Annotated in this window: 53 protein-coding genes and 2 tRNA genes (2 of these 55 cut by a window edge); 22 read left to right on the top strand and 33 right to left on the bottom strand. The window is 60.6% G+C overall.

The features are described from left to right. The 10 genes from T5B8_RS09955 to T5B8_RS09910 all read right to left on the bottom strand — a co-directional run. Window positions 1-145, bottom strand: partial view of a hypothetical protein gene (locus T5B8_RS09955; protein WP_006912605.1) — the 5' portion only. The gene continues 116 nt to the left of window position 1, outside the view; 145 of the gene's 261 nt are visible here — the first part of the coding sequence; its start codon is at window positions 143-145; its stop codon lies beyond the left edge, outside the window. A gap of 172 nt (window positions 146-317) precedes the next feature. Continuing rightward, a complete protein-coding gene (locus T5B8_RS09950) occupies window positions 318-728 on the bottom strand; it encodes an efflux RND transporter permease subunit (protein WP_420852602.1) in 411 nt (136 codons plus the stop codon). Between the two features lie 511 nt (window positions 729-1,239). Continuing rightward, window positions 1,240-2,268 (bottom strand): tetratricopeptide repeat protein, encoded by a 1,029-nt coding sequence (locus T5B8_RS09945; RefSeq protein ID WP_021031956.1) that lies wholly within the window; start codon window positions 2,266-2,268, stop codon window positions 1,240-1,242. After that, window positions 2,250-3,188, bottom strand: coding sequence for a cation diffusion facilitator family transporter (locus T5B8_RS09940; protein ID WP_209059979.1), 939 nt, complete (start codon window positions 3,186-3,188; stop codon window positions 2,250-2,252). Before T5B8_RS09940 ends, T5B8_RS09945 begins: the two co-directional genes overlap by 19 nt. Next, window positions 3,181-3,534, bottom strand: a complete 354-nt coding sequence (locus T5B8_RS09935) for a P-II family nitrogen regulator (protein WP_209059978.1) — start codon at window positions 3,532-3,534, stop codon at window positions 3,181-3,183. Before T5B8_RS09935 ends, T5B8_RS09940 begins: the two co-directional genes overlap by 8 nt. Before the next feature lie 96 nt (window positions 3,535-3,630). Beyond that, window positions 3,631-4,983, bottom strand: coding sequence for a Na+/H+ antiporter NhaA (nhaA, locus tag T5B8_RS09930; RefSeq protein WP_353178366.1), 1,353 nt, complete (start codon window positions 4,981-4,983; stop codon window positions 3,631-3,633). A gap of 21 nt (window positions 4,984-5,004) precedes the next feature. Then, window positions 5,005-6,669, bottom strand: a complete 1,665-nt coding sequence (locus tag T5B8_RS09925) for a phosphoethanolamine transferase (RefSeq protein WP_353178364.1) — start codon at window positions 6,667-6,669, stop codon at window positions 5,005-5,007. Window positions 6,670-6,990: 321 nt separating this feature from the next. After that, window positions 6,991-10,095, bottom strand: coding sequence for an efflux RND transporter permease subunit (locus T5B8_RS09920; protein WP_353178362.1), 3,105 nt, complete (start codon window positions 10,093-10,095; stop codon window positions 6,991-6,993). A gap of 9 nt (window positions 10,096-10,104) precedes the next feature. Next, complete coding sequence (locus T5B8_RS09915) at window positions 10,105-11,439, bottom strand: efflux RND transporter periplasmic adaptor subunit (protein WP_353178360.1); 1,335 nt, start codon at window positions 11,437-11,439, stop codon at window positions 10,105-10,107. A 14-nt stretch (window positions 11,440-11,453) separates the two neighbouring features. Beyond that, on the bottom strand, window positions 11,454-12,752 hold the full coding sequence (locus T5B8_RS09910) for a TolC family protein (protein ID WP_353163095.1): 1,299 nt from the start codon (window positions 12,750-12,752) through the stop codon (window positions 11,454-11,456). Window positions 12,753-13,335: 583 nt separating this feature from the next. Between T5B8_RS09910 and T5B8_RS09905 the strand changes: the two genes are divergently transcribed. Beyond that, on the top strand, window positions 13,336-14,007 hold the full coding sequence (locus T5B8_RS09905; RefSeq protein ID WP_006914630.1) for a class I SAM-dependent methyltransferase: 672 nt from the start codon (window positions 13,336-13,338) through the stop codon (window positions 14,005-14,007). 105 nt (window positions 14,008-14,112) lie between these two features. Here the strand turns inward: T5B8_RS09905 and T5B8_RS09900 are convergent, their stop codons facing one another. Continuing rightward, window positions 14,113-14,439: a hypothetical protein gene (locus T5B8_RS09900; protein WP_006914631.1), complete on the bottom strand. Its 327-nt coding sequence runs from the start codon at window positions 14,437-14,439 to the stop codon at window positions 14,113-14,115. A gap of 149 nt (window positions 14,440-14,588) precedes the next feature. Between T5B8_RS09900 and tkt the strand changes: the two genes are divergently transcribed. From tkt to T5B8_RS09885, 3 genes are all read left to right on the top strand, one after another. Continuing rightward, window positions 14,589-16,658 (top strand): transketolase, encoded by a 2,070-nt coding sequence (gene tkt / locus T5B8_RS09895; protein ID WP_006914632.1) that lies wholly within the window; start codon window positions 14,589-14,591, stop codon window positions 16,656-16,658. A 30-nt stretch (window positions 16,659-16,688) separates the two neighbouring features. Then, a complete protein-coding gene (locus tag T5B8_RS09890) occupies window positions 16,689-17,717 on the top strand; it encodes a class I fructose-bisphosphate aldolase (RefSeq protein WP_006914633.1) in 1,029 nt (342 codons plus the stop codon). 65 nt (window positions 17,718-17,782) lie between these two features. Continuing rightward, window positions 17,783-18,664, top strand: a complete 882-nt coding sequence (locus T5B8_RS09885; RefSeq protein ID WP_006914634.1) for a phosphoribulokinase — start codon at window positions 17,783-17,785, stop codon at window positions 18,662-18,664. A 3-nt stretch (window positions 18,665-18,667) separates the two neighbouring features. Here T5B8_RS09885 and T5B8_RS09880 read toward each other — a convergent pair whose 3' ends face one another. Continuing rightward, on the bottom strand, window positions 18,668-19,609 hold the full coding sequence (locus tag T5B8_RS09880; protein ID WP_040608095.1) for a LysR family transcriptional regulator: 942 nt from the start codon (window positions 19,607-19,609) through the stop codon (window positions 18,668-18,670). A 166-nt stretch (window positions 19,610-19,775) separates the two neighbouring features. On the opposite strand from T5B8_RS09880, the gene T5B8_RS09875 reads away from it, so the two are divergent. From T5B8_RS09875 to T5B8_RS09795, 17 genes are all read left to right on the top strand, one after another. Further along, on the top strand, window positions 19,776-21,227 hold the full coding sequence (locus T5B8_RS09875; protein ID WP_502950722.1) for a ribulose-bisphosphate carboxylase large subunit: 1,452 nt from the start codon (window positions 19,776-19,778) through the stop codon (window positions 21,225-21,227). Window positions 21,228-21,290: 63 nt separating this feature from the next. After that, window positions 21,291-21,713: a ribulose bisphosphate carboxylase small subunit gene (locus tag T5B8_RS09870; RefSeq protein WP_006914637.1), complete on the top strand. Its 423-nt coding sequence runs from the start codon at window positions 21,291-21,293 to the stop codon at window positions 21,711-21,713. A gap of 80 nt (window positions 21,714-21,793) precedes the next feature. Next, window positions 21,794-22,735 (top strand): CbbX protein, encoded by a 942-nt coding sequence (gene cbbX / locus T5B8_RS09865; protein ID WP_006914638.1) that lies wholly within the window; start codon window positions 21,794-21,796, stop codon window positions 22,733-22,735. A gap of 150 nt (window positions 22,736-22,885) precedes the next feature. Then, window positions 22,886-23,914: an XdhC family protein gene (locus tag T5B8_RS09860; RefSeq protein ID WP_152522808.1), complete on the top strand. Its 1,029-nt coding sequence runs from the start codon at window positions 22,886-22,888 to the stop codon at window positions 23,912-23,914. Next, a complete protein-coding gene (locus tag T5B8_RS09855; protein WP_006914640.1) occupies window positions 23,911-24,564 on the top strand; it encodes a nucleotidyltransferase family protein in 654 nt (217 codons plus the stop codon). The genes T5B8_RS09860 and T5B8_RS09855 overlap by 4 nt, the downstream gene beginning before the upstream one ends. Window positions 24,565-24,655: 91 nt before the next feature. Further along, window positions 24,656-25,315 (top strand): (2Fe-2S)-binding protein, encoded by a 660-nt coding sequence (locus T5B8_RS09850; RefSeq protein ID WP_006914641.1) that lies wholly within the window; start codon window positions 24,656-24,658, stop codon window positions 25,313-25,315. 11 nt (window positions 25,316-25,326) lie between these two features. Further along, window positions 25,327-26,310 (top strand): FAD binding domain-containing protein, encoded by a 984-nt coding sequence (locus tag T5B8_RS09845; RefSeq protein WP_353178357.1) that lies wholly within the window; start codon window positions 25,327-25,329, stop codon window positions 26,308-26,310. 31 nt (window positions 26,311-26,341) lie between these two features. Further along, window positions 26,342-28,552 carry a xanthine dehydrogenase family protein molybdopterin-binding subunit gene (locus T5B8_RS09840; RefSeq protein ID WP_353178446.1) on the top strand — a complete coding sequence of 737 codons (2,211 nt, stop codon included), beginning with the start codon at window positions 26,342-26,344 and terminating at the stop codon, window positions 28,550-28,552. A 164-nt stretch (window positions 28,553-28,716) separates the two neighbouring features. Then, a complete protein-coding gene (locus T5B8_RS09835; RefSeq protein WP_353178355.1) occupies window positions 28,717-29,385 on the top strand; it encodes a response regulator transcription factor in 669 nt (222 codons plus the stop codon). Window positions 29,386-29,684: 299 nt separating this feature from the next. After that, a complete protein-coding gene (locus tag T5B8_RS09830) occupies window positions 29,685-30,056 on the top strand; it encodes a hypothetical protein (RefSeq protein WP_353178353.1) in 372 nt (123 codons plus the stop codon). A 508-nt stretch (window positions 30,057-30,564) separates the two neighbouring features. After that, a complete protein-coding gene (locus tag T5B8_RS09825) occupies window positions 30,565-32,424 on the top strand; it encodes a methanol/ethanol family PQQ-dependent dehydrogenase (RefSeq protein WP_353178444.1) in 1,860 nt (619 codons plus the stop codon). Window positions 32,425-32,549: 125 nt separating this feature from the next. Further along, the gene (locus tag T5B8_RS09820; RefSeq protein WP_353178351.1) at window positions 32,550-33,152 is read left to right on the top strand and encodes a c-type cytochrome; all 603 of its coding nucleotides are present in this window, start codon (window positions 32,550-32,552) and stop codon (window positions 33,150-33,152) included. 9 nt (window positions 33,153-33,161) lie between these two features. Then, entirely contained in the window at window positions 33,162-34,100 is a 939-nt protein-coding gene (locus T5B8_RS09815) for a quinoprotein relay system zinc metallohydrolase 2 (protein ID WP_353178349.1), read from the top strand. Between the two features lie 80 nt (window positions 34,101-34,180). Continuing rightward, a complete protein-coding gene (locus tag T5B8_RS09810) occupies window positions 34,181-34,978 on the top strand; it encodes a quinoprotein dehydrogenase-associated SoxYZ-like carrier (RefSeq protein WP_353178347.1) in 798 nt (265 codons plus the stop codon). Next, on the top strand, window positions 34,975-35,886 hold the full coding sequence (locus T5B8_RS09805; protein WP_353178345.1) for a quinoprotein dehydrogenase-associated putative ABC transporter substrate-binding protein: 912 nt from the start codon (window positions 34,975-34,977) through the stop codon (window positions 35,884-35,886). The genes T5B8_RS09810 and T5B8_RS09805 overlap by 4 nt, the downstream gene beginning before the upstream one ends. Then, window positions 35,879-36,613 carry a hypothetical protein gene (locus T5B8_RS09800; protein ID WP_353178343.1) on the top strand — a complete coding sequence of 245 codons (735 nt, stop codon included), beginning with the start codon at window positions 35,879-35,881 and terminating at the stop codon, window positions 36,611-36,613. Before T5B8_RS09805 ends, T5B8_RS09800 begins: the two co-directional genes overlap by 8 nt. Beyond that, window positions 36,610-37,209, top strand: a complete 600-nt coding sequence (locus T5B8_RS09795) for a DUF3280 domain-containing protein (protein WP_353178341.1) — start codon at window positions 36,610-36,612, stop codon at window positions 37,207-37,209. The genes T5B8_RS09800 and T5B8_RS09795 overlap by 4 nt, the downstream gene beginning before the upstream one ends. 5 nt (window positions 37,210-37,214) lie before the next feature. Here T5B8_RS09795 and T5B8_RS09790 read toward each other — a convergent pair whose 3' ends face one another. The 5 genes from T5B8_RS09790 to T5B8_RS09770 all read right to left on the bottom strand — a co-directional run bounded on the left by T5B8_RS09790 (window position 37,215) and on the right by T5B8_RS09770 (window position 42,689). Then, window positions 37,215-37,709, bottom strand: coding sequence for a DUF302 domain-containing protein (locus tag T5B8_RS09790; RefSeq protein WP_353178339.1), 495 nt, complete (start codon window positions 37,707-37,709; stop codon window positions 37,215-37,217). Window positions 37,710-37,735: 26 nt separating this feature from the next. Next, a tRNA-Leu gene (locus tag T5B8_RS09785) sits at window positions 37,736-37,822 on the bottom strand. Between the two features lie 41 nt (window positions 37,823-37,863). Next, window positions 37,864-40,431, bottom strand: a complete 2,568-nt coding sequence (locus T5B8_RS09780) for a sensor domain-containing phosphodiesterase (RefSeq protein WP_353178337.1) — start codon at window positions 40,429-40,431, stop codon at window positions 37,864-37,866. 29 nt (window positions 40,432-40,460) lie between these two features. Then, window positions 40,461-42,107 carry an acetolactate synthase large subunit gene (locus T5B8_RS09775; RefSeq protein WP_353178335.1) on the bottom strand — a complete coding sequence of 549 codons (1,647 nt, stop codon included), beginning with the start codon at window positions 42,105-42,107 and terminating at the stop codon, window positions 40,461-40,463. 147 nt (window positions 42,108-42,254) lie between these two features. Continuing rightward, on the bottom strand, window positions 42,255-42,689 hold the full coding sequence (locus T5B8_RS09770) for a hotdog fold thioesterase (protein WP_353178333.1): 435 nt from the start codon (window positions 42,687-42,689) through the stop codon (window positions 42,255-42,257). A gap of 81 nt (window positions 42,690-42,770) precedes the next feature. Between T5B8_RS09770 and gloA the strand changes: the two genes are divergently transcribed. Beyond that, on the top strand, window positions 42,771-43,283 hold the full coding sequence (gene gloA, locus T5B8_RS09765; RefSeq protein WP_353178331.1) for a lactoylglutathione lyase: 513 nt from the start codon (window positions 42,771-42,773) through the stop codon (window positions 43,281-43,283). A gap of 161 nt (window positions 43,284-43,444) precedes the next feature. Here the strand turns inward: gloA and T5B8_RS09760 are convergent. The 16 genes from T5B8_RS09760 to odhB all read right to left on the bottom strand — a co-directional run. After that, window positions 43,445-43,520, bottom strand: a tRNA-Lys gene (locus T5B8_RS09760). A 25-nt stretch (window positions 43,521-43,545) separates the two neighbouring features. Then, a complete protein-coding gene (gene queC / locus T5B8_RS09755) occupies window positions 43,546-44,256 on the bottom strand; it encodes a 7-cyano-7-deazaguanine synthase QueC (RefSeq protein WP_353178330.1) in 711 nt (236 codons plus the stop codon). Window positions 44,257-44,431: 175 nt separating this feature from the next. After that, window positions 44,432-45,208, bottom strand: a complete 777-nt coding sequence (ybgF, locus tag T5B8_RS09750) for a tol-pal system protein YbgF (RefSeq protein WP_353178328.1) — start codon at window positions 45,206-45,208, stop codon at window positions 44,432-44,434. A gap of 9 nt (window positions 45,209-45,217) precedes the next feature. After that, entirely contained in the window at window positions 45,218-45,802 is a 585-nt protein-coding gene (gene pal, locus T5B8_RS09745; RefSeq protein WP_353178326.1) for a peptidoglycan-associated lipoprotein Pal, read from the bottom strand. Window positions 45,803-45,876: 74 nt separating this feature from the next. After that, window positions 45,877-47,178, bottom strand: a complete 1,302-nt coding sequence (gene tolB / locus T5B8_RS09740; protein ID WP_353178324.1) for a Tol-Pal system beta propeller repeat protein TolB — start codon at window positions 47,176-47,178, stop codon at window positions 45,877-45,879. A 5-nt stretch (window positions 47,179-47,183) separates the two neighbouring features. Continuing rightward, window positions 47,184-48,299, bottom strand: a complete 1,116-nt coding sequence (gene tolA, locus T5B8_RS09735) for a cell envelope integrity protein TolA (RefSeq protein WP_353178322.1) — start codon at window positions 48,297-48,299, stop codon at window positions 47,184-47,186. Window positions 48,300-48,301: 2 nt separating this feature from the next. Next, complete coding sequence (gene tolR, locus T5B8_RS09730; protein WP_353178320.1) at window positions 48,302-48,739, bottom strand: protein TolR; 438 nt, start codon at window positions 48,737-48,739, stop codon at window positions 48,302-48,304. A gap of 31 nt (window positions 48,740-48,770) precedes the next feature. Further along, window positions 48,771-49,526 carry a protein TolQ gene (tolQ, locus tag T5B8_RS09725; RefSeq protein WP_353178319.1) on the bottom strand — a complete coding sequence of 252 codons (756 nt, stop codon included), beginning with the start codon at window positions 49,524-49,526 and terminating at the stop codon, window positions 48,771-48,773. Beyond that, window positions 49,523-49,939 carry a tol-pal system-associated acyl-CoA thioesterase gene (gene ybgC, locus T5B8_RS09720; RefSeq protein WP_353178317.1) on the bottom strand — a complete coding sequence of 139 codons (417 nt, stop codon included), beginning with the start codon at window positions 49,937-49,939 and terminating at the stop codon, window positions 49,523-49,525. Before ybgC ends, tolQ begins: the two co-directional genes overlap by 4 nt. Then, entirely contained in the window at window positions 49,932-50,987 is a 1,056-nt protein-coding gene (gene ruvB / locus T5B8_RS09715) for a Holliday junction branch migration DNA helicase RuvB (RefSeq protein WP_353178315.1), read from the bottom strand. Before ruvB ends, ybgC begins: the two co-directional genes overlap by 8 nt. A gap of 1 nt (window position 50,988) precedes the next feature. Continuing rightward, complete coding sequence (ruvA, locus tag T5B8_RS09710; protein WP_353178313.1) at window positions 50,989-51,612, bottom strand: Holliday junction branch migration protein RuvA; 624 nt, start codon at window positions 51,610-51,612, stop codon at window positions 50,989-50,991. Further along, a complete protein-coding gene (gene ruvC, locus T5B8_RS09705; protein WP_353178312.1) occupies window positions 51,609-52,121 on the bottom strand; it encodes a crossover junction endodeoxyribonuclease RuvC in 513 nt (170 codons plus the stop codon). Before ruvC ends, ruvA begins: the two co-directional genes overlap by 4 nt. An 8-nt stretch (window positions 52,122-52,129) precedes the next feature. Then, the gene (locus T5B8_RS09700) at window positions 52,130-52,879 is read right to left on the bottom strand and encodes a YebC/PmpR family DNA-binding transcriptional regulator (protein WP_353178310.1); all 750 of its coding nucleotides are present in this window, start codon (window positions 52,877-52,879) and stop codon (window positions 52,130-52,132) included. 98 nt (window positions 52,880-52,977) lie between these two features. Continuing rightward, entirely contained in the window at window positions 52,978-54,975 is a 1,998-nt protein-coding gene (locus T5B8_RS09695) for a potassium transporter Kup (RefSeq protein ID WP_353178308.1), read from the bottom strand. A gap of 7 nt (window positions 54,976-54,982) precedes the next feature. Further along, window positions 54,983-56,419 carry a dihydrolipoyl dehydrogenase gene (gene lpdA, locus T5B8_RS09690; RefSeq protein ID WP_353178307.1) on the bottom strand — a complete coding sequence of 479 codons (1,437 nt, stop codon included), beginning with the start codon at window positions 56,417-56,419 and terminating at the stop codon, window positions 54,983-54,985. 41 nt (window positions 56,420-56,460) lie between these two features. Further along, a protein-coding gene (gene odhB, locus T5B8_RS09685) for a 2-oxoglutarate dehydrogenase complex dihydrolipoyllysine-residue succinyltransferase (RefSeq protein ID WP_353178305.1) crosses the window boundary here: on the bottom strand, window positions 56,461-57,671 show its 3' portion. Its footprint extends 121 nt past the window's final position; the window shows 1,211 of its 1,332 coding nt (coding positions 122-1,332); its start codon lies off the right edge, out of view; its stop codon occupies window positions 56,461-56,463.

The following is a 57,671-nucleotide window of genomic DNA, read 5'->3' as shown; positions in this document are numbered from 1 at the left end:
ACCGCATACAGATAGCGCCAAAGCCCAGACCGACCAGGATCAGCAGACCGCGCGTAACTATTTCATAGCGCGTATGGGCCGCGATGAGGTGATGGCTCCAGCCTATGGGAACGAGCGCGATAATGGCGGTAAGTAATTCGAACATGGCGAGTTTTTAACCCATCGTGTCGGCTACGGCAACGCCAGTCGCTTCATTTGGCTATGTATATCCATACAAGGCCAAGCGCGACCGCCCTCTTTCCTGCCGGTTTTGAAGGCTTCATATCGTCCTCGTGGCCGCGGCTTGATCTGGCAAGCCGCGGCCACGCGGGTTTCGGTTACAGATGAACCGGCGTATCCGGTTCGGCGAACCAGCGATAGACGCTGGGCAGCACGATGAGTGTGAGCAGCGTCGAAGTCATGAGCCCGCCGATCACCACCGCCGCGAGCGGCCGCTGCACGTTGGAGCCGATGCCGTCGGCAAGCAGCAGCGGAATCAGCCCGAGGACCGCGGTCAGCGCGGTCATCAGGACCGGGCGCAGGCGATGCTCGGCGCCGATACGCACCGCGTCGGCCATAGACGTGCCCTGCTGTCGCAGCTGGTTGATATAGGACACCATCACCACGCCGTTCTGTACCGCGACACCGAACACGGCAGTAAAGACCATCGCCGCTGTAGCCATACTTCGGTTGAATAATATTTTACGAAGAGTCCAAAGACTCGAATGGCCGTCTTTGCGGCCTTCCACGCGTAGTAGTTAGATGCGAAAAACGACTATTGACCAAAGATCGGTACGTTAGACGTTGCTCGGAATAGTGTCGTTCGACACGCTTTTGATTGACGACGTAGCCGGAGTGCTGACGGTTGAGATAGATCATCTTCCCGGTCGTCCTTAAGGTAGCGCCGTGGCAGGCGCGGAATTTCGGCACGTAATCGCGCGCGGTGATCAAAGCCTGCCGGTTTCGAAGCGCGCTTGCACTCGTTGCAACGACTCATCGCAACGACGGCCAGGGAACTTCGTTCGCAACGTCCACACAAGCGAATGCACCGCACCAGCTCGTGCGTACCTTCGGCCTCGAGCATCGACTCGGCCAACGGGTGCTTAAAACGAGTGTGCTCAGATAGAGCGCCTTCATGCGCTTAGGGTGTCTGAAACCACCGAACTTGGTTCGGCATGTGTAACAGCCCATCTTAAGAAATCCGTGGGGGCCCATCCCAGATTTTATCGGATTAAAAAATCAATTTTTTCCGCTCTCGCGCTATCGCTGGCTGTCAGCTTTGCCCTTTTTAGGCAACAGCGCTTCGAGCCCCGATATTGGTTCAGTGACCGGAAAACTACGCCGGCTTTCCAGCTGAAGGTCAAATTGAGCGTTGTCGGAATTAATCTTACTCCAACGTCGAACGCGCGCTTGTGCTCGGCTCAATTGTGAAGGTGATATCAAACTCCGGAGAAGCTCGCGTTCGCGAATCGCCGCACCAAGTCCTTGTTCGGCTGCCAACGATGTCCAGACATATGCCTCGATGATGTTACCCCGTGAACTCGCACGAGCCTGAGACAGTTTGCCGAGGTTATATTGTGCGATCGCAGAATTTTGTTGCGCTGCCCGCAAAAACCATCTCCGTGCTTGCGCTTGGCTTTTCTGGACCCCTCGACCGTCGATATAGTTTACGGCTAGATTCACTTGGGCATCGACCTGCCCCTTTTTCGCAGCTTTCAAGTACCACCGCGCCGCTTTCGACTCATTCTGAGTGACCCCAACACCCTTGTCGTAGCACCAGCCCAAATAAAATTGCGCAGACGCGTGACCTTGTTTAGCGGCCATGGCGTAATACATGGCCGCGCGCTCCCGCCGTTTTTTGTGCTTAACACGGCTTTGTCGGTAAAACTCTGCGAGACGAAATTGCGCTTGAAGGACACCTTGATTGGCGGCCCTTTGTAACCATTTGACTGGGGCTTCGAGCGTATTCTCCGAATCCCTCTTCTGAGTCGACAAGAGGAATAGATTGTATTGAGCCGCAGCGTGGCCTTGTTCTGCCGCTTTGCGCAACCAACGATACGCGGCCTCATCATCCTCTACGACACCGTCGCCCATGGCAAAGGCACCGCCAACGGAATTCTGGGCGTTCGCATCGCCCTCCTCGGCGCGCTGGAGCATGGTTTTGAACTGTCTCTTATAAGCTTTGCTACTGACCGTGATTTCAGGTTCTTGAGCGCGAGATAAAACTGGGGTCAACATAAATACAAAAAGTAAGAGCGTCGATGTAGTTCTTAAAGCTTGCCTGAGCATGATGAACCGTTCCCATCAACGTTCTTGCCGCGATTTTCAAGGATGCTGCGCGAGCCAGATTCCGGCTGTAACGTGCTGTGCTGAATGCCGAAGCGCCGACCCAGCAGGGCCTGTAGTCGCGGTAGGACCGCATCCCATTCACCTATCTCATCAAGTTTGATTTGTGCCGATAAGGCGTGACGACTCGACGATAGAGACCAGACGTGAATATGGTGCGCCTCAACGACACCACTAATCTCGCCCATGGACTGCTTCAACTCGTCAATATCCACATCGCTAGGTGAGCCCTCCATAAGGACTCGCATGACGTCGCGTAAAATATTTATGCTCGCAAAACCAATCAGAAGGCTGATTAATAACGAAAGCAACGGGTCTATCGGCAGCCAGCCGGTGAGGTAAACGATGAAGCCCGCCAGCAACGCCGCTACAGAACCCGCCAAGTCACCCATTACGTGCAACAACGCGGCCCGCACGTTCATGTTTTTTTCGCCCCGCATCAGAATCCACGCGACGGCGATATTTACGAGTAAGCCGATGAAAGCGACAACCATAACGGTCGTTCCGCCAACTTCCTCTGGATTCGCAAGTCGTTCAAATGCGGCAAAAACAATCCAGACCACAATACCCAGCATAAAAAGAACGTTGACGAGCGCTCCTATAACCTCAGCGCGTGCATATCCATACGTAAGGGTTTTTGAAGCGCGACGCTGACTTAGCCATGCTGCAAAAGCGCCGATTCCGAGAGATAAGGAGTCGGTGATCATATGGCCCGCATCGGCAATCAGGGCCAGTGAGTTGGCCCAAATACCACCGACTACCTCGACGCCAGCGTATGCAGTCGTAAATATCAGCGATATGATAAGCAGTTTCGTGCTACCTGCATTGCCATGGCTATGACCGCCGTGCTCATGCTTACTCATCTGGGCCTCCCGATTTCGACGAAATTTGCACCGCCCCTTCGTTACGTTGCCCGTCGCTTATACGAATGGCCTCCCGCAAATCTGATATGAAGACTTTTCCATCACCGGGGTGGCCGTCGCCTGTACGTGCGCTTGCCAATATCGCGTCTACGACGGTCGTCGCAAGCGACTCCGGCACATCAATTTCGAGCTTGGCCATTTTGACCCGCCTCAAGCTGCCGTCCTGGACGTGGCCATATTCACGTAGATGCACCACCGCGATTCCGGGTATGTCGTCAATATCAGCCAGCGCCGAAATCACCTGTTCGAGCATGACTTCACGTACGTAAGCCTTGATTTCCTTCATCGTCTGTCTCCTTTTGGTAACTTTAGTTGACAGAGGTCAGCCGTCGTCGCGAATAGTGACCGTAATTGCTCTGTCATTCGGTCATCACGTTCCAGCTCACGCGACGTCTTCGCTCTGCGCTACCCAATTTTCATCATTCTTGTGTAAAACCAACCAAAGTAATCCCAGCCCCGCCAATGCGGCGATTAAGGAGCCAGCCAAAATGCCAACGCGTGCGGCCGATGCGATCGCCGGATCTGTAAACGCAAGGCTGGTCAAGAATAAAGCGATAGTGAAACCAACGCCGGCGAGAAGCCCCAGACCGGTCAGAGCTGACCAAGAGAGACCATCCGGGAGTTTTGTTCGGGACAAGAGGGTCGCCAGACGTACGGCCGTTACAATGCCAAGAGGCTTGCCAACCACCAGACCGACACCGCTCCCGACTAGAACCCAAAGGCTGGCATTATCAGCGAGACTAATTTCGCTCAGATCAACCCCTGCATTGGCGAGCGCGAAGGCCGGCATGATCAGGAATAACACCCACGGCTCTAGCCGATGTTGCAGGATATTCAGCGGCGATAATGCGCCTCGCCTAACGCGTTCCAGTTCTTCTAGGAGTCGACGTTTTGAGGATGGGGCTTCGCGTAATAGGTGTGGAATGCGTTCAGCGGCTTGTTCATTGTATGAATGCGTATGGCGTGGCGTGGAAAGCGGCGTCAAGAACCCGAGCAGGACGCCCGCGACGGTCGGATGAACGCCAGATTTCTCCATCGCGAGCCAGATTGCGGCGCCAACCAACCAATAAACTAAAAATGCATGGACCCCGGCACGACGCATCGCGTAAACGAGAGCTAGCCCGAAAGCCACCACGAGCAATGGGATAGTGGTGATCTTCGCCGAATAGAACAGGGCTATCACGGCAACCGTGCCGACGTCATCGATAACCGCAAGTGCCAGTAGGAATGCCCGCCAGCTCGCGGGCACCCGTTTGCCTAGTAGGGTGAGAAGCGCAATAGCAAACGCAACATCTGTCGCCATTGGTACGGCCCATCCCCCGGGATCCCCCGCCGGTAGGTTAAGAATCAGAAAAACTGCGACTGGCGCTAGCATGCCGCCTAGCGCTGCTACCACTGGCAGGACCGCTTTGTCTCGGGTGGACAGCGCACCGCGAAGAAATTCGTACTTTACCTCGAGACTGACGTGAAAGAAGAACAGCGCCATCAATGCCTCATCAATCCATTCGTGGAGCGAAAGTGACAGCTCTACATCGCCCAGACGAAGAGAAAGCTCGGTGTTCCAAAAGTCTGCGTAGCCTGGTAATAACGATCCCGCAGAGTTGGCCCATAGCAGCGCGAGCGCAGTAGCAATAACCAAAACAATGCCGCTGGATGGCCCATACGCCGCGAAGCGGCGTATGGGCCGTAACAGCCGCTCGGCCAAGGGATGCTGATCTGAAGTTACATCAGACATGGGTGGCCTCTCCTAACAAACCTACCGACCTGTCAAGGCGATGGCGCGACATGCAGCAAAAATGTCCTGCCCGGGCCGGTAGACCTGTGTCTGTACCGCGAACAGACCTAGAACCGTGTCGAACAAATTATCCTGGCTATACTCGTCGTCACTCATCTGCCTCATGCACTTGCGCTCGAGTCCCCGCCCCTTCCTAAAATCAGACGAGGTCCAAACCATCAGCGGCACATGGGTTTGTTCATGCGGCGCTATTAAGTACGGTAGGCCGTGAAGGTAAATGCCGCTCTCGCCAAGCGACTCGCCATGGTCGGACATATAAATCATCGCGCTCGCATAGCGATCGGAGTTCCTTTTTAGAAACTTCACAACCCTAGAGAGCACGAAGTCGGTATATAAAATGGCGTTGTCGTAGGCGTTTATCAGCTCTTGGCGGCTACAATCCTGCGGGCGATTGCTACGGCATTCAGGCTGGAATTTGCGAAACTCAGGCGGGTACCGTTTGTAGTATTCAGGCCCGTGGTTGCCCTGTTGATGAAGCACAATGAAAGTGTCTCTCGAGGGCTCGTTTAGCGATTCATCCAGCCGATACAATAAAATTTCGTCAAAACAGCCATCTTCATTGCAATAATTAGGCACGTCCATCTGAGCTGTGTTTTGTGTTTTTACCCTGGCGCAAACGCCCTTGCAGCCGGAGTTGTTTTCACGCCATAGCACACGTACCCCGGCGTGTTTCAGGACATCTAATAAATTCTCGCTGTTATCCGACACGAACTCGTCATAACTGCTGCGGTTTTGGCGCGAGAACATACAGGGCAGAGACACTGCAGTAGCAGTGCCGCAGGAATATACGCTGTCAAACTTGACAATCTCTTCTTGGGCCATGAGCGGCATGGTCCTCCGCTCATAACCTTCCAAGGTAGCGTTATGAGCACGCACCGTTTCCCCTAGAACGAAAACCACTAGCCTTGGCTTGCCGCCGGGTGAGCTATGCTGTCGTTGGTAGGCGTCGCGGCCCAATGGCCGAAGTGCCGCCTCACCGGCACTTAACTCGGCAGCCAGCAACTTTCCAGCCGAGTAAATGGAATAACTCGGATTAATCAAATAACGTAAATTTCGATTTTCGCGCCCTACTAGTGAAAATTCTTTGTAATGGCTATAAAGTGCCGCCCCGGCTACTGCTAAAGCTAGCGCCATCGTCAATATTTGCCGACCCAATTGTCTAGGAAAAGTCGCATAGCGCACGGGAACCCACCACACAACCAACGCCGGCAAAACTCCGGCCCATAACACATGCCAAAACAAAACCGGGCTCAATAAACCGTCAACCTCCCTAGGGTCGGTTTGTATGGTGTTGCGCAGCATTCCGTCATCAATCACAACACCGTAGGTATCCATGAAATAGCTATTAACAGATGCCAGGACGAGTAACACGGAAATAAACGGCTTAAAAAGAAAACGTAAGCCAAATGGTGCGATAGCCAACGTGAAAGCGGCGACAAGAAATACGAAGATTGCGGCGAAAAACCCAAAGTTCCCCCGCCAGGAAATATCTGCCGCACTTGCCGCCGCACTCCAAAATGAGTTATTGGCAGTAGTCACTAGAAACAGCGCCACGGCCAATGCGAGCACGGAGGTCGTCACACGCAGGCGCGAAACCCGATGGTCGAAGGATTTGGCCGCTACCATCGCGACCACCTCCAAACGTTTGCGACTTCGTTTTGTGGCTCACCCGCAAACTCTGGGTGCCTGCAGCGTGGAACACCCTGACTAACAAGTGACCTATACCCAATGGCCCCTATGATATTGGGCTTATATTTAGTTAGCGCATAGATCGCTAAACTATGCCTGTAGCTCCAAACGAGACCACCATTCACTCGGCCGATGTATTCGTGAGAATTCTTCGCAGTACTCCGCTGCGAATCAATCGAGGGCGCTTGCCCTGAAATCACCTGGTCGAGCGGGACTTGCGCCATATGGGTGGGTGTTACCTCCATGATCAGCCCCTCCTCACAGCTCGACTTCGCGCCGTGGTTCGGCGAACCAGTGGTACACGGCAGGCAATACCAATAACGTCAGGAGCGTTGAAGTCACGAGGCCGCCGATTACGACTGCGGCCAACGGCCGTTGCACGTTCGATCCGATACCGTTAGCCATGAGCAGCGGGATTAGTCCCAGGATCGCTGTCAGCGCGGTCATGAGTACGGGGCGCAGCCGATGTTCTGCGCCGGTGCTTACCGCCTCATCGAGCTCCATACCGTGATCACGCAACTGATTGATGTAGGAAACCAGCACGACCCCGTTTTGAACGGCTACGCCGAACACCGCGATAAAGCCAACAGCAGCGGGCACGGATAGATACAGTCCCGACAACCAGAGCGTGAAGATACCGCCGATGATTGCGAACGGAACGTTCAAAAAGATCAGCGCCGCATAGCGCAGACTCGAGAATGCGCTGTAGAGCAACAAAAAGATCAGCGCCATCGTGACGGGTACGACGAGATAAAGGCGCTTCATGGCCCTTTGTTGGTTCTCGAACTGGCCGCCGAAGTCAACGAAATAACCGGGCGGCATATCGATGTCGCGATCGATACCGGCACGCAGATCGTTTACGACGCCGCCCATGTCCCGCCCGCGAACGTTCATCTGCACATACAGACGTCGACTGGCGTTCGATCGTGATATCTGCTTGGGACCGGTATAGACGTCCACGTTCGCCACTCGTGACAGCGGAATCAACGCGCCGCCAGGTGTCCGAAGATTCAGGTCTCGAATCGCATCGATCCGCTCACGTTGGTTCGCCTGCAGCCGCAGGAAAATATCGAACCGCCGCACGCCGTCGAAGACCTGGCCGACGGAAGCTCCCCCGACCCCTACGGACACGGTGTTCAAAACGTCGTCCACGCTAATTCCATAACGCGACAAGGCTTCGCGGTCTGGCTTTATGACGATCTGCTGTTTGCCGCCCTGCTGCTGGACACGCACATCCACAGCACCGGTGGTATTACGCGCGAGTTCGGCGACCTGCTGGCCGACCTCAGCTAACTTGTCGAGGTCGTCTCCGAAGATACTTACGACGAGCTGTGCTTGAACGCCTGAGAGCAGCTCGTCGGTTCTAAGCTGGATCGGCTGGGAAAAGTTGTTCGCCAACCCGGGAACACGCGCTGCGAGCCGCTCGGACATCGCGTTCTGAAGACCCTCGTACGAGCGTCCGCTTTGCCAGGCATCGAGCGGTTTCAAGTTGATGGTGGTTGCGACCACGTTGACCGATTCGGGATCACCGCCGACTTCGGCACGACCGACGCGTGAATAGGCGCCGGTGACTTCGTCGAATTCGCCGACGGTATCCTGTATGCGCTTGCCGTATGCAATCGCGGAATCCAGGCTCGCCCCGGGCGGCAGCGTGGAGCGAACCATGAATGTGCCTTCCCGTAGGGTCGGAATGAACTCAGTACCCAATTGCGGAAAAACAGCGAGACTCGCAATGAATAAGATTAGCGCTGTCCCTACTACAACGATCGGTGCTTTTAGCGCGGCGTCGCGCATCGGGCGGTAACCGGCCTTCATCCACGACACAAACCGCGGCTCCCGCATCGTGGTAACACGTCGGAATGCCAGTATTGCCAGCACGGGTACGAGTGTGAGGGATAGCAACAGAGCTGCGGCCAACGCGAAGCTAATCGTGTAAGCCATGGGCGAGAAGAGTTTTCCCTCGACGCCCTGCAGGGTGAACAACGGAAGGAAGACAATGATCACGATGGCGACCGCGAAAACGATCGGTCGCCCAACTTCTCGAGCCGCGGCACCAATCAAATCCGCCATGCTCGCGGTCTTGAGGTCCTGTTCCTCAAAATGCCGGAAGATGTTTTCGATCATGACGACCGAGCCGTCGACCATCATCCCAATGCCGATTGCCAACCCGCCGAGGCTCATCAAGTTCGCCGACAAGCCGGACACGCGCATAGCAATGAATGCTACAAGTAGCGACAGCGGTACGCTCGACACGACAATGAGTGTCGATCTCAAGTTGCCCAGGAACAAGTACAGCAATATCAGGACTAGTACGGCGCCAATTAAAAGCGCTTCGACGACCGTATTGATCGCCTTGTCTACTAGCTCGGCCTGAGAGTAGTAGACTTTGGCGACCATACCGTTAGGCAACGACTTATTGATTTCCTCGAGCTTTGCATTCGTATCCTCGAGGACGCGCTGGGTATCCGTTCCGATCAGCTTGAGAACGTAACCGCCAACAGATTCTTCGCCGTTGGCGAGTTCTGCACCACGTCGAATCGCTCGCCCGTAGCTGACTTCGGCGATATCTCGGATATAAACCGGCTGATCATTGCGCGTGTCTACTCGGGTGTTGCGCAGATCAGACAAACCCTGCTCGCCCGAAGAGACCCAACCATACCCGCGGATAATGTATTCCTCGCCGCCGCGCTCGATGAATGAAGCGCCGACGTTTCGGTTGTTGCGCTGTAGCGCTTCGCGAACGTCGGCCGGCGTCAAGCCGCGGGCCGTCATCGCACTCATGTCCAGGCGGACTTGATACTGCTTTTCGTAACCACCGATCGAGAGCACGCCAGTCACACCATCGACCGTACGCAGCTGTGGTTTGATCAGCCAGTCTTGGGCTGTACGTCTTTCTGTAAGCGAATAGTCCGCGCCTCCCTCATTCTCGACTGTATACATGAGAATCCGACCAAGTCCTGTCGTGATAGGACCGAGTTGTGGCTCACCTAGGCCACTTGGGATGTTGCGACGGGCTTCCGAAAGCCGCTCGTTCACGAGCCGTCGGGCAAAGTAGATATCCGTGCCGTCCTCGAAATAGACATCGACACGCGACAGTCCGAAAATCGAGGTGGACTGTACTTTTTCGAGGCCCGGCAGCCCGTACATGCTGATCTCGATCGGATAGGAGACCAGCGTTTCAATGTCCACCGGCGACAGGCCCTCGCTCGCGGTATATACCTGTACGAGGGCCGGCGTCGCGTCCGGAAATGCATCAACGGGTAGTGCACGCAGCGAAAAATAGCCGCCGATAGCTAGCGCGAAGACTGCGACGAGCACCATGAGCCGGTTCGCCATCGCCAGGCGAATAATTGCGTTAATCATAGCGCCCTCCTAGTGGCCGTGTGCGGCGCTACGGCCACCGGCGGTGAGTGCAGCTTTAAGATCGAATGCGCCCCGCACGACCAGGGTGTCACCAGCTCGAATCCCTTCCCGGATTTCTACCTGGCCTTGGTTTTCTGCGCCGGTACTTACCGGTTGAAACGTGTAAGCACCCTCGGGTCCAGCTGGCAGAAACACCCCTTCACGCTCACCGATTTGTTGCACTGCATCCACGGGAACAAGCGCTATACGTGAGCGCTTACCGCTAGACGCCCCGGCGTCGATGTCGGCATCGGCAAACATGCCGGCTCTAAGCAAACCATCAGGGTTTTCGACGACGGCACGCACACGCACCGTTCTGGCCTGTTCGTCGAGCTGGGGCGAGATCCAGTCGATCACCCCTATAAAGCTTTCATCCGGCAATGGTCGTACCGTGAAACTCACTTTCTGACCTTTTTTTAAGTACGGCAGCGCTTGCTCCGCAGCATCGATCATCAACCACATCCGTGTGTTATCGACGACATGGATCGGTGTTTCGTTAGCACCAAGTGTTTGGCCAGCAACCAGATCGCGTTTCGCGATAACGCCGTCGCGGGGCGCAACCAACTCAAGTCGCGACAAAGGCTCGTCCCCACCACTGCGAATTGCATCGACCGCCGCATTGTCGAGGCCGTAAAGCTTGAGTTCGGCACGCTTCGCACGTCGCTCCGCCTTTGCTTGTTCGTATGCGGCACGAGACTCAGCGAGATCCGAATCGCTCACGATCTGATCCGCAGCCAATTTGCGGTCTCTCGCGTAGGCGGCCTGGCGCGTGTTAAAGCGCGCGGCCGCTGTTAGATATGCCGCCTTTTCCTTGCCTAAGGCGACACTATCGAGTACTGCAAGTGTTTCACCACGCGATACTGCTTCACCAAGGTCCGCCGTTACTTTGACTACCTTGGCTTGCAGTCGCGGCCCCACACGAGCGACGCGGTCGGCGTCGAAATGTAGCGTCGCTGGCGCTTGGATCGACGCACTCGCTGTACCGCTTTCGGCCTGGCCAATTGCGATGTCGAGTTGCTGAAACTGCTCCGCGCTGAGCTTAACGCTGTCCGGATTTTCTTCCCCGTGCCCGTCATGGCCACTTTCGCCTTCAGCGTGGTCAGACCCAAGTTCGCCTTTTTCGACGCCATCGTGTTCATCACTGGCATGCCCGGCTTCGTCATGGCCGTTATGTTCGCCGCGTTCTGCTGGCTGTCTGGACGTTTCGCTGGTTCGTGAATTGTCGGCTCCGGCACTGAAGGAATCACAGCCCGTCAGCAAGAGCGCGGCAAAGAGCAGTAGTGTGGGAATCCGGAAATAACTCATGAGTTCATGTCTGTTCATTGCGATGCTCCGCGGCTGTCCATCACGAGCAAACCACCCGTTGCGCGCTCGAGATCGGTACCGGCCGTAACCAGCGCTCCAAGCGCGTCGAGATAATCGCGACGCACGTCAAATAGGTTGTTCTGGGCAGACGTGATCGCGGTTGCCCCGACCTTGCCGGCTGCGAATGAGCGCCGGGTGAGTTCGAGAGAACTCTCCGCGGCCTCCAAAACCGCATCACTCAACGCATCTGCTCGTTCTCGTCCGGCGTCATATGCGCTGATGGCCGAAAGCACTTGAAGTCGAACCTCGCGCTGAAGGTTGTCCTGATCGAGCTGGGCCTGCGCTAGCTCCGCAGTCGCAATCTGGCGCTCGCCTTCATAGCGATCCAGCAGCGGCAGCTCGAAACCGATACCGCCGCCAGTAATATCCGAGCCGCCTTTGTCACGACCACCCGCTTCTTCGCGGTAAAAACCGAACACGGTGAGGTTCGGTATGATTTCGCGATTGGCTAGTGACAATTCTTTCCGTGCGGCAATCACGCGCGACGCAGCGGCCTGCAAGTCCGTGCGCCGCTCGACGGCGCGCACCAACAAGCGATCACGATTTGGCATATCGAGCAGCGCAAAACTTAGATCTCCCTTAATGGCGAGCCGGCGCGTGGGATCGATCGCAAGCAGGTCCTTGAGTTCAAGTCGAGTTTGGTTCGCCGCATCCCGGGCCTCTGCGGCGAACGCACGTGCTCGCTGCAACCCAAGACGTGCCGCATTGGATTCGATTCGGGTACCCGCGCCTGCGTTAAGACGCTTCTTGGCATAAGTCTCGAGCTGCTCGTTGGTATCAACGACGCGCTCGGCGGTGTTTACTGCCTGCTCCGCGACCAAGACAGAAAGGAAGGCGGCACGCACGCGTGCCGTCGTCGTGGCTGCCAGGAAATCGTAATCAGCTCGAGCGGCGCCCAACCTACTTGTCGCAGCGTCTGCGCGTAGACCGCCTTGGCCGGCTATCCAGAATTCTTGGCTGAGTTGGATACCGATGTCGGTGCTTGAGCCGTTCGGCTGATCGCGCTGGCCTGCTTCCAGTTCCAAGCGCGGATTAGATGGCACAGGGACATCCGCGTGAATAGCCTCGCCACCGAGGCGTTGAATACGCAGACGAGCCGAACGCAGCGTCGGATTATATTCGCTCGCCCAATTCAGGGCCGCGTTGAGTGTCAGAGGTTGAGGTATCTGCGTGACCGCGGAGGCGGACAGCGAAACCCATAGCATGCAAAGTCCACAGGCAGCTTTGCCCGGGAGAAAACGGGGGAAATACATTGTGAATCCTCATCGCAATAGAAGAGGCGCCTGCAATGAAGCAGCGCCCGGCGAAGAAGATTCAGGCTATGGGTGGATCGATTAAGGGGGTGTGGGCCAAGCTGCGATAGAGATCGCGATGACGCCCGTTACGCGACGACATTCCACGAAGCCCCATGTCCGGCGCGTCACTTTGTATCCCAACTAAATGAGCGGACGCATGGCTACAGTGGTCATTATGGTCCGCGCTAACGCCAGTATCGGCATTATCTACGGCGGTTGATTCTACGTGCGAGTACGTCTCACCGTCGAACGCCGGCCAATCTACATGGCTCGCCCACGCTTGGGCGCTTAAAGCCACAATGACTGTGAGCACTATCGCCACAAGTCGCTGTAGATTGGCATAGGATAACGGCATAAGTTTTTATCGTACCACAGAACTGATAATGCGAGCAAACATCTACCGTTGTAATACGCCCTTCGACACGTGTGCTGCGTTCCGCGGGCCGTTTAGCTGGATTGCTAGCTGCGACGAATACCCTAGGCGGACTAAGTTACTGCGGCTTTATGAACCACACTACGTATCAGAAGGAGGCGCATTACAATGGCTCTTAATAAAGAAGAATTTCGACAACGCTATGCTCGCTTGGCACCTTTCTATGACGGTGGACTGTGGTTCTATCGCGCGTTCGGTCTTCGAATCGACCATTACCGTAGACAGGCTGTATCCCGCCTCCACTTACTAGCCGGCGAGACAGTGGTGGATCTAGGGTGTGGTACGGGTCTAAATTTCAAGCACCTTCAGGAAAAGGTGGGTCCCCGCGGGCGTATCATTGGCGTAGACCTGACGCCTGAAATGCTAAGCGTCGCCAGACGGCGAGTCGAACGAGCGGGCTGGCTAAATGTTGAGCTTGTCGCGGCCGACATGACGACCTACCGGATCCATGACGCAGACGCGGTATTGGCTACGCTCGCGCTCTCAACGGTCGCCAGCTACGAAACCCTGATCGAGTGTATAGCTACCGGGCTCCCGGCGCATGGACGTATTGCTAACTTCGAACTGCAATGGCCCGATCGGTGGCCGAAATGGCTCGGGCAACTGGGTGTTTTCTTCAATCGTCCGGCGGGCGTAACCTCCGATATTGTTCACCGGCGACCCGCTGAGGCGATCAAGCGACACTTTACGCAATTCGAATGCGAAAGCCTCTACTGGGGGGCGGCCTATGTCTGTTCCGGCTGGCAACCGAAGCCTAGGCACATATCTAGCGCCAGCTAGGCAGGGTTGGTGCGCGCGTTGGCACACGATCATCTGCGCACCTAAATATTCGTAGCGAGTAACGGCAGCCCCGTTAAACGATTGCTGATGCCAGCATTACAAAATTTACCCCAACCCACGATCCAACGTTCCCGACTGAGATGCGTACCTTAGAGGGTCATTTAGAGCAACCGGCATCACCATTGGCGAGGCGTCGTCGTCGAAGGCCGAGAACTCGACATGGGCATGATCGCCCTCACCCGGCACCGGCCAGTCGACATGGCTCGCCCACGCCTGGGCACTCACGGCCACGAGCGTTACGAGCAGCACGGCAATCAGCCGCTGCAATCGGCGGTTTCGAACGATCATGGCGCAAAGCCTAGCACAGGCCGGATCGAACCTAGCAGACACGCGGACCTGTACGTCTTTGCTGGCGCTGCCGGCCGCGGCCATTAGATTGGCTTATTCGAAAGCCAATAAAGATTTATTTTTACTTATTTCGGGCCTGTCTCATATTTGCGCTGAAAAAGAGCGCCCGAAGAAGACGCTCGTGTTTGCGATGCGCGCCGTGCCTGCCGCCGGCCCAGCAGGAGGGTTAATCCATGGACTCAAGCGATCCGCTTGCCAACGCCGTGCCCGCCGCGACCGATCGCGATCGGCCCGACCGGCGCACGCTCGCCAACGCGATTCGTATTCTCGCCATGGACGCGGTGCAACAGGCTAATTCCGGCCACCCCGGCATGCCGATGGGCATGGCCGACATCGCCGAGGTGCTGGCCAACGATTTCATGCGGTGCAACCCGTCCAATCCCGGCTGGCCGGATCGTGACCGGCTGGTCGTTTCCAACGGTCATGGCTGTATGCTGCAATATGCCCTGCTCCATCTGACCGGCTACGACCTGCCGCTCGAACAGCTGCGCCAGTTCCGTCAGCTGCATTCCCGGACGCCGGGACACCCGGAATACAGGCTCACGCCGGGTGTCGAAACCACTACCGGGCCGCTCGGCCAGGGGCTTGCGAATGCGGTGGGCATGGCGCTGGCCGAAGCGACGCTCGCCGCCGAGTTCAATCGCGACGGCGAGAACATCGTCGACCACTGGACCTGGTGTCTGGCCGGCGATGGCTGCCTGATGGAAGGCATCTCCCACGAGGCCTGTTCGCTGGCCGGTCATCTGGGCCTGGGCAAGCTCGTGGTCTTCTACGACGACAACGGTATCTCGATCGACGGCGAAGTCGCCGGCTGGTTCAGCGACGACACCGCCCAGCGCTTCGAAGCCTACGGCTGGCAGGTCGTGCCCGACATCGACGGCCACAACGCCGAGGCCATTGCGCAGGCAATAGCCACCGCCCGCGAAGACCGCCAGCGCCCCACCCTGATCTGCTGCAAGACGATCATCGGTTGGGGCGCGCCGAACAAACAAGGCACCGAGGGCGTACACGGCGCGGCCCTGGGTGACGAGGAAATCGCGGCCACGCGCGCCCAGATCGGCTGGGCCGATACCACGCCATTCGCGATTCCCGATAATGTCTATGCGGCCTGGGATAAACGCGCCGCGGGTGCTGCGTTGGAGGGCGAATGGCAGCAGCGCTACGAGCGTTATGCCGCCGCTCATCCCGAACTGGCCGCGGAGTTCATGCGCCGCCAGGCCGGCGACCTGCCCGCCGACTGGTCCAAGCACATGATGCGGCATCTGCACCACGTGCAGACCGAAGGCAGCGATACCGCGACGCGCAAATCGTCGAAGGCGATGATCGAATTCTTCGCGCCGCGCCTGCCGGAACTGTTCGGCGGCTCGGCCGATCTGTCCGGCTCGAACGGTACCGACTGGAACGGCCATACGGCCGTCGGCAAGCCCGCCTATCGCGGCAACTATCTGCATTACGGCGTGCGCGAGTTCGGCATGACCGCAATCGCCAACGGTCTGGCTCTGCACGGCGGCTATATCCCGTTCACCGCGACGTTTCTGACGTTTTCGGACTATGCCCGCAACGCGGTACGCATGGCTGCACTCATGGGCACGCGCCAGATACTGGTCTATACCCACGACTCGATCGGGCTGGGCGAAGACGGCCCGACCCATCAATCGGTCGAGCATCTATCCAGCCTGCGGCTGATTCCGAACCTGCATGTCTGGCGCCCCGCCGACGATGTGGAAACCGTCGCGGCCTGGATGGCGGCGATCGAGCGCGCCGAGGGGCCGAGCGCATTGGCGCTGTCGCGCCAGGATCTGCCCCATCTGGAGCGCGACGTGCCCGGCGTCGAGAACATACGCCGTGGCGGCTATGTGTTGCACGAACCGCCGCAGACACCGGAGGCGTTGATTATCGCGACCGGCTCGGAAGTGGCGATTGCAGTAGCCACCGCCAAGACGCTGGCGGCCGAAGGCCGGGCGATCCGCGTGGTCTCGATGCCCTGTCTCGATCTGTTCGAAACCCAGGATGCGGCCTATCGCGAATCCGTACTGCCGGCGCATATCGAGGCGCGCGTGGCGATCGAGGCCGGGGTAAGCGCGCTGTGGCGTTATTACGTCGGCCCGCGGGGGCGCGTGCTCGGCGTGGATCGTTTCGGCGAGTCCGCGCCGGCGGCCGATGTCTACCGCCATTTCGGTCTCACCGAAGCGCATCTGGCCAATGCCCTGCTCGAACTCATCGGCGAGCCCGAAACCGCCTGACACGAACACGACGAACGCGAGGACACGATCATGGACACAGCCACACTCGAGGACATCGCCCAGCGCATGCTTGCCAACGGCAAGGGCCTGCTCGCGATCGACGAAAGCACGCCCACCTGCGGCAAGCGATTCGCCGATTACGGCATCGAGAACAGCGAGGACAATCGCCGGGACTACCGGGCCCTGCTGCTCTCGGCCCCGGGCCTGGGCGAGAACATCAGCGGCGCGATTCTCTATGACGAGACGCTGCGCATGAAAATGGCCGACGGCATGCCGTTCCCGCAGATGATGAACGATAACGGCATCCTGCCCGGCATCAAGGTGGATACCGGGGCCAAGGACCTGGCCGGCCATCCCGGCGAGAAAGTCACGGAAGGCCTCGACGGGCTGCGTGAGCGCCTGGCCGAATATCATGCAATGGGTGCGCGCTTTGCCAAGTGGCGGGCCGTGATCACCATCGGCGACGGCATTCCGAGCCGTGCCTGCTATCGCGCCAATGCCCATGCCCTGGCGCGCTATGCCGCGCTTTGCCAGGAAGCCGCAATCGTGCCGGTCGTCGAACCGGAGGTCTTGCTCGACGGCGATCACACGATCGATCGCTGCTACGAAGTCACCGAGGAAACACTCACCCGGCTGTTCGCCGAACTGCGCGACCAGAACGTGCATCTTCCGGGCCTGATCCTGAAATCCAGCATGGTGCTACCGGGCAAGAACGCTGCCCGCCAGGCCGACGTGGGCGAAGTCGCGGCAGCCACCCTGCGCTGTCTGTATGCGAGCGTGCCGGCCGCCGTGCCGGGCATCGCGTTTCTCTCCGGTGGCCAGAGCAACGAAGACGCGACTGCGCATCTAGACGCGATGAACAAACAGGATGCCGGCGCCGCCCCTTGGCGGCTGACCTTTTCCTATGCCCGGGCATTGCAGCAGCCCGCGCTGGATACCTGGCGTGGCGATAACGCCAATACCGGCCCAGCCCAGCAGGCGCTGCTGCACCGGGCCCGCTGCAATCGCGCCGCGGCACAGGGGGAGTACGATCCGTCTCAGGAACGACAGGTCGCCTGAACCGCCCCGCCGCCACAAAAAGCAACAACAAGCGATAGTGCGATTGCCCCAACGGGAGGAGCCCCATGTCGATCAAGCATCCCGTATTCGCCGTCACCGGATCGTCGGGTGCCGGCACCTCGACCGTGCGCGAAGCCATGGAACATATTTTTCGGCGCGACGGCTTTCGGGCCGCGACTGTGGAAGGCGACTGCTTTCACAAATTCGAACGCACCGAGATGAAGCGCCAGGTGCAGCTCGCCGAGGAGGCGCGTCGCCCGTTCAGCCATTTCGGGCCGGAGGCGAACCATTTCGACAAGCTCGAGGAGCTGTTTCGGGTACATGGTGAAACCGGCGGCGGCCAGCGGCGTCATTATCTGCACAACGAAGAGGAAGCCGAGCCCTGGGGCCAGGAACCCGGCACCTTCACGCCCTGGGAAGAGGTGCCCGAAGGCTGTGACCTGCTCTTCTACGAAGGACTGCACGGCGGTGTGACCACCGAGGAGGTCGACGTGGCGAAGCATGTGGATCTGCTGGTCGGCGTGGTGCCGATCATCAACCTGGAATGGATCCAGAAACTGCACCGCGACAAGCTGGCTCGCGGCTACAGTACCGAAGCAGTAATGGATACCATCCTGCGCCGCATGCACGATTATGTGCACTACATCACGCCGCAGTTCTCGCGCACGCATATCAACTTTCAGCGCGTGCCCACCGTGGACACCTCGAACCCGTTCATCAGCCGCTATATTCCGGCGCTGGATGAAAGCCTGATCGTGATCCGTTTTCGCGATCCGAAGAAGATCAACGTGGATTTCCAGTATCTGCTGTCGATGATCCACGATTCCTTCATGTCCCGGCGCAATACGCTGGTGGTGCCGGGCGGCAAGATGGCGTTCGCCATAGAGATCATCATGCAGCCGCTGATCGAGTCGATGGTCACCACCGGCGTGGTCCGCTACCGCTAGCGTTCAGCCGCTCGCGCCCGTGATCGCGCCTGCGGCCTTGGTAGCCGTCGGCCAGACCGTGTCCGCATTGTCGATCAGGAACTGCTTGAACGCCTGCGCGGCCGGCGATAGCCGCTTGCCTTCACGATTGACGACATACCATTCCCGGGTGATCGGGAAATGCGCGACGTCGAGAATCTGCAGCCGTTCGGCATAGAGATCCAGTTCCAGGGTATGGGCCGACACCAGCCCCAGCCCGAGACCGGCGCTAACCGCCTGCTTGATCGCCTCGTTGCTGGTCATGACCATCGCCGGCGTGATCGCGATCTGGTGCCTGCGCGCGAAACGCGTCATGGCCGCACGCGTGCCGGAGCCCTCCTCGCGCACGACGAACGGTTCCTTGGCGATCGTTTTCAAGGGAATGCGCCGGCGTGACGAGAGCGGATGGCCCGGCGCGGCGATCACCACCAGCGGGTTTTCCATGAACGCCGTGCCGGCCAGCCCCTGCTCGGCCGGCGGTTCGCCCATCACCACCATATCGATACGGTTTTCGGCCAACTGCTTGAGCAGCGCCTGACGGTTGGTGACCGACAGATTGATCGCGACTTCCGGAAACTCGCGATGAAACGCGGCCAGCAGATGGGTGATGAAATAGTTCGCGGTCGTGGCAACGGCCAGATGCAGGCTGCCGCGCGACACGCCTTTCAGGCGCGCGACGACATCGCCGATCTCGTCGATCTGGGCCGCGATCCCGCGGCTGTAGCGCAGGATCTCCTCGCCTGCCGTGGTCAGATAGATCTGCTTGCCGAACTGCTCGAACAGCGCCAGCCCCAGCACCTCTTCGAGGCTTTTCACCTGGATCGAGACTGCCGGCTGGGTGAGGTGTAGTTCCTCTGCCGCCCGGGTATAGCTCGCATGCCGGGCCACGGCCTCGAAAACCTTGAGTTGACGCAGGGTTATGTTCATTCGCCGCACCGTTTTCGCGCCGTCTTCGCGGCCGTTCCAGAGCATCGTCCAGACGCTATATTTTCTTATCCAAACAATAATAACTATTTACTTTTATTTATCAATGCCGAGACCTAGTCTGGCCCTGTCGCGAGAACACCGTCAGATGCCAACGCGGAGAATCGACATGGCAGACACAATCCAGCACAACAAGCGCTACGAAGCCGGCGTGATTCCCTACAAGAAAATGGGTTACTGGGAGCCGGACTATCAGCCCATCGATACCGACATCATCGCCCTGTTCCGGATCACGCCGCAGCCGGGCGTGGACCCGGAAGAAGCCGCGGCCGCAGTGGCCGGCGAGTCTTCGACCGCCACCTGGACCGTGGTCTGGACCGACCGGCTGACCGCCTGCGAGAAATACCGCGCCAAGGCCTACCGGGTGGACCCAGTGCCCGGCAGCGAAGATCAGTATTTCGCCTTCATCGCCTACGATCTGCAGCTGTTCGAGCCGGGCTCGATCGCCAACCTCACGGCCTCGATCATCGGCAACGTGTTCGGCTTCAAGGCGGTCAAGGCGCTACGCCTCGAGGACATGCGCATTCCCACGGCCTATATGACCACCTTCAAGGGCCCGCCGACCGGGATCGTGGTGGAGCGCGAACGCCTGGGCAAGTTCGGGCGCCCCCTGCTCGGCGCCACCACCAAGCCCAAGCTCGGGCTATCCGGGCGCAACTACGGCCGCGTGGTCTATGAAGCGCTCAAGGGCGGGCTGGATTTCGTCAAGGACGACGAGAACATCAACTCCCAGCCGTTCATGCACTGGCGCGATCGTTTTCTCTATGTGATGGAAGCGGTGAACAAGGCCAGCGCGGCTACCGGCGAGGTCAAGGGTCACTACATGAACGTGACCGCCGCGACCATGGAGGATATGTACGAACGCGCCGAGTTCGCCAAGGACCTGGGTTCGTCGATCGTGATGATCGACCTGGTGATCGGCTATACCGCGATCCAATCGATGTCCAACTGGGCGCGCAAGAACGACATGATCCTGCACCTGCATCGCGCCGGGCATTCCACCTACACACGGCAGAAGATGCACGGCGTGTCCTTCCGCGTGATCTCGAAATGGATGCGCATGGCCGGCGTCGACCATATCCATGCCGGCACGGTGGTCGGCAAGCTCGAGGGCGACCCGAACCAGATCGCGGGTTTCTACGACGTGCTGCGCCAGCCCTACAACGAACAGAACCTGGAGCACGGCATCTTCTTCGACCAGGACTGGGCGGGCCTGAACAAGTGCATGCCAGTGGCCTCCGGCGGCATCCATGCCGGCCAGATGCACCAGCTGCTGCACTACCTCGGCGAGGACTGCGTGCTGCAGTTCGGCGGCGGCACCATCGGCCACCCGGACGGCATCCAGGCCGGCGCGACCGCCAATCGCGTGGCGCTGGAGGCAATGATCATGGCCCGCAACGAAGGCCGCGACTATCTCGCCGAAGGGCCGGACATCCTCAACAAGGCGGCGAAGGACTGCAAACCGCTGCAGCACGCCCTGGATACCTGGAAGGACATCACCTTCGACTACACCTCGACCGACACCCCAGACTTCGTGCCAACCGCCACCGCCTCTGCCTGACCGCGCATCGCGCGACAGAACAAGTGCTTTCCGGCAGCCCGACCCGAATCAGGAGATATCGCCATGCGACTCACTCAAGGCACGTTTTCTTTCCTGCCCGATCTCACCGACGAACAGATCAAGAAACAGGTCAAATACTGTCTCGACAACGGCTGGGCGGTGAACCTCGAATACACCGACGATCCGCACCCGCGCAACACCTACTGGGAGATGTACGGCCAGCCCATGTTCGACCTGAAAGACCCGGCCGGGCTGATGATGGACCTGGAAGAAGCCCGCAAGACATTCCCCAACCACTACATCCGGCTCACTGCCTTCGACAGCACCCATCAATGGGAAACGCCGCGGCTGTCGTTCATCGTCAATCGGCCGCCGGAAGAGCCCGGCTTCCAGGTCACGCGCCAGGAATGGGAAGGCCGCAAAGTCCGCTACACCATTCACAGCTACGCCACCGATCGCCCGGCGGGACAGCGATACCAGCGTTAGTCGAACCGGCGCGCGTCCGATCTGCCAGCGCAGGACGGGCGCGCGCCTATCCCGATCGCCAGACGTAGCAGGAGGCGGCCATGAGTAGCGCAGAAGACACCACCGATCGCAACAAGACCGAGCCGCTGGCCGACGACGCGCGCGTGGATCTCGACGCGGTGTTCGAAGAATCCCAGATCCAGGAAGTCTTCGACCAGTTGGATCGCGACCTGGTGGGCCTGACCCCGGTGAAGACGCGGATTCGCGAGATCGCCGCCCTACTGCTGGTCGATCATGTGCGCCGCCAGTTCGATCTCGCCTCGGACACGCCGACCCTGCATATGTGCTTCACCGGCAATCCCGGCACCGGCAAGACCACGGTCGCCGAACGCATGGCCCAGATCCTGCACAAGCTCGAGTATGTGCGCGAAGGCCATCTGGTGTCGGTGACGCGTGACGATCTGGTGGGCCAGTACATCGGCCATACCGCGCCCAAGACCAAGGAAGTCATCAAGCGCGCGATGGGCGGCGTGCTGTTCATCGACGAGGCCTATTATTTGTATCGGCCCGAAAACGAGCGCGACTACGGCCAGGAATCGATCGAAATACTGCTACAAGTCATGGAAAACCAGCGCGATGATCTGGTTGTGATTCTTGCCGGCTACAAGGATCGAATGGACCGGTTCTTTGAATCCAATCCGGGGTTTCGCTCAAGGATCGCCCATCACGTCGACTTTCCGGACTACGACGTGGGTGAGCTCTGCTCAATCAGCGAGCTAATGCTTGCAGAGCAGCATTACGTGTTCAGCGACGATGCACAGATGGCGTTCGAGGACTATATCGATCGGCGCATGCGCCAGCCGTACTTTGCCAATGCCCGGTCGATTCGCAACGCACTCGATCGATTGCGCTTACGCCAGGCAGCGCGGTTGTTCAAAGCCGGCGGCGCGGTCACCAAAAAACAGCTGATGACGATCGAGGCCGAGGATGTCCTTGCCAGCCGGGTATTCGGCCTCCCGGTCGAAAGCCGAAGCAGCGATTAATCGCTACCGTTCTCGTCTTGTATTGTGTTGTGTGCGACCTTATTTCGATAAATATTTCCCGGCTTCGGATCCAGGTCAAACACTGCCAATGTGGCGTGCACGCGCGGCTGTGGTGGCGGGCATCGGTCGAAGCCGCTAATGTCGGTGCACATGACAGATACGCTTACTTCGTTTACCGATCGCCGGCGGAATAAGAATTCGGCGCCGCCACCGCGCGCGGAATGGCCCGCCTGGCCGATCTATGGCCTGGTCGATGATCTCTATCCCGTCGTTGCGGCGTGGCATGCAAACGGCCATCGCGTTGCACTCGCTACGCTGGTAAGCATCGTCGGCTCGTCACCGCGCCCGCTCGGCAGCGAAATGGCGATCAACGAACACGGTGAAGTCGCGGGCTATGTATCCGGCGGCTGCGTGGAAGGCGCGGTCGCGGCTCAGGCGCTCGAGGTATTGAAAACAGGCACGCCGGCCATGCTCGACTATGGCGCGGGTAGCCCGGTGCTGGACGTGCAGCTGACCTGTGGCGGGCGTATTGGCATCTTCGTTCGCGCGATCGACGATGTGGGCGAGTATGTCGCGCACTGGGGCGAAGCGCGTGAGCGGCGTCAGCCTCTCGATGTGGCGATCGATCTCGAAAGCGGCACGCATCGCTATGGCCCGGCACACAACGAGGCCAGCCATCGCATATTCCATCAACGTTACCTGCCGACGCCGCGACTGGTTATTGCCGGCGGCGACCCGGTCACGCTCGCATTGGCACAGCTTGCGCCGACTTTCGGTTATGACGTCTTGTTGCTGCGGCCGTACGGCCCGCCTGCCCCGCCGCCGAATTCCACACTTGCGCATTACGATACGCGGCCGCTCGCACGCGCACTGGAGGCGCTTACATTAGACGCCTACACTGCGCTTTACACGCTGACGCATGACATCGACGACGACCATTCAGCGCTTGCGAAAGGTTTGGCGTCACCCGCATTCGCGGTCGGCGCTTTGGGAAGCCGCAGCAAGGCAGCGGACCGAATTGAACGCCTTCGTGCCGCGGGTTTTTCTGTTGAAGCGTTGCAGCGACTGCATACGCCGGCCGGGCTGTCGATCAACGCCCGCGAGCCGCGCGAAATTGCGCTATCGGTGCTTGCAGAGCTTGTCGCTCTGCGTGCCCGCGTGAGCGCAGCCACGGCGTGATCGGCGCGATCGTGCTGGCCGGCGGTGCGTCGACGCGCTATGGCCATGACTCCAAACTGCTGGCGTGGCTGGCCGGCCGAACCGTTATCGCACGCAGCGTGGCTGTGCTCGATGACCAACCGGTCCGGCCTGTCATTGTCGTTACCGGGCGAGAACGCCAACGCGTACGTCGGGCGGTGCAGGCGCAAGCAACCGGATCTCGCCGGTATCGCTGGGTTCATAATCCGAACTACCGCAGCGGTATGGCAGAAAGCCTGCGCTGCGGGCTGGGCGCGTTGCCGACACGCTGCGATGCCGCTCTGATCATGCTGGGCGATATGCCCGGCATCGAAAAACGCACGATTTCAAGACTCTGTCGTCTTTGGCGGCCGGGTCTGGACTACGTTCGACCGGTGTGTGCTGGCCGACCCGGCCACCCCGTGATCGTTTCGCGACGGTTGTTCCCCGATCTCGCCCGCCTCGACGGCGATCGCGGCGCCAAAGCCATTCTCGACCAGGTACCCGCGACGCGTTTTCGTGTACTTGACGCCCCCGCGGGCTGTTTGCGCGATGTCGATACCCCGGCCGCGGCTCGTCGTGCCGAACGTTCTTTCAATCGCGGTCATAGCCAAAACCAAACCGGCACCATTTCGTCATCGTTTATGGTGTAAGAGTATCGGTATTACCGTTCAGTCCAGACAATAAAACAAAAGCATTCCACCGAGCGACGCGCCGAGCGTTGCCCAAAAAACGGAGAAATCCATGAACAACCGTGACACCCGCGGTGCCGCCAGCAACGCTGGCGAACCCAAACATTCGGCATCGCGCCGTCGCTTCATGAAGACGGTCGGTATGTCCAGCATAGCCGCGGCAACGTCCGGCGCGGGCATTGGCCAGGCGTTTGCCGACGAAGGCGACGCCCCCACGCCGACAACTGCCGATGCGCCCGCCGCCGGCAAGACGCGTGTATCGTTCACGATCAACGGCCAGATGAAGCAGATCGACGTCGCCCCCAATGTGATTCTTCTCGATGCGATCCGCGACGAACTACAGCTCACAGGCACCAAGAAAGGCTGTGACCACGGCCAATGCGGCGCCTGCAACGTGCATGTCAACGGCACCGTCGTCAATTCCTGTCTGAGCCTGGCCGTGATGCACGACGGCGACGAGATCACGACCGTCGAAGGGCTGTCCAAAGACGGCGAGCTGCACCCGATCCAGCAGGCTTTCCTCGATGAAGATGCCTACCAGTGCGGTTACTGCACGGCGGGCCAGATGATGACCGCAACCTATGTGCTGGGCAGTTCGCATATTGGCGACAGCGATGATGCCGTACGTGAAGCCATGAGCGGCAATATCTGCCGCTGCGGTGCGTACAAGAACATCCTTTCGGCGGTTCAATCCACGCGCGGCAAGGTCTAGGAGACGTTTCGATGCGAAATTTCGAATATCAGAAAGCCGATAGCGTGAATGCTGCAGTGTCGGCCCACGCGGGCCAGCCGTCGTCGTTCGTTGCCGGCGGTACCACCCTGCTCGACCTGGTTAAGATCGACATCATGCAGCCCGAGCGCGTCGTCGACGTAAACGGGCTGCCGCTCTACGACGTCGAAGAACTCGACGACGGCCGGCTCAAGATCGGCGCGATGGTGTCCAATACCGATCTCGCCTACCACCCCAAGGTCGTCGACCAGTACGCGGTGCTTTCCGAAGCATTGCTATCTGGCGCTTCGACATCGCTTCGCAATAAGGCGACAACTGGCGGCAACGTCATGCAGCGAGTGCGTTGTCCGTATTTTCGCGACGGCGTATCGGCCTGCAACAAACGTGAACCCGGTTCGGGCTGTGCGGCGATCGGCGGGCACAACCGCAGCGTGCACGCCGTGCTGGGCACCAGCGACAAGTGCATTGCCAGCCATCCGTCCGATATGTGCGTGGCCATGGCGGCCATCGGTGCGAAAGTGCTCGTGACCGGGCCGGACGGCGAACGCGAAATCGATTTTCTCGACTTCCATCTGCTGCCGGGCGATTCGCCAGAAAAGGAGCATGCGCTGGAAGCCGACGAATTGATTACTCACGTGGTGCTGGATGCGCCGATCAAGGGTAGCCGCTCGACCTATCTCAAACTGCGCGACCGCGCGTCCTACCAGTTCGCCCTGGCCTCCAGCGGCGTGATTATCGCGACCGATGGCAACACCATTCGTGATGCCCGGATCGCCATGGGCGGTGTCGGCACCAAGCCCTGGCGCGCACGCGAGGCCGAGCAGGCGCTCATCGGCCAGCCCGCGACCGAGGCAAGCTTCAAGAAAGCCGCCGAGATCGCTTTCAAGGGCGCTACGCCCTACGAACACAACGCGTTCAAGATTCCGCTCGGGCAGCAGGCTGTCGTACGCAGTCTTAGCAACGTAACCGCGGCCTGAGCGCAGAGGACAAGCAACCATGACCGACAAGATTCAAGCCAAGATCATCGGTGCGTCCAAGCCACGTATCGATGGGCCTAAAAAACTCAGCGGCCAGGCGATGTACGCGGCCGACCACCACCTGCCGAATATGGCCTATGCCTACGGCGTATTCAGCACTGTCGCCAGCGGCACGATCGACAATATCGATCTGTCCAAGGCCAAGCAGATGCCGGGCGTGATCGATATCTTCCATCACGATCATTTCCCCAGCCTGTATCGCACGCCCAGCAGCTTTGCGCAGGAAAACAAGGTCGATGAAACACGCCTGCCGTTCGAGGATGGCAAGGTGTACTACCCAGGCCAGTTCGTCGCACTGGTCGTTGCCGATACCTTCGCGAATGCCCGGGCAGCCGCTTACGCAGTTAAGGTCGACTACAGCGCCGATGCCAAGCCCATCGCCACCCTGAGTCAGGCGCTCGAACGCGGCGACAAGCCGAAGACCGCGGATTCCAGCGGCCATAGCCGCGGCAACCCCGATAGCGCGTTCGAGTCCTCGGCAAACCAGATCGACGTGACCTATGTCACCCCGATGGAAACCCATAACCCGATGGAAATGCACGCGAGTGTGGCCAATTGGGAGAACGGCGATCTCGTGCTTTACGAGTCGTCGCAGGGCGTGATCTTCGCGCGCAATGTGATGGCCAAGGTCTTTGGTTTGCCACCGGAGCGGGTCGAAGTCCGCTCGCCGTTCATCGGCTCCGGCTTCGGCAGCAAGCTCTGGCTGTGGCCGCATGCGATTGCCGCAGCTGCTGCGGCACGCGAAGTCGGCCGCCCGGTCCAACTGGTGGTGCCACGCCAGCAGATGTTCACGACCACGGGCCACCGCCCGCCGACCCAGCAACAGATTCGTATTGGCGCAGACGACAACGGCAAGCTCACAGCGTTAACCCACGATTCGGTCAATACCACCTCGATGGTCGATACCTACGTCGAAACCACAGGCAGCTGTACGAAAAGCCTGTACGACTGTGAAAACCTGCGCGTGAGCCATGCGACCATCGGTGCCAATCACGGCACGCCGACCTCCATGCGTGCGCCGGGCGCTGCACCGGGGCTTTTCGCGCTCGAATCGGCCATGGATGAAATGGCCGAAAAGCTGAACATGGATCCGCTCGAGTTCCGCAAGGCCAACTACACCGAGCGCGACCAGAGCATGGATCTGCCCTTCTCCAGCATCCATCTCATGGAAGCCTTCGACAAAGGTGCTGAAAAGTTCGGCTGGTCGAAGCGCAATGCCGAGATCGGCTCGATGCGCGATGGCGACGAGATTCTCGGCTGGGGCATGGCAGCCTGTAACTGGGAAGCGCTGAAGATGAACTGCGACGCCCGGGTTTCGCTCCGTGCCGACGGCACGGCGTACGCCTCCTGTGCAACCCAGGACATCGGTACCGGCACGTATACGATCGTGGCCCAGGCTGTCTCGGCGATTACTGGCATACCGCTGGACAAGATCGAGGTGGAGCTGGGCGACTCCAGCTATCCGAGCGGACCGGTTTCCGGCGGGTCCTGGGCAACGGCGACAACGCTGCCGGCAATCGCAGAGGCCACGCGATCGGCGATTGACGCACTGAAAAGCTACGCCATCAGCGACGGCGGTGCCTTTGCGGGGGCGAAGTCGGACGACCTGAGCTTCGACGACGGCAAGCTCGTCGATGGTGACGGCAAATCGGTCGCCTACACCGATGTGCTCAGCCAGCTCAAACTGGCCAATGCCGATGGCGAAGCCCATACGCCGGGCGCCCCCCAGGGCGAATATTCCTTTCGCTCCTTCGGCGCGCATTTCGTCGAAGTACGCTGGGACCCGGGTATCTCCCGCCTGCGGGTATCCCGTGTGGTGAGCGCCATCGACGTGGGCCAGATCATCAACGAAAAGACGTCGGCAAATCAGGTCGAAGGCGCGATCGCCATGGGTATCGGCATGGCCCAGTTCGAAGCGACCGAGTACGACGAACGCTCGGGCTTGCCGGTCAACAACAACTATGCGGAATACTTGGTGCCGGTGCATGCCGACCAGCCCGATTCCGTTGACGTGATCCTGCTCGATCATCCGGACTATGCCTTCAACGAGTTCGGCGCCCGCGGTATCGGCGAAATCGGTATTACCGGCATGGCCGCGGCCGTGGCCAATGCGGTGCATCACGCCACCGGCAAGCGCATACGCGAACTGCCGATTCGGCTGGAAGAACTGATGAGCGCCTAGCCGCTTGCGCGAATGATCGGGGGCGGCTGTGGGCCGCCCCTTTTTCGTTTTTAAGCGCGCTTTAGCCCGGCCGCGATATTTATTCGTACGTTGCGTTAAACCTTTGTGCTGCAACGATGTCTCACCGACATCGCTGCAGGGTATGAACAAGGCACAACGCGACGATGGACGTACTGATCATCGAATCCGACGATCGCCGGGCGATCGATATCGGCGACTACCTCAGCCGTCAGGGCGACGACCCGGACTTCGCTTCCGATGGCGCACTGGCTATTCGATTATGTGATGCACACCGCTACGACGCGGTGATCCTCGATCCGGATCCACCCCGGGTCGATGGCGACGGCCTGTGTACGCGCCTACGCGCGGGGCTGGGTGCCGGTCCGCCGATCATCGTGCTCACCGGCAAGGATGGGCGTGTGCCGTGCGAGCGTATCGCCCGCATAGAAAACTGTGTGCTCGCCTCCAACGAGTTGCCGGATCTATACGCACGGCTGGAATCCGCGGTTCATTACAAGCGCCGCCGGGTGAAATCGATCGGCAGTGCCGCACTGCAACTCGATCCCGAGCGCAGTGCGGCCCACTGTGCCGGGGAAACCGTGCCGCTCGCCCCTACCAGTTACCGAATTCTCGAACTGCTGGTTCAGGCGCATCCGGATATCGTCCTACGCGAGACCATAGAAAACGCTGTCTGGCCGGAATCGCGCCCGGCCTCGGAGGCAGCCCTGCGCGGCCACGTACATCGTCTGCGCCAACTGCTGGCCGAAGTCGGTGGGGAATCGCTCATCCATACCGTTCGTGGTGTGGGCTATCGCTTGAGTGACGCCGTCTAAACCATCCCGGGGCGCCTGATACAGGCGTGGGCGCAGCGTGGATTTGCGATCCGCTGCACTCGCGTTGCAGTGTAAGCTGGTCATTGAATCGGCACCGGTAGGCCTTATCGACCCGACATCGATTGGGTCTGGGGTTGAACGCCGGCCTGTAAAACCAGGCTCGCCGCAGCCGGTAGCGCGACACCATGGAAGATAAACGGCGGCCATGTGTCGGCGTGTATTTTTCGATGGCGTTGAAGACGGCTGACCCGGTCAGCCGTTTTGCTGCCGGATTAATAACAATACGAAGGAGGAGCGTGATGAAATATTCTCTGGGGCTGCTGGTCTTGGCCGGCCTGAGCGTGCCCGCGGTCGCATTCGCGGCCAAAACGCCTGCGCACAACTACCCTACGCAGGCACGGGTCGAATACGTTTACGAATGCATGAACCAGTTGGGCGCCGAGAACTACGACACGCTCTATAAATGCTCGTGCAGCATCGACTATATTGCCGATCAACTGCCCTACGACGACTACGTCACGCTCGACACCTATCAGCGCGGTCAGCACGCAGCCGGCGAACGCCCCGAAGTACTGCGCGAAGGCTCGATCGCCCGCGAAAGTCGCAGCCAGCTGGCCAAGCTCAAGGCCCAGGCTGCGGATCAGTGCCTGATCGAAAGCCCAACTCGGTAAACACGCAGGTCCAGTCGCTGCCCGCGCCGGGCCCACGCGCATCGGTCTGAAACCTCTTTTTTTGCTGCGTCGCAGCGCGCTAAATGGCCATTCCGGTGGGTGAATATCCCGGCGTGGCCGGGAACTTGACCTAGCTATTGGTCGAACTTCATGCAGGGCACATGCAACCGCGTGCGATCGACACCGGTTTCATCCGAGCTTGCCATGCGGGCGTTCAACGACCTTGGGACATTTTCCCGCTCTTGGGGACCGGGAAGATCGGCATTGCAAAAATGTGCGCAAGTCGCTCTAAGCCGTTGACGCTGGGGGCGGCGCATGCTATCGAAAACATCAGGGGATGACCGGACGCAGCGTTCGTAGCGCCCCCATCCGGCGCGGCTATCCCGACAAAAAACAGGGGCCGACGCCCTATAAATTAATTACGTGACGGAGGAGAAACGTCGTGAAATTAACACCCGCCAAGGGGGCTCTTCGCTTGGCGACGGCTGCCATAGCCGTTTCCTCGCTGATGGGGTCCGGTATCGTTCTTGCCCAGAACGATAATGCACAGAGTAAGGACAGCGATTCTTCATCCACCGATCTGGTGCAGATGCAAAAGGATCCGAGCAACTGGATCATGTGGAGCGGCCAGTACAACGGCCAGCGCTACAGCGAACTCGATCAGATCAACAGTGAAAACGCCAGTCAGCTTTCGCCGGCCTGGACCTTTTCTACCGGCGTATTACGCGGCCACGAAGGCGGACCGCTGGTCAAGGGCGACACGATGTATATATCGACGCCCTTCCCCAACAAGGTCTTCGCCCTGGATCTCGAGACCCACGCCATCAAGTGGAAATACGAGCCCACCCAGAATCCGCAGGTCATTCCGGTCATGTGCTGTGACACGGTCAACCGCGGCCTGGCCTATGGCGACGGCAAGATCTTCTTGCAGCAGGCCGACACCACGCTCGTCGCGCTCGACGCCGATAGCGGCAAGGTAGTCTGGAAGAGCGTCAACGGGGACCCGAGCAAGGGCCAGACGGCGACCAATGCGCCATTGGTGGTCAAGGACAAGGTCATTACCGGCATTTCCGGCGGCGAGTTCGGCGTACGCGGTTATCTGACCGCCTACAACATCGATGACGGCAAGCTGGCCTGGCGCGCCTACAGCACCGGGCCGGACGACACCATGCTCATCGACCCGGACAAGACCATCAATGCCATCACCCAGAAACCGGTCGGCAAGGACACCAGCCTCAAGAGCTGGGAAGGCGATCAGTGGAAGATCGGTGGCGGTACGACCTGGGGCTGGTTCACCTACGATCCGGATCTCGATCTGCTCTATTACGGCACCGGCAATCCGGGCACCTGGAACCCGACCCAGCGTCCGGGCGATAACAAATACTCGATGACCATCTTCGCCCGCGATCCGGATACCGGCGAGGCGAAATGGCTGTACCAGATGACGCCGCACGATGAATGGGATTACGACGGCGTCAACGAAAAGATCCTCGTCGATCAGAAGATCGACGGCAAGATGCGCAAGCTCGTCGTGCACTTCGACCGCAACGGCTTTGCCTATACCCAGGACCGCACCAACGGCGAACTGTTGGTCGCCAAGAAGTACGACCCGGCGGTGAACTGGGCCAGCAAGGTGGATATGAAGACCGGCCGCCCGCAGGTGGTTTCCGAGTATTCCACCGATGGCAAGGTCGATCAGAACGTCACCGGCATCTGTCCGGCCGCGCTCGGTTCCAAGGACCAGCAGCCGGCGTCGTACTCGCCCAAGACGGGCTTGTTCTACGTGCCGACCAACCATGTCTGCATGGACTATGAGCCCTCCAAGGTGGATTACACGGCCGGCCAGCCCTATGTCGGCTCGACGGTCGCCATGTATCCCGGTCCGAACGACATCACCAACCCGGTGAAGAAGTTCGAGGGCAAGCGCATGGGGACATTCATCGCGTTCGATGCAACCACCGGCGAGATCAAGTGGTCGGTACCCGAACGCTTCTCGGTATGGAGTGGCGCGCTGGCGACCGCGGGCGACGTGGTGTTCTACGGCACCCTCGAAGGCTATCTCAAAGCCATCGACGCCAAGACCGGCAAGGAGCTGTACAGCTTCAAGACACCGTCGGGCATCATCGGCAACGTCAATACCTGGAAATACGACGGCAAGCAGTATGTCGGCGTGCTCTCGGGTATCGGCGGCTGGGCTGGCATCGGCATGGCTGCGGGTCTGACCGACCCCAACGCCGGTCTGGGTGCGGTCGGGGGCTACAAGGATCTCAAGAACTATACCCAGCTGGGTGGTGTTCTGACGGTCTTCACCCTGCCCGATTCCGTAGCGAAAAAAGCGGATAGCAGCGAAAAAGTCGCGTCCAAGTAACGCGTATTGCTATGACGTAATCGAGCCCGTATTCGTTGTGCACTGTGCTCGACGGATACGGGCTTTTTCTTGGCTGCGCACGCGGCCAACCATAAAACACAAAACGTGCAACCGAGGAGATTTTCATGGCCCCCAACCGCCCAACGATAGCCCGCACGCTGGCCGTACTGGCTGTATTGTCGTTGTCCGCCACCACTGCCCTTGCCGCCGATGATGGACCGATCGTCAACGATTACAGCAACATGGGCGCGGAATACAATCCCTCCGGCGACAGCAGCAGCAAGGACAGCCAGGACAACGAGCGCAGTACGGATTCAAGCAGCAGCCAGCAAAGCGCAAGCAAAACGGCAGACACGAACAGCGACGGCAAACCCTATAAGGTGGATTGCAGCGATAACGAATGCCGGGTCAGCGACGATGTCATGGTCGGCTACGAGAAATTCGGCAGTCACTGTTCGCAATGCCATGCCCAGAACGCCGAAGGCAGCACGTTCGCGCCGAGTCTCGTGCAACGCCTGAAAGGTATGAACCAGGGCCGGTTTACGGCCGCAGTTGCCGGCGGCGTGACCCGTCTGGACTCCACCACCGGGCAGTACAGCGTCATGCCCTCCTGGGCCAACAACGAAGACGTGATGAACCATGTCCAGCAGATCTGGGCATTTCTCAAGGCCCGTTCCGACGGGGTGCTGCCGGCCGGTCGGCCGAAGCCGATGGACGCCGACGGCTGATTGCCAGCAATGCGACTCGCGCAATCCGGTCGCTGCGCGGTGCTGGTTATGCTTTACGCGGTCACGGGCGTCGCCGCTACGCCAGCCGAGCGGCTGGATGTAGCGCAAATCGCCGATGGCGTGTTCGTTCATGAAGGCGCCCAGGCCGAAGCCGACGACACCAACCAGGGGGATATTGCCAATCTCGCTTTCGTGATCGGGCGCGACTGTGTGGCGGTCATCGATACCGGCGGCAGTCCGGCAGTGGGCCAAGCCCTGCGGCGCAGCATCGAGGCAGTGACCGCGACGCCGGTCTGCTATGTCATCAACACCCATATGCACCCGGACCACGTACTCGGCAATCGCGCCTTTGTCGAGGCCGAGACCCGTTTTATTGCCGCGGCCGGTTTCCAACGCGCGCTGGCGGCACGCGGTACGACCTACCTGGATCGAGCCGAAGACACGATGGGCATGACAGTGGATCGCGACTGGCTGGTCATGCCCGATCAGGTGGTCGAAGACCACACCGAACTGGATCTGGGTGGGCGACGCCTGGAACTGACGGCCTGGCCAAGCGCCCACACCAACAACGATCTGAGCGTGTTCGACTCGGCCAGTCGCACGCTGTTTACCGGCGATCTGCTATTCGTCGACCGGGTACCGGCCATCGATGCCAGCCTGACGGGGTGGCTTGCGGTAATGGATACCCTCGCCGCAAAGCCTGAGCGGATCGCGCATGTGGTTCCCGGGCATGGGCCGATCGGCACCGATCTGGCGAGCATGCTGGCATCCCAGCGACGCTATCTGAGCGCGATCCGCGATGACGTAAGCCGCGCGATCGCTGCCGGTTACGACCTGAACCATGCGCTCGACCATACCGCCCTGGGCGAGCGCGACCGCTGGCTGTTGTTCGACGACTATCACAAGCGCAATGTGACCGTCGCCTATACGGAGCTGGAATGGCGATGAACAGGCAATGCATATCACGGCTCCATCACCGCGGGTTATGGCAAAGCATGGTCGCCGCGCTCGTGCTGGTGGCGTGCTGCATGCACACGGCCAACGCGGACGTTCAACGTCGCGATCAGGACGAAGCGGCCTGGAAACAGCTACGTGCCGAGCATTTCGGTGAGCGCACGATCGCCGATGGCCAGGGGGTACTCGCACTCGATGCGCCCTATCGTGCCGAGGACCCGGCCGTGGTGCCGATTACCATCACCGATGAACGCGCCGGTACCGACCAGCCACCGATTCGCAAGCTATGGCTGGTCATCGACAACAACCCGGTGCCCATGTCGGCCGAATTCGAATTCGGCCCGGCTGCCCGGTCGGCCACCATCGCGATGCGGGTCCGGGTGAATTCCTATACCTACATGCGGGCGCTGGCCGAAACCGCCGACGGCCAGCTGTACATGGTCAAGCGCTACGTAAAAGCCAGCGGCGGCTGCTCAGCGCCGATCGGCCGCGATCTGGACGCCGCGCGCGAGGACATGGGGCAGATGCGCCTGCGCCGGGTACGTGTCGACGATGGCGATGCCATGCGGACCCAGCTCATGATCCGTCACCCCAATATCACCGGGCTGCAAATGGACCAGCTCACGCGTCTGGTCGAACCGGCCCATTTCGTCGATGCGATCACGATCCGCAAGGGCGACGCGCTGGTTTTCGATTCGCGCATGACCTTTTCACTGAGCGCCAACCCGAGCCTGCAATTCAATGTGGACGATACGACCGAGGGCGAACTCAAGGCCCACGTACACGACAACAAGGGCAACGAATTCGAACAAGCCTGGCCGGCCGTTGCGCCCGCGCCGCGCACCACCACAGACGATGGAACGACTTCATGATGACGAGTACTGCATTTACCCGCCGGCTTGGGGGGTTCGCGCTTTTTTCGATTCTTGCGCTGGCGGGCGTAAGCATGACCGCTGCAGCCGACGATCGCAGCGTTGAAAACCCCGCGGCCGAGGCGCTACGCGTGTGCGCCGACCCCAGCAACATGCCGTTTTCCAACGACAAGCGGGAAGGCTTCGAAAATCGTATTGCCGCCCTGTTCGGCGAAAAACTCGGTGTGCCTGTTGAATACACCTGGATGCCCGAGCAGATGGGTTTCGGGCGCAATACCCTCAAGCGCTGGCTGCCGGACAAGAATCGCTATGCCTGCGATTTGATCATCAGCGTGGGCAGTGCCTTCGAAGTGGGCAAGACGACCCTGCCCTATTATCGATCGACCTACACGCTGGCCTATGTCAAAGGCCATGGGCTGGATTCGATCGAAAAGCCTGCCGATCTACTCGATCTGCCGGCCGCGAAGAAACAGGATCTGCGTATCGGCGTATTCACCGGCTCGCCGGCCGGGGACTGGATCATCCAGCACGGCATGATCGGTCAGATCGTCAGCTATCGCGCCCAATCCGGCGGCTATGACTCCGATCCGGCCGACATGGTGTCCAAGGATCTGGTCAACGGCGATATCGATATCGCCGTCGTCTGGGGGCCGATCGCCGGCTACTACGCAAAACAGATCGACAGCGTCGATATCGCCGTCGTACCGTTTTCGCGTGAAGACGGGCCCCTATTCGATTTCCCCGTATCCATGGGGGTGCGTTATGGCAACGATGCCTGGCTGAATACGGTCCAGCAGCTCATCGACGACAACCACGATGAAATCGTCGCCATCCTCGACGACTACGGCGTGCCACGGGTACCGCTGCGCGAGGTCGACCGCCACGTACAAGAAGACGACGATGATTGAATTGCCCTGCCCCCGCCTGTTGCAGCGTGGCGTTGTTGCGCTCCTGCTCATGTTCGGCGCCAGCGCGCTGGCGGCACAATCCGGCTCCGGCAACGAAAACGACGCCACGTTTTCGAAAGCGAACCGTCTGTTGTTCATGACCGATCATCTACAGGGTCTGAACACGCCCGCCCGGCTTGAATACAAGTTCGTCCACCAAGATGGCGACACGGCAGACGAAGACACGGACTATACCGACCACGTCGATCTGCAGATCGACGTGGGCGAACAAAACGGCAAGCACGTGCGTGTGGATTTTCTAAGCGGCGATCGGCATCGCTATATGCCCGATATCGACAACGCCCGCGGCAATCCCGTGATCATGATGTTTCTGCAAAACGACGTCACCGAGCTGGCCCGGCGTACCGGCGGGAGCTGGCGCTATTTTCAGCGCCGCGTGAAGTTCGCGCTCGAGGACGCTGCAACGGTTAGCCGAGCGCGCGCCACGTACGACGGCAAACCCATCGATGTCGAACGTATCGAACTCACGCCGTACGCGGGCGAACAGGATCACCGCGATGACGTGGCACAAGCGCTGGCACGGCGTTATACCTTTTTGTTATCCGACGCGGTGCCCGGTGGCGTGCTCGAGCTACGCGCGCAAACACCCGCGGCCGACGGCCGACCCGCCGTATCCGATCGCCTGACCCTCGATGCCACGGCTACGCGTACGGGTGTGGCGCAATGAGAAAACGCCGCCGGTGGCTGTGGATACCGGCGGCGATCCTGATCGGCTGGTGCGCGCTTGCCAGTGCGACTGAACGACCGTCGGGCCCTGCGAGGACATTGCTGGTACTGCCCTTCGACATGGTCGATACCAGCCTTCAAGGGGATATGAACCACGGCCCGCTCGCTGCCGATGTCGCCCGCCTACGGCGCACCGAGGCGATCGTGCATCGCGCGCTGGCCGCACAAACCGATTTCACGCTCGTCGATGCGCAAGGCATCGAAAGCGCGATCGCCGACGCCCAGCAAAGTTATCGCTATCTGTATGCCTGTAACGGCTGCGAGATCGATCTGGGGCGTGCGGCTGGCGCCGATCTGGTAATGACCGGCTGGGTGCAAAAAGTCAGCAACCTCATCATCAATATCAACGCCACGCTCTACGACGTACAACGCGGCGAGGCGGTCGGTGGTGCGTCGGTCGACATGCGCGGCAATACCGACCCTACCTGGCGTGCGGCTGCCCTCTATCTCGTCAATCACAGCCTGCCGGCGAACTATCATTCCCGCCAGGCGGCCCAGGCAAAACAGCCGGATCGGCAGGCAACCGCGGCTGAGTGAAGCCGCTAATCCTGCGGTGGGTTCGCGGGCGCGACAATCGGCACGACGGCCGCATCCACAATGGCGCGGATATGCGTGTTGATTTCGCCGGCGAGCGCATTGAACTGCGCCTCGTGCGTGTCGGTCGGCAATAACCAGCTCGCGACATGCACGCGAGTGCCCTTGTCGAACACCGCGATGCGACAGGGCATGTAAAGAATAAGATCGGGATCGATCGCAATCACGCGCCGGGCATATTCGAGATTGCAGAAATGCACGATCGTGGCATCGCCAAAGTCCGCATGGCCGCGCTGGCGAATGGCCTGGCCGATTTCATTACGCGCGGTAATGGCGAAATTGTGTTGGCCGATCGCCTGTTCCAGATCCAGCACCACATCGACGAAGGCCTTGTCGGCTGGCGCCGCGCGATCGTAGTGGCCGCGCGGCCCCGCAGTAGCCGTTGCCAGCACGGCCAGCACGAAGAACAGGGTAATACCGATTCCGGCCTGGCGTGCACGCATGCGACAGCCTGTAAGTGCGCGAGCGATGGTGCCGTCGGAGGGACTTGAACCCCCACAGCCTCTCGGCTACTAGGACCTAAACCTAGCGTGTCTACCAATTCCACCACGACGGCGTGGCCGCTATGCTAACCGATCATGGCGCCATGCGCAGCCCCTAGAGCGCAGGCGGCACGCCGGTTTCCAATAGTGCCGCTATGGGCATCGGCCGGGCCAGATAATAACCTTGTACGAACTCGACACTGTGTTCGGCCAGCCAGCGATACTGGCGCCGTGTTTCCACGCCTTCGGCGACCACGTGCAGGCCCAGATCGTGGCCGAGGCGGATGATCGCCTGAATGGTGCGTTCGTCGCGGTTGTCGGTGCCGATCCCGTTAATGAAGTCACGGTCGATCTTGAGCACATCGACCGGCAGATACTTGAGATACGCCAGCGACGAATACCCGGTGCCGAAATCGTCGAGGGCGATGAACACACCGAGCGCGTGCAACTGCTCGAGCACCGCCGCGGCATGCACGCGATCGCGCATGACCGCTGTTTCGGTAACCTCGATACACAAGCGATCCGGGCGCAGTCCGGACTGTTCGAGTACCTCATGGACCATATCCACGACACGGGGATCCATGAGCGTGAGCGCGGACATGTTCACTGACACGCGCACCGGCCCGATCGTGTCCCGCCAATCGACCGCGGCCTGGCAACCCTCGCTGAGCGCGCGCCGGTCGAGATCGACCACCAGCCCGCTTTCTTCGGCCAGGGCAATGAAGTCATCCGGCGCGATCGCACCCAACTGCGGATGTTGCCAGCGCATGAGCGCTTCGACCGCACTCCAGGCGTCATTGCGTACGACAGCCCGAATCGGTTGGTAGCACAGCGAGAGTTCGCTGCTGGTCAGCGCCTTGCGCAAATCGTCCTCGAGCAGGCGGTCGTCTTTTATTCGGCTCGAATGGGCGAGTTCGTAACGGCAATGGCGCGTACTGGCGCGACCCGCTCGGCGCAGAGCCAGCCCCGCGCAACGTGACAGGTCCTTGAAGTTGACCGCATCGCGTGGTGCCTGGGCGCTACCGCTACGCACACTCAGCTGAATACGATCCTGATCGGCACAGAAGGTGCGGTGGAAGGCCGCGTTGGCGCTCGCGATCACGTGCTCGAGCGATTCGGCTTTCTGGTCGAACAGCAGGCCGATTTCGAGACCGTTAAGTACCCGCGCGAGCAACACATCGCGGTGTTTGAATGCCGCGGTCAGGCGTTGCCCGATTTCACGGATGATGCCTTCGGCTACGTGATAGCCATGACTATCGAGAATGCGTTCCCAGCGCTCGACTTTCAGCAGTACGAACGACAGTTGTCGATCGGCCTGTACGCTGTCCACGAGCATGCGCTCGGCGCTATCGCGCAGCAGATTGCTGTTCGCAAGGCCCGTGAGCGGGTCGTAATACGCCAGCCGTTCCATTTCATCGCGCTGGGCGACCAGTTCGCTGATATCGCGCAGGCGCACGGTAATGGCCTCGTGACCGCCCTCGCCGGCCCGAACCATCGACAACTGCACGATCACCCAATGGCCACTTGCGTGTTTGAGCCGGCGCTCGCCACATAGGTGGTGGCCGGTCTGCCGAGTCAGCATCAGATCATGCTCGATACCGGCCGCGGCATGAGTTTCGCTCAAGTCCTGCAGGGTCAGCAGCGCGTGCTGGTCGTGCGTATACCCCAACATCCGGCGAAAGCCTTCATCGGTATCGAGAATACGACCGCGCGCATCGACATGAAACAGGCTCTCGCCCGTGCTGGCGAAGGTGGTTTCGTAACGGCTGCGCACTTCGGCGATTTGGCGCCCGAGCTCTAGCTGTTGGGCGAAATCGCCGATATGCCAGATCAGATACGGTTCGTGTCGACTGTCGCCGCCCTGCATTTGTACGTTGACCGCGACGTCCAACGACTGTCCGTCGACGCCCGGCAGCGCGAGTGTGCCGCTCCATACGCCGACCCGCCCCAAATCGGCGAAAACGCGCTCACGCAAGCGTGATTGGCCGCTCGCAGCGAGCAGATCTTGCATGGCGCGCTTGCCAAGCGGCTCGTCGGGCGCCAGGCCGAGGGCGTGACGCGCGGCCGGATTCAGATATTCGAGCGTTCCCTTGGGCGTGGACAACGCGATCGCGTCCTGGGCGGCATCGACCACCTGGCGAAAACGCCGATCGTCGCTTTGTGTGGCGCGCTCGCGCGCGCGCTCGATCGTGGTTGCGATGATCGCGGCGAAACGCCGGGCCCATGTATTTTCAAAACCGCGCCACTGGCGCACGCGGTGATGTTCGTGACACAGCACGCCCACGAGCTGGCCGCGCACGACGATCGCCGCATCCAGCATGGCCACGATCGAACGCTCTTCGAGATAGTCGGCGAACAGATCCCGCGACGCCGGCGACAACGCGGCCGCATCGGTCATGCAGAACGTGCCGGTTCGATCGAGTGAGGCGATGTAATCGTGTTGCGGCGACACATCCAGTACGAGGCGCCCCGCGATCTCGCGCCGATGCGGATGAACATGGATCTGATTCAGACGCCGCAGATCGCGCCCGAACAGCCAGACCGATACACGTGCGACATCAAGTAGCTCGGCGGCCGCACGGCAGAGCTCGGGTAATAGCGCGGCGAGATCGTCGAACGACCGGGCCTCGATCGCGCGCAGTGCGCCCGGCCGTGACGAGGGCTGATCGTCAGCGTGCATCATGCCCACGCGCTCACGATGGCCCGTCCCGTTCAGCCGTCGAGCACAGCGCGATCGACATGGTGCTCCACATCGAGCTCGCTGTTCACGCTGTAGTCGATCGGACAGTCCACGAGCACCACGCCGCCGTGTTCATACGCCCGCGTGAGCACATCGCCTAAACGGTCGCCCGCCTCGACGCGTATGCCGCGCGCGCCATAGGCCTCGGCATACGCCACGAAGTCGGGGTTACCAAACCCCATGCCGAAGTTATCGAAGCCGGCGCCGGCCTGTTTCCAGCGGATGAAGCCGTAGCCGTCGTCGCGTACGAGCAGGACCACCAGGTCCAGACCCAGCCGGACCGCGGTTTCCATATCCTGGCTGTTCATCATGAACCCGCCGTCGCCACAAATCGCCAGCACGCGGCGGTCGCCGTGCACCATCTTGGCTGCCATCGCTGCTGCAAGTCCGGCACCCATGCTCGCCAGCGCGTTGTCCAGCAGCACGGTATTGTGCTCGAAGGCCGGGTACGCGCGTGCGAACCAGATCTTGTAGATGCCGTTATCGAGACTGATGATGTCACGCCGGCCCATGACCTCGCGTACCTCGCGCACGATGCGCTGCGGGGTGGGCGGAAAGCTGTCGGCCGGCTCGTTTTCGTGCAGCAGCGTATTGACGTGGTCACGCAAACGGCCCAGGCGCGTGGTATCGAAGTGCGTACCGTCGAGTCGCGCGCGCAAACTCTTGAGCGTATTGGAAATATCGCCGATTACTTCGTGGGCGGGACTGTAGTACTCGTCCGGATCGGCGGGCACGAAGTCGATATGCAGAATCGCCTTGCTCTTGTCCGCGTTCCAGACCGCGGGCGGGTATTCGACCACGTCGTAGCCCAGCGTAATGACCAGATCCGCCTCGTCGATCGCGCTATGCACATAGTCGTGCTTGTGAATGCCCATGCAGAACAGGCTCTGCGGATGATCGTCGGCCAGTACGCCCTTGCCCATCTGGGTGCCGATCGCGAACAGACCGGTCGCCTCGACAAAGGCCTGCAGCTGCTCGGTAATACGTTTACGGTTGGCGCCCGCGGAATAGACGATGATCGGCTGGCGCGCGGCGCGAATCATGTCCGCAGCCTGCTCGGTGGCCTGGTCGTCGGCATTGGGTCGGCGTAGCGTCACCCGTTGCTGGGCAACGCTGGGTTCGATCTGTTCGCCGGCGATATCTTCGGGCAGTTCCAGATGCACCGCACCCGGGCGTTCGCTCTCGGCCACCTTGAATGCGTGGCGTACACAGCGCGGGATGACACCGCTATCGGTGACCGAGTAGTTCCATTTGGTCAACGGCTTGAAGGTGTCCACCACATCGATAAGCTGGAACTTGCCCTGGCGATTGTCGCGCAGCGCTTTCTGGCCGGTGATGGCAAACAAGGGCATGCCGCCCAGCTGGGCATAGGCGATGCCGGTCAGCAGATTGGTCGCACCCGGCCCCAGCGTCGACAGACACACGCCAGCTCGCCCGGTCAGGCGTCCGTAGGTGGCCGCCATGAAGGCCGCGTGTTGCTCATGCCGGGTCACTACCAGGTCGATATCGCTGTTTCTGAGCGATTCGAGCAGGTCGAGATTTTCCTCGCCCGGTACGCCAAACACGTATTCGACGCCTTCTTCCTCGAGGCAGCGAACGAAAAGATCGGATGCTTTCAAACTACTTCCCCCTAGTGTTCTATCCCGACTATAGCCTATTGCGATCGATCGCGGTGGTTGCGCCAGACCTTTATGGCACAAGGGCTGCAGCCCGACGCTGACACCTCGCGCAGCGCAGGCGCGCCAGGACCCGGTTCATCCGCCGCGTCAGCTATCCGGCGCGGCGACCACGGCCACGGTCAGACGCGATACACAGAGATGTCGGTCGTGATCGTCGAACAGGTCGGTCTGCCATACATGCGTGCTCCGGCCCACCCGAATGGGGGTGCACCGTGCACGCACGATGCCCGACGAGGCGCCGCGCAAATGGCTGGCGTTGATCTCGATACCCACGCATACGAACTTGTCGCGGTCCACGCACATGTTGGCCGCGACGCTGCCCATGGATTCCGACACCGCACAGGACACGCCGCCATGCAGCAGGCCGAAGGGCTGGCGGGTTCGCTCGTCGATTTCGAAGCGGGCTTCGATCATGTCGTCGGTGACATCCGTATATACCAGCCCCAGCCGCGAGATCATGTCGCGCTCGTTGACCGCGTTCAGACGATCCAGTGTCATCGGCCCGTACCAGTACTTCGACATCGGCAATCTCCTGTTTCATGTCATCGGGTAGCTCGTGCATAGTACAGGCCACGCATTCCCTTCAAAGGCAAGACCCAGACAATGACATTCAATACGCAAGACGGCCCCGGCGTGCACACCGAGGTGCCCAGCGAAACCGAAGGCTTCATCTTCAACCACACGATGGTGCGCATCGTCGATCCCGAAGCCTCCCTGGCCTTCTATACCAAGGTCTTCGGTATGCGCCTGCTACGCACGGTCGACATGCCCGAAGGCGAGTTCACGCTCTACTTCCTGGCCTGTACCGGCAGCGATGACGTACCGCAGGACAAGGATGCCCGTGCCCAATACGTCAGTGGCCGTGAAGGCGTGCTCGAACTCACCCATAACTGGGGTACCGAGAAAGATCCGAACGCGCGCTATCACAACGGTAACGACGAACCGCAGGGCTATGGCCATATCTGCTTTACGGTGCCGGACCTGCAGGCCGCCTGCGAATGGATGGACGCCAATGGCGTGACCTTCAAGAAACGCCCCGAGGATGGGCGCATGAGCCATATCGCGTTCGTTCTGGACCCAGACGGCTACTGGATCGAACTGGTCGGGCGCAAATAGGCGAGCAGCCACGGCGGTCGTCACCTCCGACCGCCGTGCGCCTTGCACGCGCGACGCAATGCACGTTGATCATGATCAGGTGCTTGGGCACGCTAGCGTTTTCGCAGGCCCTGCGCGCCTGGGCCAGACACAAAAAAACCCGCTGTCGAAGCGGGTTGAATTGGTGGGCCGTGCAGGATTCGAACCTGCGACCAATTGATTAAAAGTCAACTGCTCTACCAACTGAGCTAACGGCCCGTATTGGGCGCGCATCATACCCGATTCATTCCGGAAAATCAGCGCCCGATTGATAAATTGTCGGATCGGGCACCTGTGCCTGGGCAAAACCGGCCTGACGAAGTCGGCAGGCGTCGCAACGACCGCAGGCCCGGCCCTGTGCATCGGCCTGATAACAGGACACGGTACGCGCGTAGTCGACACCCAGCGCGTGGCCTTTCAGAATGATCTCGGCCTTGCTGAGATCGATCAATGGCGTTTCGATCGCAATGCGTTGCCCGTCCTGTACGCTAGCTTTCGTGGCCAGCTGGGCCATGCGCTCGAATGCGGCGATGAATTCCGGCCGGCAGTCCGGATAGCCGGAATAGTCGACCGCGTTCACGCCGATATAAATCGCCTCGGCACCGAGTACCTCCGCCCAGCCCAGCGCAATCGATAGAAACACCGTATTGCGTGCCGGCACATAAGTGGCAGGAATCGTATCGCTCGGCGCTTCGGGAACCGCGATCGTGTCATCGGTGAGCGCCGAACCACCCATGCCATCGAAATCCAGGCGTACGCACTTGTGATCGGCGATCCAGGGGTGTGCCTGCACAGAGGCGCGGGCTGCTGCCAGTTCGGCCGTATGGCGCTGGCCATAGTCGAAGCTCAACGCATAGCAATCGTAGCCGTCGGCCCTCGCCTGGGCCAGACAGGTGGTCGAGTCCAGACCGCCGGAAAACAGTACGACGGCCCGCGGGGATGCGGACTGTGTCATGGGCGCTATCCGCACGCGCGGCGCGGTCGTTGTTCGAATGGAAATAGCCAGCCAGGCGACATGGCGCCGCCGCCACACTCGACCCAAACGGTGAGGTGGCGATGATCACATGGCCTGCACGCGCCGCCGAGGGCTGGCGATTTCAGCCAGCCCGCAGCAATTACGCGAAGGCGCGTTAGTCGTCGATTTGTTCGAGACGTTTGCGCGCCATATCGGCGACGTTGCTGTTCGGATACTGATCGACCACGCGCTTGAGCGTCCCGTAGGCGTTATCGGTTTCGCCACGTTCGTCCTGGATCACGCCAATCTTGTAGAGCGAGCCGGGCACCTTGTCGCTCGCGCGAAAGCGATTGACGACGGTCTGGAATGCCTCCAGCGATGCATCGTAATTACGCTTGACGTAATTCGCTTCACCCAGCCAGTACCAGGCGTTGTCGCTATAGCTGCTTTCCGGGTTCTGCTGGAGAAACCCCTTGAACGCACCGATCGCGGCATCGTAGTCGCCCGCCTTGAGCTTGTCGAAAGCCGCGGTATAGGCTTTTTCGACCGCGGGATCCTGGCTGACCGTGCCGTAGTCGGCCGCGTTGTCGCTCGCGCCGTTACTACTGCTACCGGTATCGCCCGTGGCAGCACCGGTGGCGCCGCCACCTTCAAGCGCGCTCAGGCGTTTGTCGAGGTTTTCGTAGAGATCGCGTTGGCCCTGCTCGTTCTGGCGTAGCTGATACTTGAGCGTATCGACCTGGCCCTGCAGATCGCGAACTTCGGACTGCAGTCGCTGAATATCCTGAAACAGGGAAAACAGATTGGGCCCGCCGTTGTTGCCGGCCTGCGCGAGCATGATGGACTGTTGCTGCGCGGCGTCCGCCGACCCGGCCAACGCCGGCCGGGAGGTCATCCCGGCCGACGTGGCTACGGCAAACGTCACCAGCGCTATCGGTAGTGCGTGACGCATGATGGCTACTTACTTGGTGTAGATGAACTCGACACGACGGTTCTTCGAATAGGCTGACTCGGTCGAGCCGAGCTCGGCCGGGCGTTCTTCGCCGAAGGACAGCGTCGACAGCTGGCTTGCGCTCGCGCCCGACAGTTCCAGGGCCTGCTGTACCGATTCGGCACGCCGCTCGCCCAGCGCCACGTTGTACTCGCGGGTACCACGTTCGTCGGTATGGCCTTCCAGGCGCAGCTTCACATTGGGATGCTGGCTCAGGTAACGGCCATGGGCCTGAATGGCCTGAGAAAACCGCGACGGAATGGTGCTCTGGTCGAGATCGAAATAGATGATGCGCGTGGACAACGGGTTGTTTGGGTCCATGAACATCGAGCGATCGGCCGGGTCGATACCTTCCAGCCCGCGCACGTCGATATCGCGGCCCGAATTCATGCCCATGCCGCGATCGCCGCTGTCATCCATGCCGCCGGCAGCCGGCAGGTCGTCGCCATCGCGCAGATTCTTGTTACCGCCACAGGCAGCCAGCACGAGCATGGCGGCCATGAGTAGCGCGATCAGCGAAAATCGCTGCCCCATCTTGTTGGTCATGTTATTCATTTTCTAAAAAACTCCTTGTGGACTGGTTGGCCCGAGGTATTCGAGCCCTTTGTCTGGTCAATCGAACCGGTGATCTAGTAGCCGAGCGGACCCCAGGCCGGCTCACGCACTTCGCCGCTTTGCGAAAGACGCGAGCGGGTCTGGCCGTCGGTGGATACGGTCGCCAATTCGTTGTTGCGGCCCTGGCGGGCATAGATGATGGCTTGGCCGTTCGGCGCGAAATCCGGGCCGTCGTCGAGCGGGCCGTCGCTTACGATACGGATATTATTATTCTGCAGGTCCATAACTGCAATACGGAATCCGTTGCCGCTTTTCTGAACCATCGCCATCTGATTGCCATCCGGCGAATAGGTGGCGCGCTGGTTGCTGTCGCCTTCGAAAGTCAGCCGCTGAACCTGGCTGCCGTCACTGCGCATCTGGTAGACCTGCGGCTTGCCGCCACGATCGGAGGTAAACGCGATATGACGCCCGTCGGCCGACCAGGCAGCCTCGGTATCGATGGCGCCATTATTGGTCAGCTGGGTGAGCTGATTGGTGCTCAGATCGTAGCTGTAAATATCCGGATTGCCCCGGTAGGACAGCGTCATGGCCAGATGCCGACCATCGGGCGACCACGCTGGCGCACCGTTGATGCCCTCGCGCGAGGAGATCTCGCGAATATTGCCCGTGGCCAGATCCTGCACACGCAGACTGCTGCGGCCACGATTGATATCGAAGGCCACGTAGGCCAGCTTGGTGCCATCCGGCGACCAGGCCGGCGACATGATCGGGTCGCGCGAGGAATAAACGGTGGCCGGGTTCTTGCCGTCGTAATCCGACACGATCAGGCGATAGCGCAGCGCGCCGTTCTCCTTTGCCATGGTGATATAGGCGATCCGGGACAGGAAATAGCCTTTTTCGCCGACGAATTTCTCATAGATCAGGTTGGCCACGGTATGGGCTGCGTCGCGCAGTTCGTTGCGCCCGGCGTTGATCTGGAAACTGGCAATCGACTTGCCCTGATAGACATCCAGCAGATCGAAGGTGATGCGATAGCCACCCTGCCCGTTCGCGGCGGCCGAGCCCACCACCAGGTTATCGACCGACGAACTGCGCCAGGTCTGGTAGTTGACCTCGTTCGGGTTGGTCGGCGTTTCGGCCATATTGCGTCGTTCGGTCACATCGAACAGGCCGGTGGACTCGAGATCATCGCTGGCCACCTGGGCCACATCCACCGGTAGCGCACCGCCGCTGCTGCCGAACGGCGCGATCGCGATCGGAATCGCGCTTTGCGAGCTGTCGGTAATATCGACTTGCAGTGCAGCCTGTGCAGGGGCGACCGCGGCGAGCGTGAGCGCAATCAGCGCGGCAACGGCCGCATGGGTTCTAGCAAGCATGTGTTTCATTGGTCCGGCTCGAAATTGAACTCGATTTCAGAAGAAAAGACGCTGTCCGAGGGCGCACGCGGTAGCGGGTCGGATTTGCGAATCGCCTGTTCGACCGAGCGATCGACCGCTGCATTGCCGCAGGAGCCCAGCAGTCGAAAGCCCGTAATCTGGCCGCCCGGCAACTGTTTAACCCGTACTTTACAGGAAATATTGCGCACACCCGGCGGACGTAGCCAGTTTGATTCGACGCGATCCTTGATCGCCTGAATATAGGCGCCCAGCGCCTGGGAGTTCGCCGCGTTGCGCCGCCCCGCGGCTTCCTGTTGCATCGCCTCGCGCATCGCGGCTTCGCGCGCGGCCTGTTCCGCCGCCGCGCGCCGCTGTGCCTCGGCGCGTGCCTTGCGTGCTGCCTCTTCGCGCGCCTGTTTTTCGGCTGCGGCCTTGCGGGCCGCGGCTTCGCGCGCCTTGCGCTCGGCTTCGGCCTTGGCCTGGCGTGCCGCTTCGGCTTTGGCCTGCTTTTCGGCCTCGGCTTTCTTGCGAGCCGCCTCTGCCTCGGCCTTGCGTTTGGCCTCCGCTTTGGCCTGGGCGGCCGCTTCGGCTTGACGTTTGGCTTCAGCCTCGGCTTTGGCTTTGCGTTCGGCTTCTGCCTTGGCCTTGCGTTCGGCTTCGGCTTTGCGGGCCGCCTCGGCTTTCGCCTTGCGCTGTGCTTCAGCTTTGCGTGCGGCTTCAGCCTCGGCCTCGCGTTTTGCTTCGGCTTTTTCTTGCGCCGCCTTTTCCTCTGCCGCTTTCTGCTGGGCGGCCTGCGCTTTTTCCGCCGCAGCTTTTTCCGCAGCAGCCTTCTCGGCGGCGGCCTTTTCTGCGGCTTCCTGCTCGGCTTTTTCTGCCGCCTGATCCTGTTCGGGTTCCGGCTCGGGCTCCGGTTCGGCCGCCGGTGATACCGGCTCGGGCATATCGGTATTTACCGCGTCCGGGTTGACCACGGTCGCATTGACGATTTTCTGGCCGTGATTACCACGCGAAGACGCATCGGTGACGAAGTTCACGCCCACGATCAGCAACAGGGCGATCAATACATGCAGGCCAATCGCAAGGAGCACCGCACGCCAGTTCTGCGTGAATGTCTGCCACATCGTCAGCGGTCGCTCGCGCTATCGTCGATGTTGTCGGTCAGCAGCCCAACCTGCTCGGCACCCGCGCGCTGCAGCAACACCATGCCGCGCACGACGTTGCCATAGCTACCCGAACCGTCGCCCTTGACCGCCACCGGTGCATCGGGGCGCTCGCGAATGACGCGCGCGGCGATATCGGTGACCTCGTCGCTGGAGAGCGGCTCGTCCGGATTGGCGCCCACGTTGAGATACAACTCGCCGTCGCGCGTGACCGACAACACGATCGGGTCGTTGTCCTCTGTATCCAGCGCTTGCGCCGCCGCGTCCGGCAAATCGACCTCGACGCCAGTGGTCAGCAACGGCGCGGTGACCATGAAGATGATGAGCAGCACCAGCATCACGTCGATATAAGGCACGACGTTGATCTCGCTGGCCAGGCGACGTTTTCCTCGAATAGACATAGTCAGTGGTTCCGAAGACAGGCGGCGCTATTCAAAGCTCGGGCGGCGTACGCGTGGGCTCGGGGGCCGGGCGCGGCTTTTCCGCAGCAGCGCGGGGCGCCGGCGAGGCCGCGTTCATGCCGCGTTCGACGATGCCGGCCATTTCTTCCATGAACGTCTGGAAACGATTTTCGATGAAATCGACCTTGTTGCTGAAGAAGTTGTACGCCACAACCGCGGGAATGGCAGCAAACAGACCCATGGCGGTGGCGATCAACGCCTCGGCGATACCCGGCGCGACCATGGACAGGCTCGCCTGCTTGACGTTGCCGAGTGCGATAAAGGCACTCATGATGCCCCAGACCGTGCCGAACAAGCCGACATAGGGGCTGATCGAACCAATCGTGGCCAGCATGGCCAGCCCGCGTTCGAGGCGCTCGAGCTCGCGCGACAGTGCGACCCGCATGGCGCGCTGTACCGAGGGCACGATTTCGTGTGGTGCGGCCTGGCCGGCATTGCGCTGGCGGCGCAGTTCGTCGTAGCCGTTCTTGAATAGCGAGGGCATTCCGCGACTGGTATCGGCCTGGGCCTGGGTCTCGGCGTAGATGTCCTTGAGATTGCCCCCCGACCAGAAGCGATCCTCGAACCATTCCATGTCGTTCTGGGTCTGGGCCAGCAGGCGCCGCTTGCTGAATATCACGATCCAGGAGGCAATGGACGCCAACAACAAAGCCAGCATGACGAGTTTGACGAGCAGGCTTGCCTGCATGACCAGCCCCCACAGGGACATGTCCGTCGCAACGTTCATTGCATCTCCTTTTGCAATAAATCCGGCAGCGCGCAAGGCCGGAAATCGGGAATTCTGACACAGGCTACGGTGAATCGTGCCTTAATAAGCAAGGTATTTTCGCGCTCGATGGTCTGCTCGAAAATGATTCGGGCCCGCCGGCGCTCGGCCACGCGGGTGACCACTTCGATTTCGTCATCCAGACGTGCCGGCGACTTGAACTGCAGATTGGCGTCGGCCAGCGTAAAGGCAATACCGTGGCGCTCGGCGAGCACGCGATGGCTGTGCCCCTGCGCCTCCAGCCAGCAGGTGCGCGCACGTTCCAGATACTTCAGATAATTGGCGTGATAGACCACGCCGCTGGCGTCGGTGTCTTCGTAGAACACGCGTACGCGATAGCGCAGCGCATCGTTGGCGGCAGCGGTTTCAGACATCGTTTGGCGTATCGTTGAACAGATCCGGTGCGTCGGTCGCGCGTGGCGCGGGCTGCGGCAAGCCGAAATGACGATAGCTGGCCTGGGTGGCCTGGCGACCGCGCGGGGTGCGCATCATGAACCCCTGTTGAATCAGATAGGGTTCGATGACGTCTTCGATGGTTTCACGGGCTTCGCCGATGGCCGCGGCGAGGCTTTCCACGCCCACCGGGCCGCCATCGAATTTTTCCAGCAGCGCGCCCAGCAGCTTGCGATCCATGAGATCGAAGCCGTTGTCGTCGACCTTGAGCATGTCCATGGCGGCACGGGCGACCGCGTGGCTGATCCGGCCGTCGGCGCGCACCTCGGCATAGTCGCGCACCCGGCGCAACAGCCGGTTGGCCACACGCGGCGTGCCCCGCGCCCGACGTGCGATTTCAGCCGCGCCCTCGCTATCGATCGATACATCGAGAATGCTCGCCGAGCGCTCGACGATATGGGCCAGGTCGCTGTGCGAATAGAATTCCAGGCGCTGGGCGATGCCGAAGCGATCGCGCAGCGGCGAAGTCAGCGCGCCCGCGCGCGTGGTGGCCCCGACCAGCGTGAACGCCGGCAGATCGAGCTTGATCGAACGCGCCGCTGGGCCTTCGCCGATGACGATATCGATCTGGTAATCCTCGAGCGCGGGATAGAGTACTTCCTCGACCACCGGCGACAGCCGATGGATTTCGTCGATGAACAGTACGTCGTTGGGTTCGAGATTGGTCAGCAAGGCCGCCAGATCGCCCGGGCGTTCGAGCACCGGGCCCGACGTCTGACGAAATCCCACCTGCATTTCGTTGGCGATGACATGGGCGAGCGTGGTCTTGCCCAGACCGGGCGGGCCGAAGATCAATACATGATCGAGCGCTTCGCCGCGGGCACGCGCTGCACTGACGAAAATTTCCATCTGCTCGCGCACGCTGGCCTGGCCGATGTATTCGGCCAGCCCGCGTGGGCGCAGCGCCCGGTCGAAACGGCCTTCGTCGCCCTGGGTACTGGCACCGATCAGGCGTTCCGACTCCTGCATATCAGCGCACCGCCCGGCGCAGGGCTTCGCGAATCAGTGCCTCACTATCCAGACCCTCGGCATCGATACCCTTGAGCAGGCGATCCGATTCGGCCGGTTTGTAGCCCAGCGAGGTCAGCGCCTGGCGTGCGACCGACTGGGCATCACCTGCCCCGCCGGCGCTCGTCGACGCCGGGGCCAGTGCCGGGGCGATCGCACTACCGGAGAGCTTGTCGCGCATTTCCACGATCAGGCGCGCGGCGGTCTTCTTGCCGACCCCGGGCAGCCCGGTCAGACGCGCGGTATCGTCGGCTTCGATCGTGGCCACGAAATCGGCCACGCTCATGCCGGAAAGTACGGTCAAGGCGAGTTTTGCACCCACGCCGGAAACCTTGATCAGCTCGCGAAACAGGCTGCGCTCCTCGGCGGTGGCAAACCCGTAGAGCAGCATGGCGTCTTCACGCACGACCATCTGCGTAAGCAGGGTGACTTCGCCCTCCCCCGCGCCACTGTTCGGGCGCCGGCCTTCACCCAGGGTAAAGAAGGTCGACAGCGGCGCTTCGACCTCGTAACCGACACCGCCCACATCGATGACCAGACGCGGCGGCTGTTTTTCGATGATGCGTCCGCGCAGCTGTCCGATCATGCCCGGCGTCCTGTCGTATTGGCCGCGATCTGCATGCGCGCGGCACTGCGGCTGTGGTGGATATGGCATACCGCCACGCCGGCAGCGTCCGCGGCATCGGCCTGTAGCAATGTATTCACGCCCAGCAGTACGCGCACCATATGCTGAATCTGTTGTTTGTCGGCATGGCCGCGCCCGACGATGGCCTGCTTGATCTGAGTCGGCGTGTACTCGGCGATGGGCAGGCCGCGCGCGGCACCGGCACAGATCGCAGCGCCCCGGGCCTGGCCCAGCTTGAGCGCGCTCGCTGCATTGCGCGAGACAAACACGTCTTCGATAGCCATTTCATCCGGGCGGTATTCGTCGATCACCGCGCTCAGGCGTTCGAATATCAGCCCCAGACGCACGGCAAAAGCCGCACGGGGCAGGCGAATACAGTCGATCACGATCGAGCGCGGCTGGGCGCCGCCGTCCACCACCGCAAACCCGGTGACTGTCGACCCCGGATCGATACCCAGAACCCGTGCCATAGCGTGCGTCAGGCGGGCGCGCCGGAGAGCGTCTGTTCGTCGAGTTCGGCGTTGCTGTAGACGTTCTGTACGTCGTCGAGATCCTCCAGCGCATCGAGCAGCTTGAGACAACTCTCGGCATCCTCGCCCTGCAGTTCGACCGTGGTCGCCGGGCGCATGGTCACGTCCGCGGCATCGGGCGCGAAGCCGGCGGCCTCGACCGCGGCCTTGACCGTGTTGTAATCGTCCGGTGCCGTGAGCACGTCGAAAGAGCCGTCTTCGTATTCGACCAGATCCTCCGCGCCGGCCTCCAGCGCCGGGGCGAGCACGTCTTCGTCGTCGTTGTCCGGCCCGTAGGTCAGTACGCCCTTGCGGTCGAACAGATAGGCCACCGAGCCGTCGGCACCCAGATTGCCGCCATTGCGGTTGAAGGTGTAGCGCACTTCCGAAACGGTACGGTTCTTGTTGTCGGTCATGCAGTCGACCATGATCGCCACACCGTTCGGGCCATAGCCTTCGTAACGAATTTCTTCGTAGTTATCGCCCTGGCCATCGCCGGTGCCGCGTTTGACCGCCCGCTCGATATTATCCTTGGGCATGTTCGCGGCCAGGGCCTTGTCCCAGGCCAGCCGCAGGCGCGGATTATCGTTGGGATCGCCCCCGCCCATACGGGCCGCGACGGTGATCTCGCGAATGATCTTGGTAAAAATCTTACCGCGTTTTTTATCCTGGGCGTTCTTGCGGTGCTGAATATTCGCCCATTTACTATGGCCTGCCATAATGCCTCGTCGTTGCGCTGCAAACCGTGCGGGGATTCTACCAGCCGCGACGCCGACCCGGCGGTCTGTCGCCGTGTCCAGGCCGCCGCCGCTGTAGCTCAGATTTCGATCTGAATACCGAGTTCGATTACGCGTTCGGGGGGGATTCGATAATAAGAGGTCGCGCGCGTCGCATTGAGCGACATGAAAGCGAACATATGCTCGCGCCACACCATCATGCCCGGCACTTCACTGGTCGGGATGAGCGATTCGCGACCGACATAGAAGGTGGTCTGATCCAGATCCACATCGAGGCCGAATTCACCGGCGAAGCGCAGCGCCACGGGCACGTTGCTTGCCTGCATGAAGCCGTAGTAGACCTGCACGCGATAGACCCCGTGCCCCAGATCGTCGATCTTCAGGCGTTCTGCCGCGGGCACCCGTGGCACGTCCAGTATATTGACCGTGAGCAGGATGACCTGTTCATGGAGCACGCGGTTATGACGCAGATGATGCAGCAGCATCGGCGGCGTCTTGGTCGTGGCCTCGGTCATGAACACGGCCGTGCCGTCGATGCGCATGGGCAGTTCGTCGAGCGACTCAATGAACTCTTCGAGCGGCTCGGTATCCTCCTGGAGCTGCTGGCCGACCAGCTGGCGCCCGCGCCGCCAGGTACCCATGATGAAAAAGATCACACCGGCCACGAGCAGCGGATACCAGCCGCCATCGGGCACCTTGAACAGGTTCGCGCCCAGAAAGGCGAGATCGACCATAAGCAACGCTGCGGCGATCGCGCCGGCCACGCGCGGGAACCAGCCCCAGCGATAGGCCACGAAAAACGCCAGGATGGTGGTGATCACCATATCCATGGAGACCGCCACGCCGTAGGCGGCGGCCAGATTGCTCGATGACTGAAATCCCAGTACCAGACCGATGGTCGCCACCATCAGAATCCAGTTCATGAACGGGATATACACCTGGCCGTAGGACTCGTGCGAAGTCTGAACGATATTCAGTCGCGGAAGCTGGCCCAGTTGTACCGCCTGGCGGGTCAGCGAAAACACGCCGGATATCACCGCCTGGGAGGCAATGACGGTCGCCAGCGTGGCGATGCCGACCACCGGGTACAGCGCCCAGTCGGGCGCCATCTGATAAAACGGTTGGGTGATGTCGGCGTTTTCGAGCATCATCGCGCCCTGGCCGAAATAATTCAGCAACAAGGCCGGCAGCACGAGAAAGAACCAGGCCAGCCGGATGGGCGCCAGGCCGAAATGACCCATATCCGCATAGAGCGCCTCGCCGCCGGTGACCACCAGAAATACCGTGCCCAGCACGAGAAAACCGGCCAGGCCATTGTCGGCGAAGAAGTGGATCGCATAGAGCGGATTGATCGCGGCGAACACACCCGGATGCTGCACGATGCCATTGATGCCGAGCAGCCCCAGCACGACGAACCAGGTCATCATGACCGGTCCGAATAACGAACCCACCGACGCCGTACCGCGCTTCTGGATAAGAAACAGCCCGATCAGAATGGCGATGGTGATAGGCACGATATAGGGCTTGAAGGCCGGTGTGGCCACTTCCAGCCCCTCGATCGCGCTCAATACCGAAATGGCCGGCGTGATGGTGCCGTCGCCATACAATAGCGCCGCGCCGAACAGGCCCAGCAACATCAGGATATAACGACGGCTCTTTTTTTCCGTCTTCCAGGGATTGAGCAGCGCCACGAGCGCGATGATGCCGCCCTCGCCGTTGTTGCTTGCCCGCATGACCACGGCCAGGTACTTGATCGAGATCACGATGATCAACGACCAGAACAGCAGCGATAGCACCCCGAAGATATTGGCCGGCACGACGGAAATGCCGTCGTGCGAGTAGAACGCCTCGCGCAGTGCATAGATCGGACTGGTACCGATATCGCCATAGACGATACCGAGTGCGGCCAGGCACAGAAACGGCAACGACTGCTTATTCTTGCCGTTACCGTTTCCGTTTCCGTCGCCGTGCCCGTCGGCACTGTCGCTCGAACCGTTGCCGCCCGAGGTGTCGGACTCCTTGCCCGCTGCGTTCTTGCTGCCTTTGGCGAGCGAGCGGTCTTCTTCCTCGGCGGTCATTCGGCGATTACTTCTTGCGTTTCGGCGGGAAGTGAATCGGTCGCCCGTCCACCGCGAGCGCGGTTTCGTGAACCGTTTCACCCAGCGTCGGATGGCCGTGAATGATGCGCGCGATATCTTCGCTGGAGGCCTTGTACTCCATGGCCACGACCATTTCCTGGACCAGCTCGGAGACGTAGGGGCCGATCATGTGCACGCCGAGAATCTCGTCGGTTTTGGCATCGGCGATCATCTTGACGAAACCGCCCTGCTGGCCCAGCGCCTTGGCGCGACCATTGGCGCTGAACGGCACCTGACCCACACGATATTCGGTGCCGGCGGCTTTGACCTGCGCTTCACTCTTGCCGACCCACGCCATTTCGGGATGCGTGTAGACCACCGACGGAATGACATCGTAGTTCAGGTGCGGCTTCTGACCGGCCAGAATCTCGGCCACGGCCACGCCCTCTTCCATGCCCTTGTGGGCAAGCATCGGGTTACCGATGACATCGCCGACCGCATACACGCCCGGCAGGCTGGTACGGAAGTTGTCGTTGACGTCGACGAAACCCTTGTCGTCGAGTTCCACGCGCGCGCCCTTGGCACACAGATCCTTCGTATGCGGGCGTCGACCCACCGCCACGATCAGGCGATCGAAGGTCACGCTATGCGATTCATCGCCCTGCGTGTACTTGACGTCGACGCCCTTTTTGCCAGCCTTGGCCTCGGTCACGCGTGCGCCGAGCTGAATATCCAGGCCCTGCTTCTTGAACGACTTCAGCCCTTCCTTGGCCACATCGCGATCGGCGATCGGCATGAATTCGTCGACCGCTTCCAGCAGCGTCACATCACTGCCCAGCCGCGACCAGACACTGCCCAGTTCCACGCCGATATAACCGGCGCCGATCACGCCCAGCTTTTTCGGCACCTCATCGAACTCGAGCGCGCCCCAGGAATCGACGATGTGCTCGCCGTCGAAGGGGGCGATATCCAGCTCCACCGGCTCGGAGCCGGCGGCAATGATGATGTTCTTGGCGGTGAAGGTTTCTTCCTTGCCGTCATGGCTGACGAACAGGACCTCGCCGGAGTCCACCACCTGGCCACTGCCGGCAAACGACTTCACGCCGTTGGCCTTGAACAGCCCGGAGATGCCGCCGGTCAGCTGTGACACCACGCCGGCCTTGCGCTTTTGCATCTGGGCAAGATCGAGTTCGACCTTGCTTGTCTTGATGCCGTGATCGGCAAACTCGTGGTTGGCGCGATCGTAGAGTTCACTGGACTCCAGCAATGCCTTGGACGGGATACACCCGGCGTTCAGACAGGTTCCACCCAGCGACGGCTTGTCGTTGAGGTCCAGCCATTTGTCGATACATGCGACGTCCATGCCCAGCTGGGCTGCACGAATGGCAGCCACATAGCCAGCGGGGCCTGCGCCGATGACGACGACATCGAATTCCTTGCTCATGCTTTTCCTTGCAATAACGTGTAGCGGTTACGAATACGGCGCTATACCTGCAGCAGTAACCGGGCCGGATCTTCGATGAGTTCCTCGATCGTACGCAGGAACAGCACCGCGTCGCGGCCATCAATCAGACGGTGGTCATAGGACAGCGCAAGCTGCATCACCGGCCGGATCACGATCTCGCCATCGACCACCACCGGCTTTTCGTTGGTGGCATGCATGCCGAGAATCGCGGCCTGCGGCGGATTGATGATCGGCGTGGACAACAGCGAGCCGAACACGCCACCGTTGGTGATGGTGAAGGTGCCGCCACTCATTTCATCCATGGTGACCTTGCCCTGCTGCGCGCGCTGGCCCAGATCACGAATCGTGGACTCGATCTGTGCATACGACTGCTGGTCGGCGTCACGCAGCACCGGCACGAGCAGCCCGCGCGGCGAGGAGACCGCCACGCCAATATCGTAGAAGCCGTGATAGACGATATCGCCTTCGTCGATCGAGGCATTGACGATCGGGAAGCGCTTGAGCGCTTCGACCGCGGCCTTGACGAAGAACGACATGAAGCCAAGACGAACTTCGTGGTCCTTCTCGAACTTCTCCTTGTACTGATTACGCAGCTCCATGACCGCTTTCATGTCGACCTCGTTGAAGGTCGTGAGCATGGCGGTGTTCTGGCTGGCATCGAGCAGGCGCTCGGCGATGCGCTGGCGAATACGCGTCATCGGCACGCGCTGTTCCGTGCGCTCGCTGGGCGCATCGGCCAGGGCCTGACGATCGGCCTGTTCCGATACCGCCTGTTCTTCGCGCTCGGAACCGGAGTCGTCGCGGGCCGCGGGTTTGTCTTCGCGCTTTTCACCCTGGTTGTCGATCGCCTTCTGGACGTCGGCCTTGGTGATTCGGCCATCCTTGCCGGTGCCGTCGACATCGCGCGCAGCGACATCGTTTTCGTCCATCAGCTTCTTGGCGGCAGGACTGGCCACGGGTTCGTCGTCGCTATCGGACTTGTCGGCCTTGTCGTCTTCGGCGGACTTGTCCTCGTCCTGATCTTTGTCCTTGTCCTCGGCGTCGTCGTTGGTGTCGGCCTTGGACTCGTCGGCGGCATCGTCACCGTCGTCGTCATCGCCGGCATCGGCGCCATCGCCTTCCTCGACGATTGCCAGCACGTCGCCGGCCTTGACCGTATCGCCGGCCGAAACCTTGATTTCAGCGAGCACACCGGCAGAGGTGGAAGGCACTTCGAGAACGACCTTGTCGG

The sequence above is a fragment of the Salinisphaera sp. T5B8 genome, from assembly GCF_040361255.1.
Taxonomy (GTDB): domain Bacteria; phylum Pseudomonadota; class Gammaproteobacteria; order Nevskiales; family Salinisphaeraceae; genus Salinisphaera.
Note: the sequence above shows the minus strand (reverse complement) of the source record. Positions and strands in the feature narration are given on the sequence as shown.

Coding starts and splice junctions, on each gene's coding strand:
- lpdA (WP_353178307.1), bottom strand. CDS start 56,419: ATGAGCAAGGAATTCGATGTCGTCGTCATCGGCGCAGGCCCCGCTGGC.
- T5B8_RS09830 (WP_353178353.1), top strand. CDS start 29,685: ATGAAATATTCTCTGGGGCTGCTGGTCTTGGCCGGCCTGAGCGTGCCC.
- T5B8_RS09695 (WP_353178308.1), bottom strand. CDS start 54,975: ATGACCGCCGAGGAAGAAGACCGCTCGCTCGCCAAAGGCAGCAAGAAC.
- ybgC (WP_353178317.1), bottom strand. CDS start 49,939: ATGTCTGAAACCGCTGCCGCCAACGATGCGCTGCGCTATCGCGTACGC.
- tolR (WP_353178320.1), bottom strand. CDS start 48,739: ATGTCTATTCGAGGAAAACGTCGCCTGGCCAGCGAGATCAACGTCGTG.
- T5B8_RS09925 (WP_353178364.1), bottom strand. CDS start 6,669: ATGGTAGCGGCCAAATCCTTCGACCATCGGGTTTCGCGCCTGCGTGTG.
- ybgF (WP_353178328.1), bottom strand. CDS start 45,208: ATGCGTCACGCACTACCGATAGCGCTGGTGACGTTTGCCGTAGCCACG.
- ruvA (WP_353178313.1), bottom strand. CDS start 51,612: ATGATCGGACAGCTGCGCGGACGCATCATCGAAAAACAGCCGCCGCGT.
- ruvB (WP_353178315.1), bottom strand. CDS start 50,987: ATGCAGGAGTCGGAACGCCTGATCGGTGCCAGTACCCAGGGCGACGAA.
- tolQ (WP_353178319.1), bottom strand. CDS start 49,526: ATGAACGTTGCGACGGACATGTCCCTGTGGGGGCTGGTCATGCAGGCA.
- T5B8_RS09700 (WP_353178310.1), bottom strand. CDS start 52,879: ATGGCAGGCCATAGTAAATGGGCGAATATTCAGCACCGCAAGAACGCC.
- T5B8_RS09790 (WP_353178339.1), bottom strand. CDS start 37,709: ATGCGTGCACGCCAGGCCGGAATCGGTATTACCCTGTTCTTCGTGCTG.
- T5B8_RS09880 (WP_040608095.1), bottom strand. CDS start 19,609: ATGAACATAACCCTGCGTCAACTCAAGGTTTTCGAGGCCGTGGCCCGG.
- tolB (WP_353178324.1), bottom strand. CDS start 47,178: ATGCTTGCTAGAACCCATGCGGCCGTTGCCGCGCTGATTGCGCTCACG.
- queC (WP_353178330.1), bottom strand. CDS start 44,256: ATGACACAGTCCGCATCCCCGCGGGCCGTCGTACTGTTTTCCGGCGGT.
- gloA (WP_353178331.1), top strand. CDS start 42,771: ATGACATTCAATACGCAAGACGGCCCCGGCGTGCACACCGAGGTGCCC.
- T5B8_RS09845 (WP_353178357.1), top strand. CDS start 25,327: ATGCGAAATTTCGAATATCAGAAAGCCGATAGCGTGAATGCTGCAGTG.
- T5B8_RS09780 (WP_353178337.1), bottom strand. CDS start 40,431: ATGATGCACGCTGACGATCAGCCCTCGTCACGGCCGGGCGCACTGCGC.
- T5B8_RS09935 (WP_209059978.1), bottom strand. CDS start 3,534: ATGAAGGAAATCAAGGCTTACGTACGTGAAGTCATGCTCGAACAGGTG.
- T5B8_RS09850 (WP_006914641.1), top strand. CDS start 24,656: ATGAACAACCGTGACACCCGCGGTGCCGCCAGCAACGCTGGCGAACCC.
- T5B8_RS09815 (WP_353178349.1), top strand. CDS start 33,162: ATGCGACTCGCGCAATCCGGTCGCTGCGCGGTGCTGGTTATGCTTTAC.
- T5B8_RS09945 (WP_021031956.1), bottom strand. CDS start 2,268: ATGCTCAGGCAAGCTTTAAGAACTACATCGACGCTCTTACTTTTTGTA.
- T5B8_RS09920 (WP_353178362.1), bottom strand. CDS start 10,095: ATGATTAACGCAATTATTCGCCTGGCGATGGCGAACCGGCTCATGGTG.
- pal (WP_353178326.1), bottom strand. CDS start 45,802: ATGAATAACATGACCAACAAGATGGGGCAGCGATTTTCGCTGATCGCG.
- T5B8_RS09910 (WP_353163095.1), bottom strand. CDS start 12,752: ATGTATTTCCCCCGTTTTCTCCCGGGCAAAGCTGCCTGTGGACTTTGC.
- T5B8_RS09820 (WP_353178351.1), top strand. CDS start 32,550: ATGGCCCCCAACCGCCCAACGATAGCCCGCACGCTGGCCGTACTGGCT.
- T5B8_RS09915 (WP_353178360.1), bottom strand. CDS start 11,439: ATGAGTTATTTCCGGATTCCCACACTACTGCTCTTTGCCGCGCTCTTG.
- T5B8_RS09875 (WP_502950722.1), top strand. CDS start 19,776: ATGGCAGACACAATCCAGCACAACAAGCGCTACGAAGCCGGCGTGATT.
- T5B8_RS09905 (WP_006914630.1), top strand. CDS start 13,336: ATGGCTCTTAATAAAGAAGAATTTCGACAACGCTATGCTCGCTTGGCA.
- T5B8_RS09860 (WP_152522808.1), top strand. CDS start 22,886: ATGACAGATACGCTTACTTCGTTTACCGATCGCCGGCGGAATAAGAAT.
- T5B8_RS09805 (WP_353178345.1), top strand. CDS start 34,975: ATGATGACGAGTACTGCATTTACCCGCCGGCTTGGGGGGTTCGCGCTT.
- T5B8_RS09825 (WP_353178444.1), top strand. CDS start 30,565: ATGGGGTCCGGTATCGTTCTTGCCCAGAACGATAATGCACAGAGTAAG.
- T5B8_RS09940 (WP_209059979.1), bottom strand. CDS start 3,188: ATGAGTAAGCATGAGCACGGCGGTCATAGCCATGGCAATGCAGGTAGC.
- T5B8_RS09900 (WP_006914631.1), bottom strand. CDS start 14,439: ATGGCCGCGGCCGGCAGCGCCAGCAAAGACGTACAGGTCCGCGTGTCT.
- nhaA (WP_353178366.1), bottom strand. CDS start 4,983: ATGTCTGATGTAACTTCAGATCAGCATCCCTTGGCCGAGCGGCTGTTA.
- T5B8_RS09770 (WP_353178333.1), bottom strand. CDS start 42,689: ATGTCGAAGTACTGGTACGGGCCGATGACACTGGATCGTCTGAACGCG.
- T5B8_RS09885 (WP_006914634.1), top strand. CDS start 17,783: ATGTCGATCAAGCATCCCGTATTCGCCGTCACCGGATCGTCGGGTGCC.
- T5B8_RS09800 (WP_353178343.1), top strand. CDS start 35,879: ATGATTGAATTGCCCTGCCCCCGCCTGTTGCAGCGTGGCGTTGTTGCG.
- T5B8_RS09870 (WP_006914637.1), top strand. CDS start 21,291: ATGCGACTCACTCAAGGCACGTTTTCTTTCCTGCCCGATCTCACCGAC.
- tkt (WP_006914632.1), top strand. CDS start 14,589: ATGGACTCAAGCGATCCGCTTGCCAACGCCGTGCCCGCCGCGACCGAT.
- tolA (WP_353178322.1), bottom strand. CDS start 48,299: ATGTGGCAGACATTCACGCAGAACTGGCGTGCGGTGCTCCTTGCGATT.
- T5B8_RS09835 (WP_353178355.1), top strand. CDS start 28,717: ATGGACGTACTGATCATCGAATCCGACGATCGCCGGGCGATCGATATC.
- cbbX (WP_006914638.1), top strand. CDS start 21,794: ATGAGTAGCGCAGAAGACACCACCGATCGCAACAAGACCGAGCCGCTG.
- T5B8_RS09795 (WP_353178341.1), top strand. CDS start 36,610: ATGAGAAAACGCCGCCGGTGGCTGTGGATACCGGCGGCGATCCTGATC.
- T5B8_RS09890 (WP_006914633.1), top strand. CDS start 16,689: ATGGACACAGCCACACTCGAGGACATCGCCCAGCGCATGCTTGCCAAC.
- T5B8_RS09810 (WP_353178347.1), top strand. CDS start 34,181: ATGCACACGGCCAACGCGGACGTTCAACGTCGCGATCAGGACGAAGCG.
- ruvC (WP_353178312.1), bottom strand. CDS start 52,121: ATGGCACGGGTTCTGGGTATCGATCCGGGGTCGACAGTCACCGGGTTT.